This is a genomic window from Paenibacillus terrae (assembly GCF_000943545.1).
GTDB classification, from domain to species: Bacteria; Bacillota; Bacilli; order Paenibacillales; family Paenibacillaceae; genus Paenibacillus; species Paenibacillus terrae_A.
Genome location: NZ_JTHP01000025.1, coordinates 1 through 57671, shown reverse-complemented (window position 1 = coordinate 57671; position 57671 = coordinate 1). Strand labels below are relative to the sequence as shown.

The 57671-nt window shown below is 47.7% G+C and carries 50 protein-coding genes, 1 tRNA gene and 2 pseudogenes (1 of these 53 running past the window's edge); 44 read left to right on the top strand and 9 right to left on the bottom strand.

Going from position 1 to position 57671, the window contains the following annotated elements; all coding sequences use genetic code 11:
• The 4 genes from QD47_RS13840 to QD47_RS13820 all read left to right on the top strand — a co-directional run.
• On the top strand, window positions 1–943 hold the 3' portion of the coding sequence (locus QD47_RS13840) for a hypothetical protein (protein ID WP_044646685.1). The gene continues 587 nt to the left of window position 1, outside the view; 943 of the gene's 1530 nt are visible here — the last part of the coding sequence; its start codon lies off the left edge, out of view; it ends in the stop codon at window positions 941–943.
• A 405-nt stretch (window positions 944–1348) separates the two neighbouring features.
• On the top strand, window positions 1349–4240 hold the full coding sequence (locus QD47_RS13830) for a 2-oxoglutarate dehydrogenase E1 component (protein ID WP_044646683.1): 2892 nt from the start codon (window positions 1349–1351) through the stop codon (window positions 4238–4240).
• Between the two features lie 5 nt (window positions 4241–4245).
• Complete coding sequence (gene odhB / locus QD47_RS13825) at window positions 4246–5559, top strand: 2-oxoglutarate dehydrogenase complex dihydrolipoyllysine-residue succinyltransferase (RefSeq protein WP_044646682.1); 1314 nt, start codon at window positions 4246–4248, stop codon at window positions 5557–5559.
• 139 nt (window positions 5560–5698) lie between these two features.
• Entirely contained in the window at window positions 5699–6229 is a 531-nt protein-coding gene (locus QD47_RS13820; RefSeq protein WP_044646681.1) for a YfiT family bacillithiol transferase, read from the top strand.
• Window positions 6230–6349: 120 nt separating this feature from the next.
• Here QD47_RS13820 and QD47_RS13815 read toward each other — a convergent pair whose 3' ends face one another.
• From QD47_RS13815 to QD47_RS13800, 4 genes are all read right to left on the bottom strand, one after another.
• Window positions 6350–7327, bottom strand: coding sequence for an alpha/beta fold hydrolase (locus QD47_RS13815; protein ID WP_044646680.1), 978 nt, complete (start codon window positions 7325–7327; stop codon window positions 6350–6352).
• A gap of 26 nt (window positions 7328–7353) precedes the next feature.
• Entirely contained in the window at window positions 7354–8328 is a 975-nt protein-coding gene (locus QD47_RS13810; protein ID WP_044646679.1) for a type I phosphomannose isomerase catalytic subunit, read from the bottom strand.
• Between the two features lie 175 nt (window positions 8329–8503).
• Window positions 8504–9085 (bottom strand): tRNA (mnm(5)s(2)U34)-methyltransferase, encoded by a 582-nt coding sequence (locus tag QD47_RS13805; RefSeq protein ID WP_044646678.1) that lies wholly within the window; start codon window positions 9083–9085, stop codon window positions 8504–8506.
• Window positions 9086–10039 (bottom strand): TIGR01212 family radical SAM protein, encoded by a 954-nt coding sequence (locus tag QD47_RS13800; RefSeq protein WP_044646677.1) that lies wholly within the window; start codon window positions 10037–10039, stop codon window positions 9086–9088. It lies immediately after the preceding gene.
• A gap of 305 nt (window positions 10040–10344) precedes the next feature.
• Here QD47_RS13800 and QD47_RS13795 point away from each other — a divergent pair, with 305 nt between their 5' ends.
• Window positions 10345–10542: a hypothetical protein gene (locus tag QD47_RS13795; protein ID WP_013370066.1), complete on the top strand. Its 198-nt coding sequence runs from the start codon at window positions 10345–10347 to the stop codon at window positions 10540–10542.
• A gap of 104 nt (window positions 10543–10646) precedes the next feature.
• Window positions 10647–11360 (top strand): tRNA (guanosine(46)-N7)-methyltransferase TrmB, encoded by a 714-nt coding sequence (trmB, locus tag QD47_RS13790; RefSeq protein WP_044646676.1) that lies wholly within the window; start codon window positions 10647–10649, stop codon window positions 11358–11360.
• A 26-nt stretch (window positions 11361–11386) separates the two neighbouring features.
• Here the strand turns inward: trmB and QD47_RS13785 are convergent, their stop codons facing one another.
• Window positions 11387–12520 (bottom strand): MGDG synthase family glycosyltransferase, encoded by a 1134-nt coding sequence (locus tag QD47_RS13785; protein WP_412177978.1) that lies wholly within the window; start codon window positions 12518–12520, stop codon window positions 11387–11389.
• Between the two features lie 51 nt (window positions 12521–12571).
• Entirely contained in the window at window positions 12572–13099 is a 528-nt protein-coding gene (locus QD47_RS13780; RefSeq protein WP_044646674.1) for a phosphatase PAP2 family protein, read from the bottom strand.
• A 601-nt stretch (window positions 13100–13700) separates the two neighbouring features.
• Between QD47_RS13780 and QD47_RS13775 the strand changes: the two genes are divergently transcribed.
• From QD47_RS13775 to QD47_RS13735, 9 genes are all read left to right on the top strand, one after another.
• Window positions 13701–14939 carry a glycosyltransferase family 2 protein gene (locus tag QD47_RS13775; protein ID WP_044646673.1) on the top strand — a complete coding sequence of 413 codons (1239 nt, stop codon included), beginning with the start codon at window positions 13701–13703 and terminating at the stop codon, window positions 14937–14939.
• A 316-nt stretch (window positions 14940–15255) separates the two neighbouring features.
• Entirely contained in the window at window positions 15256–15753 is a 498-nt protein-coding gene (infC, locus tag QD47_RS13770) for a translation initiation factor IF-3 (protein WP_014280557.1), read from the top strand.
• A gap of 20 nt (window positions 15754–15773) precedes the next feature.
• Window positions 15774–15974 (top strand): 50S ribosomal protein L35, encoded by a 201-nt coding sequence (rpmI, locus tag QD47_RS13765; RefSeq protein WP_013309379.1) that lies wholly within the window; start codon window positions 15774–15776, stop codon window positions 15972–15974.
• A 53-nt stretch (window positions 15975–16027) separates the two neighbouring features.
• Window positions 16028–16387, top strand: a complete 360-nt coding sequence (gene rplT / locus QD47_RS13760; protein ID WP_044646672.1) for a 50S ribosomal protein L20 — start codon at window positions 16028–16030, stop codon at window positions 16385–16387.
• 377 nt (window positions 16388–16764) lie between these two features.
• Window positions 16765–17802 carry a BMP family lipoprotein gene (locus QD47_RS13755; protein ID WP_044646671.1) on the top strand — a complete coding sequence of 346 codons (1038 nt, stop codon included), beginning with the start codon at window positions 16765–16767 and terminating at the stop codon, window positions 17800–17802.
• A gap of 141 nt (window positions 17803–17943) precedes the next feature.
• Window positions 17944–19482, top strand: a complete 1539-nt coding sequence (locus QD47_RS13750; RefSeq protein ID WP_044646670.1) for an ABC transporter ATP-binding protein — start codon at window positions 17944–17946, stop codon at window positions 19480–19482.
• Window positions 19475–20554, top strand: coding sequence for an ABC transporter permease (locus QD47_RS13745; RefSeq protein ID WP_044646669.1), 1080 nt, complete (start codon window positions 19475–19477; stop codon window positions 20552–20554). Before QD47_RS13750 ends, QD47_RS13745 begins: the two co-directional genes overlap by 8 nt.
• Window position 20555: 1 nt before the next feature.
• On the top strand, window positions 20556–21515 hold the full coding sequence (locus QD47_RS13740) for an ABC transporter permease (protein ID WP_044646668.1): 960 nt from the start codon (window positions 20556–20558) through the stop codon (window positions 21513–21515).
• Window positions 21516–21781: 266 nt separating this feature from the next.
• Window positions 21782–22135 carry a hypothetical protein gene (locus QD47_RS13735; RefSeq protein WP_044646667.1) on the top strand — a complete coding sequence of 118 codons (354 nt, stop codon included), beginning with the start codon at window positions 21782–21784 and terminating at the stop codon, window positions 22133–22135.
• Window positions 22136–22169: 34 nt separating this feature from the next.
• Here QD47_RS13735 and QD47_RS13730 read toward each other — a convergent pair whose 3' ends face one another.
• Window positions 22170–22610: a GNAT family N-acetyltransferase gene (locus tag QD47_RS13730; RefSeq protein WP_044646666.1), complete on the bottom strand. Its 441-nt coding sequence runs from the start codon at window positions 22608–22610 to the stop codon at window positions 22170–22172.
• Window positions 22611–23224: 614 nt separating this feature from the next.
• On the opposite strand from QD47_RS13730, the gene ilvB reads away from it, so the two are divergent.
• From ilvB to zapA, 15 genes and pseudogenes are all read left to right on the top strand, one after another.
• Window positions 23225–24970, top strand: coding sequence for a biosynthetic-type acetolactate synthase large subunit (ilvB, locus tag QD47_RS13725; protein WP_044646665.1), 1746 nt, complete (start codon window positions 23225–23227; stop codon window positions 24968–24970).
• 1 nt (window position 24971) lies between these two features.
• Window positions 24972–25457, top strand: a complete 486-nt coding sequence (ilvN, locus tag QD47_RS13720) for an acetolactate synthase small subunit (RefSeq protein WP_044646664.1) — start codon at window positions 24972–24974, stop codon at window positions 25455–25457.
• A 163-nt stretch (window positions 25458–25620) separates the two neighbouring features.
• Window positions 25621–26613 (top strand): ketol-acid reductoisomerase, encoded by a 993-nt coding sequence (ilvC, locus tag QD47_RS13715; RefSeq protein WP_014280566.1) that lies wholly within the window; start codon window positions 25621–25623, stop codon window positions 26611–26613.
• Window positions 26614–26737: 124 nt separating this feature from the next.
• Entirely contained in the window at window positions 26738–28279 is a 1542-nt protein-coding gene (locus QD47_RS13710; RefSeq protein ID WP_044646663.1) for a 2-isopropylmalate synthase, read from the top strand.
• 204 nt (window positions 28280–28483) lie between these two features.
• The gene (gene leuB / locus QD47_RS13705; protein ID WP_044646662.1) at window positions 28484–29560 is read left to right on the top strand and encodes a 3-isopropylmalate dehydrogenase; all 1077 of its coding nucleotides are present in this window, start codon (window positions 28484–28486) and stop codon (window positions 29558–29560) included.
• 302 nt (window positions 29561–29862) lie between these two features.
• The gene (locus tag QD47_RS13700; protein ID WP_014280569.1) at window positions 29863–30402 is read left to right on the top strand and encodes a peroxiredoxin; all 540 of its coding nucleotides are present in this window, start codon (window positions 29863–29865) and stop codon (window positions 30400–30402) included.
• 264 nt (window positions 30403–30666) lie between these two features.
• On the top strand, window positions 30667–31083 hold the full coding sequence (locus QD47_RS13695) for a hypothetical protein (RefSeq protein ID WP_007429530.1): 417 nt from the start codon (window positions 30667–30669) through the stop codon (window positions 31081–31083).
• 342 nt (window positions 31084–31425) lie between these two features.
• Window positions 31426–32529, top strand: a complete 1104-nt coding sequence (locus tag QD47_RS13690) for an ATP-binding protein (protein WP_044646661.1) — start codon at window positions 31426–31428, stop codon at window positions 32527–32529.
• Between the two features lie 341 nt (window positions 32530–32870).
• Window positions 32871–35012: a putative bifunctional diguanylate cyclase/phosphodiesterase gene (locus QD47_RS13685; protein ID WP_044646660.1), complete on the top strand. Its 2142-nt coding sequence runs from the start codon at window positions 32871–32873 to the stop codon at window positions 35010–35012.
• Between the two features lie 107 nt (window positions 35013–35119).
• A tRNA-Gly gene (locus QD47_RS13680) sits at window positions 35120–35190 on the top strand.
• Between the two features lie 181 nt (window positions 35191–35371).
• A pseudogene (locus tag QD47_RS13675) lies at window positions 35372–36244 on the top strand (pectate lyase family protein).
• A gap of 374 nt (window positions 36245–36618) precedes the next feature.
• Window positions 36619–38457, top strand: coding sequence for a ribosomal protection-like ABC-F family protein (gene abc-f, locus QD47_RS13670; RefSeq protein ID WP_044646659.1), 1839 nt, complete (start codon window positions 36619–36621; stop codon window positions 38455–38457).
• 477 nt (window positions 38458–38934) lie between these two features.
• The gene (pheS, locus tag QD47_RS13665) at window positions 38935–39966 is read left to right on the top strand and encodes a phenylalanine--tRNA ligase subunit alpha (protein WP_327204671.1); all 1032 of its coding nucleotides are present in this window, start codon (window positions 38935–38937) and stop codon (window positions 39964–39966) included.
• A 28-nt stretch (window positions 39967–39994) separates the two neighbouring features.
• Window positions 39995–42442, top strand: a complete 2448-nt coding sequence (pheT, locus tag QD47_RS13660) for a phenylalanine--tRNA ligase subunit beta (protein WP_044646658.1) — start codon at window positions 39995–39997, stop codon at window positions 42440–42442.
• 208 nt (window positions 42443–42650) lie between these two features.
• Window positions 42651–44675: a cell division protein ZapA gene (zapA, locus tag QD47_RS13655; protein ID WP_044646657.1), complete on the top strand. Its 2025-nt coding sequence runs from the start codon at window positions 42651–42653 to the stop codon at window positions 44673–44675.
• 156 nt (window positions 44676–44831) lie between these two features.
• Here the strand turns inward: zapA and QD47_RS13650 are convergent, their stop codons facing one another.
• Window positions 44832–45191 carry a phage holin family protein gene (locus QD47_RS13650; RefSeq protein WP_044646656.1) on the bottom strand — a complete coding sequence of 120 codons (360 nt, stop codon included), beginning with the start codon at window positions 45189–45191 and terminating at the stop codon, window positions 44832–44834.
• Between the two features lie 152 nt (window positions 45192–45343).
• Between QD47_RS13650 and QD47_RS13645 the strand changes: the two genes are divergently transcribed.
• The 4 genes from QD47_RS13645 (at window position 45344) to QD47_RS13630 (ending at window position 50353) form a co-directional block, all read left to right on the top strand.
• Window positions 45344–47713 (top strand): endonuclease MutS2, encoded by a 2370-nt coding sequence (locus tag QD47_RS13645; protein WP_044646655.1) that lies wholly within the window; start codon window positions 45344–45346, stop codon window positions 47711–47713.
• Window positions 47714–47772: 59 nt separating this feature from the next.
• On the top strand, window positions 47773–48186 hold the full coding sequence (locus tag QD47_RS13640) for a DUF350 domain-containing protein (RefSeq protein WP_007429540.1): 414 nt from the start codon (window positions 47773–47775) through the stop codon (window positions 48184–48186).
• 54 nt (window positions 48187–48240) lie between these two features.
• Window positions 48241–48984 carry a hypothetical protein gene (locus QD47_RS13635; RefSeq protein ID WP_044646654.1) on the top strand — a complete coding sequence of 248 codons (744 nt, stop codon included), beginning with the start codon at window positions 48241–48243 and terminating at the stop codon, window positions 48982–48984.
• A gap of 115 nt (window positions 48985–49099) precedes the next feature.
• On the top strand, window positions 49100–50353 hold the full coding sequence (locus QD47_RS13630) for an MFS transporter (RefSeq protein WP_044646653.1): 1254 nt from the start codon (window positions 49100–49102) through the stop codon (window positions 50351–50353).
• Between the two features lie 82 nt (window positions 50354–50435).
• Here the strand turns inward: QD47_RS13630 and QD47_RS13625 are convergent, their stop codons facing one another.
• Window positions 50436–51674, bottom strand: coding sequence for an NAD(P)/FAD-dependent oxidoreductase (locus QD47_RS13625; protein WP_044646652.1), 1239 nt, complete (start codon window positions 51672–51674; stop codon window positions 50436–50438).
• A gap of 239 nt (window positions 51675–51913) precedes the next feature.
• Here QD47_RS13625 and QD47_RS13620 point away from each other — a divergent pair, with 239 nt between their 5' ends.
• The 10 genes and pseudogenes from QD47_RS13620 to QD47_RS13575 form a co-directional block, all read left to right on the top strand.
• On the top strand, window positions 51914–52150 hold the full coding sequence (locus QD47_RS13620; RefSeq protein ID WP_044646651.1) for a hypothetical protein: 237 nt from the start codon (window positions 51914–51916) through the stop codon (window positions 52148–52150).
• A gap of 34 nt (window positions 52151–52184) precedes the next feature.
• Window positions 52185–52571 carry a spore coat protein gene (locus QD47_RS13615; protein WP_014280585.1) on the top strand — a complete coding sequence of 129 codons (387 nt, stop codon included), beginning with the start codon at window positions 52185–52187 and terminating at the stop codon, window positions 52569–52571.
• 144 nt (window positions 52572–52715) lie between these two features.
• The gene (locus tag QD47_RS13610) at window positions 52716–53216 is read left to right on the top strand and encodes an Lrp/AsnC family transcriptional regulator (protein ID WP_014280586.1); all 501 of its coding nucleotides are present in this window, start codon (window positions 52716–52718) and stop codon (window positions 53214–53216) included.
• A 12-nt stretch (window positions 53217–53228) separates the two neighbouring features.
• A complete protein-coding gene (locus QD47_RS13605) occupies window positions 53229–54440 on the top strand; it encodes an aminotransferase class I/II-fold pyridoxal phosphate-dependent enzyme (protein WP_044646650.1) in 1212 nt (403 codons plus the stop codon).
• A gap of 114 nt (window positions 54441–54554) precedes the next feature.
• Complete coding sequence (locus QD47_RS13600; RefSeq protein WP_044646649.1) at window positions 54555–54761, top strand: aspartyl-phosphate phosphatase Spo0E family protein; 207 nt, start codon at window positions 54555–54557, stop codon at window positions 54759–54761.
• A 101-nt stretch (window positions 54762–54862) separates the two neighbouring features.
• Window positions 54863–55435: a hypothetical protein gene (locus tag QD47_RS13595; RefSeq protein WP_044646648.1), complete on the top strand. Its 573-nt coding sequence runs from the start codon at window positions 54863–54865 to the stop codon at window positions 55433–55435.
• An 18-nt stretch (window positions 55436–55453) separates the two neighbouring features.
• Complete coding sequence (locus QD47_RS13590; protein WP_044646647.1) at window positions 55454–56017, top strand: cob(I)yrinic acid a,c-diamide adenosyltransferase; 564 nt, start codon at window positions 55454–55456, stop codon at window positions 56015–56017.
• Window positions 56018–56038: 21 nt separating this feature from the next.
• The gene (locus QD47_RS13585) at window positions 56039–57001 is read left to right on the top strand and encodes an RluA family pseudouridine synthase (protein WP_044646646.1); all 963 of its coding nucleotides are present in this window, start codon (window positions 56039–56041) and stop codon (window positions 56999–57001) included.
• A gap of 2 nt (window positions 57002–57003) precedes the next feature.
• Window positions 57004–57369, top strand: a complete 366-nt coding sequence (locus QD47_RS13580) for an arsenate reductase family protein (protein WP_044646645.1) — start codon at window positions 57004–57006, stop codon at window positions 57367–57369.
• A 75-nt stretch (window positions 57370–57444) separates the two neighbouring features.
• Window positions 57445–57671: pseudogene (locus QD47_RS13575) on the top strand (5'-3' exonuclease); the annotation flags it as partial.

The window sequence follows — 57671 nt, the reverse complement described above, 5'->3', positions numbered from 1 at the left end:
GATTCATGAACTTCAGCTCGCATCATGTAGCTCAAGCCAACTGGATCTCAGAAATAGTCATGTGAGTCGGCTTATTTTAAATGCAGAAGGTATCGAAGAACTTTATCTGAACGAGGATCTGGAACAACTCATGTTAAGCGGCACCCTTTCACTCGGTCTGGCGATTCATGCTCATGAGGATGGACGATGGATGGGTGTTCAATATTCTGCCGATGTTCCGACATTTCACGGACTTGATCGTTTAAATGCGCTTTCTTTGACCAATGTTAAAGAAATCAATATGCAGCAAATTGTCGTTCGTTTTCCTCATCTGTATGAATTACGGATCTGGGGCAAGCCGGGAATCATCTCTAATCTGCATAGCTTAGAGCAACTCAAGGAGCTGCACCGATTCACTACATACGACCTGTTCGGATTCACGGGTGAAGAATTTCCTGCTCCAGACCGATTGCCGCATTTGTCCATGTTGTGGATGACCAGCTTACCAACAGACGCAGGCAAGTTGATTAAGGCTGCTTACAAAAAAGAAGTCCCACGTGGACTAGACCTCTCCATTACCAAAGCACGTAAACCGGAATGGCTGGCTGAAAATCTGGACAATCCGTTTCGGGATTGGGATGGACGCGAGCAGATCACAGCAGCCAATGCCAAAAAATCCGCCCAACTGTATAAAAAAATGCTGGCAACTGTACGAACACTGGATGAACAAATGGGCATCGATACAGTGAATGCAACATTGAAATCGCTGGTGACGGAATACACTGAAGCTTTTAACAAAATGGATCGACGTACCGGTTTTATCGAAACGGTAGAACGCGAAGAAATTTATATGGTGCTGGCAGGTCTATTGGATCAAGTAGAGCAGCAGCTTGGTGAACAAAGAAAAACTCTCATTGACAGAGATCCGTTGTTTGAGCTTTTTGATCAACTGCGTGATTTTTAGAAAATGAAATTGAAGGAAATATGATAATTACTCCGATTCTAATTCAAATGGCGGGGGTGGGGTGTACATTCGTCTGCATACTGCCTAATTTGGTTCCTGATACTATGATTTGTACGATAAAAGCGCCAAGGCTGGGGGACAAACCCACCTATGGCGCTTGTTTTCATACGAAATATCCCGATTCATCTAATTTATGCATTGGTATGTTGAGAAAAAGGAAATGCTCATTGACGGAAAAGTTTATACAATGGAAGAAGGATAAGAACTGTGAAATTCGACTTTTGATGAAGGATTTCATATAATGTGAGCATATTGTGAACAACTTAAATTGAGAATTTTGCAAAAACTGAAATGAAAATGATTTCCGTCCAGCTATGAATTTCAAAATTTGACGGAGGGAACGAGATGACAATGGAAGAGAGCAGCAGACAGGTACCTTGGCAGAGTTATTATGGACCTAATCTAGGTTATGTGCAGGACCAGTATGAAAAGTATGTAGCGGACCCCGGAACAGTTGATCCGGCTTACCGCGAGCTGTTTGATCAATGGGGTGAGCCGCCGCAATCCGAATACTCGGCTGCTTCCATGATAGACTACAAATTGCAAGGCCCCCCGGCAAGCGCTCAGGGACATCTTGACTCGAACACATTACAGAAAGCGGTTACAGCCGGGAAAATGGTGTGGAACATCCGTGAATACGGACATTTGGCTGCACAAATAGACCCGCTGGGACTGGATGCGGAGCAGGATACTCGCTTGCTTGATCCGGCATCCTACGGTTTAACTGAACAGGACCTAAAGGCTTTTCCGGCCTCTTTAATATGGGATAACGCTCCTGCTGGAACACTTAACGGCTGGGAAGCCATCCAACGTCTTCGTGTGGCATACACAGGCCCGATTGCCTATGAATTTAGTCACATTCATAATGAGGAGGAACGCCGCTGGCTGAACAGCTATGCTGAATCCGGCTGGTCCTCCAAACCACTCACCACACAGGAACGCAAGGCATTGCTAGGCAGACTGGTAGAGGTGGAGCAATTCGAAGAGTTTTTGCATAAAACGTTTGTCGGACAGAAACGTTTTTCCATCGAGGGTAATGATGTCCTTGTACCGGTACTCGACGAAATTATCCGTCTTACGACGAATGCAGGTGCAAGCCACGTCTTGATGGGGATGGCGCATCGTGGTCGTCTGAATGTACTGGCCCATGTGCTGGGCAAGCCTTACAGCAAGATTTTCTCTGAATTTCATCATTCTCCGAATAAGGATCTGATTCCGTCGGAAGGCTCAACAGGAATTAATTACGGCTGGACCGGAGATGTAAAATACCATCTGGGTGCCGATCGTTTTGTAAAGGATGGGGAAGCGGTACAGGCCCGTCTGACATTGGCGAATAACCCGAGTCATCTGGAATACGTGAATCCGGTCGTGCAGGGCTTTTCCCGCGCAGCGCAGGAGGATCGCAGGGAAGCAGGCTATCCGAAGCTGGATGTCAGCAAGGCGGCAACGATTATCATGCATGGCGATGCGGCTTTTCCAGGTGAAGGCATCGTGGCCGAATCACTCAATTTCACGAATTTGCGCGGTTTCCGTAATGGCGGCTCGGTTCATATTATTGTTAACAATCGTTTGGGCTTTACAACGGAAAGCGTGGACTCACGTTCGACCCGCTATGCAAGCGATCTGGCCAAAGGCTATGAAATTCCGATCGTACACGTGAACGCGGACAATCCCGAGGCGTGTATTGCAGCAGCTCGAATGGCTGGTGAATATCGCAACCGTTTCAAGAAGGATTTCCTGATTGATCTGATTGGCTACCGCCGTTACGGTCATAATGAATCCGATGATCCGGAAACAACGCAGCCGCTGGTATACAGCAAGGTGAAAAACCATCCAACGGTTAGCAAATTGTACGCTCAAATCCTGATTAAGCAAGGAATTGTGGATGAAGCGTATAATGCTGGGCTTATCGAAAAGGTGCAAAATCGACTGAAGGAAGCACACGAGCATGTGAAGAATAACCCGGAAGAGGAGCCGAAAATTGCTCCTGCCAAGGCAAAACGGGGTCAGGATTCTGTGGTCCCTACGGCTGTAGAGTTGAAAAAGCTGCGCCAGATCAATGAAAACCTGCTGAAATGGCCGAAAGACTTTCAGGTATATCCGAAGCTGGACCGTATTCTACAGCGCAGAAAAACGGCTCTGAACGATGGCGAAAAGGTAGATTGGAGCTTGGCGGAAACGCTGGCTTTGGCTACAATTCTGGCCGATGGAAAACCGATTCGTATGACAGGTCAGGATGCAGAGCGGGCAACCTTTGCTCACCGTAACCTCGTGCTGCATGAGCCTGAAACGGGCAATACGCATTGCCCTCTGCATACTTTGCCGGAAGCACGTGCTTCGTTCAGTATTCATAACAGCCCGTTGTCCGAGGCGTCTGTTCTTGGCTTTGAATATGGCTATAACGTGTACTCTCCTGAAACGTTAGTGATTTGGGAAGCGCAATTCGGTGATTTTGCCAACTGTGCGCAGGTTATTTTCGACCAGTTCATTTCCGCTGGCCGCGCCAAATGGAGACAGAAATCCAGTCTGGTGATGCTGTTGCCTCATGGTAGTGAAGGACAAGGACCGGAGCATACAAGCGCACGTCTGGAGCGTTTCCTCCAACTGTCTGCACAAAATAACTGGACTGTCGCTAACTTGAGCAGTGCCTCGCAGTATTTCCATCTGCTGCGCCGTCAGGCTGCATTAAGCGAGAGTGAGGAAGCTCGTCCGCTTGTGATGATGTCGCCGAAGAGTCTCATTCGTAACAACCGTGTCGCTTCGCCTGCTTCGGAGTTCAGCGAAGGAACATTCCGTCCCGTGCTGGAGCAGCCCGGATTGGGTGCGCGCCCGGATCGTGTCGAGCGGATTGTACTGTGCAGTGGCAAGATTGCTATTGATCTGGAAGAGGCTTTGGATAAGGATAAGGCTGAAGCGGAGGACCGTCTGCACATCATTCGCGTCGAGCAGTTATATCCTTTCCCGGAAGAGGAAATTCGGAATATTTTTAGCCGCTTTCAACATGTTAAGGAATTCGTATGGGCACAGGAAGAACCGAAAAACATGGGTGCCTGGAGTTACATCGAGCCTCGTCTGCGGAATGTAGTGCCACAAGGAGCGGAAATTCGCTACGCAGGCAGACCGGATCGTTCCAGCCCGGCGAGTGGTTATCAGCAAGTACACAGCCTAGAGCAGCAGCGAATTATTCAATCAGCGTTGAAGCAGGATTCCAAAAACAATATTACACTGGGGAGGTAGCGGCTGTGAGCGATATTTTAGTGCCAGCAATGGGAGAATCCATCACGGAAGGAACAATCTCCAAATGGCTTGTGAAGGAAGGGGATTCCGTAGGACAGGGAGATGTTCTACTGGAACTGGAAACCGATAAGGTCAATCTGGAAATTAGCGCAGAGGAAGCGGGCGTAGTCCAGAAAATCCTTCGTCAGGAAGGGGAAACGGTGGTTATTGGTGAAGCTGTAGGCTTGATCGGAAGCGGCAGTGGGAGCGTTAGCGCAGGATCATCCGGTGTCGGAGAAGCAGCAGCGACCAAAGCGCCGGAGGCACCGCCTGTAGCCACTTCGCCTGCTTCCATAGAAGGCGGTGGCAAATCAGCAGCGGAACAGGCCGCACAGCCTATTGCATCCAACGGTGACGGGAACGGTCAAACGGCATCTCCCTCTGCCCGGAAGCTGGCACGTGAGCGTGGAATTGATCTGGAGCAGGTACAGGGGAAGGACCCGCTCGGACGCGTGTTCCAGGAGGACGTTAAAACGCATGCAAACAGCGCCGATGTTTCGCGTGCTGCATCACCTGCACCTGCTTCTCCCGCTGCGAATAAGCCTGCTGCTGCGTCTCCGTCTCAGACAGAGTACAGCAAGCCGGTAGAACGTCAGCGCATGTCCCGCCGCAGAGCGACCATTGCCAAACGTCTCGTTGAGGCACAGCAAACGGCCGCTATGCTTACGACCTTTAATGAAGTGGATATGACCGCCATCCTTGATGTTCGCAAACGCCGCAAAGATAAGTTCAAGGAGAAGCACGATGTTGGGCTGGGCTTTATGTCCTTCTTTACGAAGGCAGTGGTCGGTGCGCTCAAGCGATTCCCTACTGTGAATGCGGAAATTAACGGCGATGATATCGTACTGAAAAAATACTATGATATCGGGATTGCCGTATCTGCGAAGGAAGGGCTGGTTGTACCCGTTGTACGGGATGCTGATCGTCTCGGCTTTGCCGAAATTGAGAAGAGCATTGCAGAGCTGGCTGGTAAAGCACGTTCCAATTCGCTTTCTCTGGCGGATCTGCAAGGTGGAACCTTTACCATTACCAACGGAGGTATTTTCGGTTCCCTGCTGTCTACGCCGATCCTGAATACACCGCAAGTGGGTATTTTGGGAATGCATAAAATCCAGCTTCGCCCCATTGCCATTGACGAGGAACGTATGGAAAATCGTCCGATGATGTATATCGCGTTGTCCTACGATCACCGGATTATTGATGGCAGCGAAGCGGTTCGCTTCCTGGTAACGGTCAAAGAATTGCTGGAAGATCCGGAATCGCTGTTGCTGGAAGGATAAAATACATCAACAGTTGTATTTAATTTTTACGTCTATGAAAAAGCAGGCTCTTGCGGGTCTGCTTTTTTTCCTGCATAGTTAAAACATAAGATTACAGGTAACAGGATACTCAGATGCGAAAGAAGGGTGGGGGACTGTTTTGGATCATGATTTGCGCTACCCGATTGGGCCATTTGTCGTTCCAGATACGATTACAGAAGAACAGCTTGTGGCATGGACTCAAGATATTGCTGAACTGCCTTCTCAGCTTCGTCAGGCGGTCGAAGGGCTGGACGAGCAACAGATGAACACGCCTTATCGCGAAGGAGGCTGGACGGTTAGGCAGGTTGTCCATCATTTGGCAGACAGTCATATGAACGGTTATATTCGCTTCAAGCTGGCGCTAACAGAGGATACACCCACGATTAAGCCATATGATGAGGGGCGTTGGGCCGAAATACCGGATGCAAGGGAGCTTCCGCTGGAGCCTTCTCTGCAATTGCTGGAAGGGCTGCATGAACGGTGGGTGGTTGTGTTGCGTTCGCTGGGGGCTGATCAATTACACCGAACGTTTATCCATCCGGAATCGGGTCAGACGATTCGACTGGAACGAAACATCGGCATCTATGCCTGGCATGGCAAACATCATATAGCTCATATTACTTCCCTAAGAGAACGGAATGCATGGTAATTTTGAACATAACCTCAAAGTAAAAAGTAAACACAAAAAAGAAACCTTCAAGTCCACTGTAATCGTGGTTTTGAAGGTTCCTTTTTTATTCCAGCGAGGATGATTTTTGGACAAAGCGGATCAACCGGATGTCTCAGAGCCTCCAGACAAAACAGAAACGGAGGTCGCTGCTGTGTTGACATGGCGATCCAGCCAATCCACGATATCAGTCATGACCTCATGGCGGTTCGTTTCATGCAGCATCTCATGTCGGCCGTCAGGATAGAGACGATATTCTACATCCTGAAGCTTCAAACTCCTGTACATATCCACCAGCGATAGAACGCCTTTACCGAACAACCCCACCGGATCACGGTCCCCGGCAAAAATATAGACTGGCAGCTTGGGATTGATTTTTTCGAGTGAGGAGGGCCAATGGATTTCCTGCAAAAGCCGGAAAAAATCTAGAAAAAAGCCTGTCGTGCAGATGGCTCCGCATAACGGATCATGCACGAATTGATCTACTTCCTCGGGATCGCGGGATAACCAGTCGAACGCTGTACGCACCGGACGAAAGGCTCGATTAAACCCGCCGAAGACCATAGCGTTGAGCAGTATGCTGCGGTGATCCATTCCTTGCAGTTTGGCTTGCAGCAGGGCAACTTGTTCTCCAAGTTTCAGCAGGCCACGCCGTCCGTTCGTTCCCGATAAAATAAATCCGTGATACTGTTGCTTATCATCATACATGATTTTCTGGGCTAAAAAGGATCCCATACTGTGACCGAGCAAAAAACGAGGCTGATCCGGAAACTCCTTGGCCGCAATTTCGCCCAGACCCAGCATACCGCTTGCCATTCGTTGGAATGCATTCGCCCCTGGCATGCCAAGCTTCTCAGAATCACCGGCGGTACGTCCGTGGCCAATATGATCGTTGGCATATACACCATAGCCGGAAGCTGTAAGCTTCTCAGCCAAGCGAATATAGCGGTAGGATGTCTCGCACATCCCGTGCGAAATCTGAACGATTCCCCGCACGGGCGTATGCTGATCCGGTAGCCAGCGGTAGGCAAAAAGCTCCGTTCCGTCATTTTCAGCGATGGTGAAGGTATATTCCCGCATAAGTTAGACAACACACCCTTTAAGCTTTAAGGAAGATAAGATCTAAGGACAGTCATTCCGTCATTCAGCGTGTAACCACCCAGATTAGCGGGGAGCAGGAAGCAATCTCCAGCTTTGCAGGACAGAGACGACGAATGATTGTCCCACGTTAATGTACCACTGCCTTCGCAAATCACGAGAATGGTAAAGCTGTCATCGGTTGTGGAAAGCGCCCAGCTTCCCTCTACGATACCCTTTTCCACGACAAAATAATCACAGGCTGCGAGTTGAAGCCATTCACCCGGCTGTAAACCGCCTGTCTTCATTGTTGTTGCACCAGCCCCCTCGTAAGAGGTCACATTGAGGGAATCCTCGATATGCAGTTCACGGGGCTTGCCATCCAGACCAGGACGGTTGTAGTCATATAACCGATAGGTGGTATCTGAATTTTGCTGAATTTCAGCAACAACAACGCCTGCACACAACGCATGTACGGTTCCAGCAGGGATGAAGAATGTGTCGCCTGCCTCAACAGGAACCTGACGCAAGCTACCCAGGATGTCTCCGCTTTCAAGAGCGGTACGCAGACTGTCCCGGGTCACGCCCTCGGTCAAACCGTAAATAATTTTGGCATCCGGCTTGGCATCAAGCACGTACCACATTTCGGTTTTTCCCAGCTCTCCGGCTGGAAGTCCTGCATAATCGTCTGTCGGATGCACTTGCACGGACAGATCGTCATTGCAATCCAGCAGCTTGATCAGAAGCGGAAAACGTCCGCCTTTTTCCGATACACCCTTGGCCCCGAGCCAGTCCTGCCCGTAGGTTTGGCGAATTTCATCTAGCCCCTTGCCAGCCAGCTCGCCATTGATGACCGTTGTGGTTCCATTCGGATGATCAGCAATCATCCATCCTTCCCCAATATGCCCTTCCGGCGGGGTTAAACCGAATTGCTCCAAGGCTCGTCCTCCCCAAACTCTCTCTTTGAACTCAGGTTGAAATTGCAGCGGGTATGGCTTTAGCATAATTTCTCTCCTCCATAATGAGTAATGAGTACAACCTAACAGAATAGGGAAATCAGAAATGTGCCGAGGGGCATAAAACTGGGATGAATAGCCCGTACGACGCTCAAAAAAGATATATGTAAGGCGACTAAAAAAGCCGCTCATAACCTGAATATGCGAATTAAAAAAGCCGACATTATTTCTTTTCAACCGCCACTACGTAGGGAGAAGCGGCTCGTTGTAATTGGCGGTAAATAATGCTTTGACCACTGGATACCGGGAGGGTGGAGGCCCATTGAAGGACAGCTTTGGCTTCCTCGCCGCCTCCAGCGTGTCCCGGATACAGTACGGCGGTCAGAATACCGCGCGGACGCAGCAGATACAGTGCCGCATCAAGAGCGGTGAGTGTACTGTCCGTATGCGTGATAACAGATGGATCAGCGCCTTCAGAGGGCAAGTAGCCGAGATTAAACATGACCGCAGCGACTTTGCCATGCAGCTTGTCGGGAACGGCTTCCCGCATCTGCTCATGACCTTGCAGCAATAGCGATACCTCCGCCAGTGAGGGGGATTCGTCTTCGTCCAGCCGACGACGAGCGAGCTGCAACGCCTCCTGCTGGATATCGAAGCCATAGACACGTCCCCGTCTTCCGGCAGCCTTAGCCAGGAAAAGCGTATCCGCTCCAGTGCCGACTGTAGCATCTATAGCCGTATCGCCCGGCTGGACTCGCGCAGCTACCAATTGATGTGCGTAGCTCAGTACAGACAGGAAGCCCATTTAAGGCTGCCTCCAATACTTGCCTTGCCACGTTTCACGTGATTTTAGCTCATCGTCAATGGCGTTAAGTACTTCCCATTTTTTGAGCGACCACATCGGACCCATCAGCAAATCGCGTGGTGCATCCCCGGTCAACCGATGAACGATCATTTCGGGCGGCAAAAATTCCAGCGTATCGACGATCAGCTTGACGTATTCATCTTTTTCCAGAAAGCGTAGCAATCCGGCTTCATACTGCTTGACCATGGGCGTTTTGCGCATGAGATGCAACAGGTGGATTTTGATGCCCTGCACATCCATAGCCGCCACTGCACGACCTGTGTCCAGCATCATTTCATGCGTTTCCTGCGGCAGTCCGTAAATGATGTGCGCGCACACGCGGATATTGCGCTTGCGCAGCTTTTCCACCGCTTCCAGATAGCATTGAGTGTCATGGGCGCGGTTAATCAGCTCCGAGGTGGATTCATGGACAGTTTGCAGGCCCATTTCGATCCACAGGTATGTGCGCTCGTTCAGCTCGGCAAGGTAATCCACTACATCGTCAGGCAGGCAATCGGGACGTGTAGCGATGGACAGACCGACAACGCCGGGCTGCTCCAGAATGACCTCGAAGTATTCGCGTAGCTCCTCAACCGGAGCATACGTATTCGTATAGGCTTGAAAATAGCCGATATATTGGGCGTTTGGCCATTTTAGATGCTGACGGTCCCGAATCGTATTGAATTGGGTGACCAGATCGTCCCGGCGGCGTCCGGCAAAATCACCAGATCCCCGTGCGCTGCAAAAGGTGCAGCCTCCTTTGGCAATGGAACCATCCCGGTTCGGACAGGTAAAGCCTGCATCCAGCATGACTTTGAACACTTTATTTTGAAATTGCTCGCGCATTTCGTAATTCCACGTATGGAACCGTTTATCTCCCCACAGGAGAGAAGCAGGCAACAAATCTGTTTTCATGGGTGTACTCCTTTTTTTTGCGATCACCCTATTGTAACAAAAATCAGTCGGAATTGGGAATCACTTGAGAGCGAAAGGCAAGAGAAAGTGCGGATTTTATTGGATTCAGGATTGAAAAAGGTTACACCATGTGTTATATTGTAAGCGGTACCAGACATATTATAAAAGGACTGTTTTCGATCCTGAAAATAAAAGTTAACCATCGGCTAATGATTATTTTTCAGGGCAGCTATGCTGCTTCTATCGCCTGCTTTAGGGTAAATGCACGTCGGTTCCATCACTAATAACCCGTGAGGTGATCTTTTATGAATACGCAGGATAAAACGCGTATGGATAAAGTTACTGTTGAGTTAACCTTTGACGAGGCATTGGCGCTGACTGGTGTCCGTTTTGGGCAAGACCGCCAAATTGGAACGGCCGCACGTCAAAAAATCAGAGCCGCTTGCCAAAAGACGATTGATTTTTCACCTGCTGATGGGGTAGACTATGAACAATTAAATTAGTTGGACCCCAATCCAAATATATTGAAAAAGGAATTTCATTTCCGTATCTTCAAGCGGGGGTGAGATTCCTTTTTCCTTGATAACAGAGTATATGGAGGAGTAACATGCGTTTACGCGGAAGAAAAGGAATACGGGAAAGTCTGGAAGAGCAGCAGGACCTGGTTATCTTGGAGCCGGGACAGTATAAAGGAAAGTGGCAGCAGCTTTTTGGCAATGATCGTCCGATTCATGTGGAATTCGGTATGGGCAAAGGTCGGTTCATCAGTCAAATGAGCTATCGGAATCCGGAAATCAACTATATTGGCTTTGATATGTATGATGAACTGGTGCGTCGCGCAGCGGAAAAGTCGCGTCTGGCCTGGAGTGATACAGAGGTTGATACGCCGCCTAATATCAAATTGGCGCTGGCGAACATTGAACAGATTGAAAATGTTTTTGAACCTGGGGAAATTGAACGCATTTATTTGAATTTTAGCGATCCGTGGCCTAAAGCCAAGCACGCACGTCGTCGTTTGACACATCCGCGCTTTTTGGACAATTACCGGCAACTTTTAAACAGCAAGGGGCAAATTCATTTCAAAACCGATTCGGAGACGCTGTTTGAGTTCTCACTGAATTCGTTTGCTGATAGTGGTCTGCAAATGACGAATATATCGTTGAACCTTCATCGTGATGGTATCAATGAAGAGCATGTCATGACCGAATATGAAAATAAATTTATGGGCAAAGGTATGAACATCCATCGTGTCGAGGTGCTGATCGGCAAAGATGCATTGGAACAGTATGAGAAAATCCGCCTTGAGAAGTATGGAAAATGATAAATATAAAACAGGGTGCTTCCTTTTTAGGAAAGCACCCTGTTTGGTTCCAGTATATCCAAAATACTTTGTGCACTCTGAAGAGGATAATATCGCGCTACATTATGAACGTGATCCTGTCGCTTGCGAACGATTTCCGGAAATTCGTGTAACAGCCGGTTCATCCATTTAACGACAACATCCAGCGAAGTAATCGGTTCTCCGAAGCCTTGAGCCGTAAAGTATTGGCAATTTTCTTCTTCCTGTCCGGGGAGAGGTTTGTGAAACAACATCGGAATCCCTTTTGCCAGCCCCTCGGTGCATGTCATTCCGCCGGGCTTGGTAATAAGCAGATTCGATACCTCCATTAATTTGTCGATTTCCCGCGTAAACCCGAAAATATGAATATTCGAATGATCGAAGCGGGGGTCCATCTGCATTTTACGACGAATTTTATCATTATGACCCAGACAAAAAATAAATTGAATGTTTTCTCTCCAATGGGTAAGCGAGCGATGAATGACTTCATCGTTCATCAGACCCCAGCCGCCGCCCATAACGAGCACGGTGGGTATCGGCTTAAGACCGAATTGGTCCCGTATTTCGTCGTGCCCCGGATGCTCCCAGAAATTTGGATGAACCGGAATACCCGTGACTTGAATTTTCGACATAGGCACTCCACGTACGCGCAATTTGCGCATGACCTCAGGCGTAGATACAAAATACCGGTCAACCTCGGGACTGATCCATGTTCCATGCGCATCGTAATCTGTAATGACGGTACAAAGCGGGACATGAACGCCCAAGCGCTTCAAACGTGAAATCACCGCACTTGGGATGGGATGAGTGCATACCACCAAATCAGGACGAAGCTGCCGGAGAATGTTACGGGTCTGTGTGTAGAACAGACGATGCAAAGCGAGCGTTGTAAGACGGTTTAATGATTTTTTATACTGATGACGGTAAACCATTCCGATCAGGCGAGGCTGCGATATGATAGTCTTCTTGTACGCTGTAATAATGAGCGGAGCCATTCTCGGATTCAAAAAGCTCCCCAATTCCAGCACTCTGGTCTGCACATTCGGAGAAAGCTTGCGCAAACTGCTTGAGAGCGCGTACGCAGCTTGAGTATGTCCGGCACCGAAACCTTCCGATAATAATAACACTCGTTTTTTAGCCACTCTCATTTCACCTGTTCCTGCTGGGATGTTCTCAATCATACCATATCGGCTTTAAGGCCAGAATGCAACCGTCCCTATTGCCGCAGATGTGCCGATGACCGCTCCTGCGAGTACGTCCGTAGGATAGTGGAGCCCCAAGTAAATTCTTGAAAATCCCACAATCAGCGCGACAGGCAGCAAAAGAAGTGTTAGTATGGGCGACTGTAACATAAAAGGAACGGTCACTGAAAAAATTGCGGTTGTATGCCCTGAAGGAAAAGAATGATCCGACAGGGGATTACGGAACGTATTCGTATCTGGCAGTGCCAGGTACGGACGAATCCGCGGGTATAGCTTCTTGGCGATGGCTACAGGGATGTGGCTGACTCCGAGCGCGATAGCCCCCTTCATACCGGATTCCTTCCATGGAAGCGGAGCGAGCAGCCATACAAGCAGTGTGGAGGTGATTGTAAAGGTCGCCCCACCCAGATGTGTAAGATAATAAAGCCAGAAGTTCAAAAAACGATTGTGTAAGCGCCCGTTGATCCATTTGAACAACTGCTTCTCCAGATTTACAAGCTTTACGACTAGACGTTGCATTTGGTTTCCTCCGGTTGCCGGCCGGGTTGGTCGGCAAATATTTTGAATCACTTGGACAGAATCAGGCGATAAGTAATTATTCTCTTGCTCTCATCATATTTTTAAACGCTGCTCATTTCAAGAATCACCACTTGTCTGGTTCAATTCTACACAAAAATGTTAATGGAATATAAGTTAAATTGTATAACTTTCTTTGCGTTCATCCGTCTAATACGATAGAGTATTTAGAAGTGGCTGTTAAATGGCCCACAAAAAGGAGGGACTAAAGAAATAAAAAGTTAGCAAATGGATGAAAATAAGACCTACCGTCATGAATGAAAGGCTCAGCGTCGCATTCCTGGTTTAAACGGGAGTTAGTCGTGTTTTTTTGCTGCTGAGACCAGTTTAAAGGCTTTGACAAAAGATTGAAAACCAACGAAAATCGTAATGGCATTCCTGTGTCAGCCAAAAGGGGGCTGCGCACAGCTAATGAAAAAAGCAAGGGTCGGGTCAAAAACTACAAAAAAGGCGCGCAAAGCGCCGCAACTTGCGCTACACAGATAGAAAACAAATAAACGCAAGATTTTTAAAGGGGTATAAAAAAAGGGGGTAACAAGAGATTATGTTAGACGCCATTTTCGTGACGTTCCAGATTATACTGGCGCTGATCGCGGCCTATCAATTTTCATTCTCCTTGTTCGGTCTGGTTCGCAAAAAAAGAAAAGAGCATGCAGCTCCAGAAAAATCATTTGCCATTTTGGTCGCTGCCCACAACGAGGAACAGGTTGTTGGAGCATTGATGGAGAACTTGAAGCAACTTGATTATCCAAAGGAACTGTACGATGTATTCGTTATTTGTGATAACTGCACGGACAAGACGGCGGACATCGTTCGCGCTCACGGCATGAATGCTTGTGAACGTACGAATCCGAATTTGCGTGGTAAAGGCTATGCCATTGAGTGGATGCTCAAGGAGTTGTGGGCTATGCCACGTCAATATGATGCGATTGTCATGTTTGATGCTGACAATTTGGCACATACGAATTTCTTGAGTGAAATGAACAACGATTTGTGCACAGGTGCCCGTGTTATTCAGGGATACATTGATACGAAGAATCCTGAGGATTCATGGATTACTGCGGCATACGGAGTATCTTACTGGTACATCAACCGTTTGTGGCAGCTGTCACGTCACAACCTGAACATGGCTAACTTCCTTGGTGGTACAGGCATGTGTTTTGAAACGAACCTGCTCAAGGAAATGGGCTGGGGTGCGACGAGTCTGGTAGAGGATTTGGAGTTCACCATGCGCTGTACGCAACGTAATGTATATCCAAGATTTAATTATGATGCCAAGGTATATGACGAGAAGCCGTTGACTTTTAAAGCTTCCTCCAGACAACGTCTGCGCTGGATGCAGGGTCACTTTACAGTCGCTCGCCGTTATTTCTTCCCACTGCTGTGGCAGAGCATCAAGCATAGAAGTCTGATTAAATTCGATATGGCTCTCTATGGTCTGAATGTGTATATCGTACTGTTCACTTTCTTGATGACAGCAGCGATGTGGGTGGATATTGCGTTCTTCGGGGGACCTAATATCGAAAATATCTATGTGCAATTTCCGGCCTGGACCGGTGTTATAGCAGTTGGGTTGAATATTTCAACCTTTGTGATTGCGATGATTCTGGAGAAGGTCACGTTCAAAAAAGTGTATCTTTATTTGCTGCTGTTCCCTGTCTATCTGATTTCGTGGTATCCGATTACGTTCTATGCGTTCTTCACGCAAAACAATAAGCAATGGAGCCACACCCAGCACACGCGTGTCGTTCGGCTGGAAGAAGTTCAAAGTAAGCAGGGCTAAATGCAGAAGGGCATGAGTGTATCGCAGATCCTAAGTGTCAGCTATTTTGAATAAATGTGTTGACACTCTGGTGAGTTGTGTGATAAGATTTTCAAGTATGTTAATAGAAAAGTATGGATTATAAGTAGAAGGTCCGACTTCTCACCTGTCCGGTATTGCCGGCTGGTCTTGGTCCAATGATTTGTGAATTGAACTTTCATGATGAATTGAGTATCAGACAGGGATGTCGGCTGCATAGTCGTCATCCCTTTTTTGTGCTTTAACACAATACAACAATAACAGGTTCTGGAGGTGGAGGGTTATTAGTAAGGAACATATGATCAATGATGAGATTCGGGTGAGAGAAGTACGTCTGGTTGGTGCTAACGGGGAACAAATCGGGATTACACCGACTCGTGAAGCTCTGCAAATGGCGATTGACGCAAACTTGGATCTCGTGAACGTGGCGCCTCAAGCGAAGCCGCCCGTGTGTCGGATTATGGATTACGGAAAATTCCGCTATGAGCAACAGAAGAAAGAAAAGGAAGCCCGTAAAAACCAGAAGATCGTTGACATCAAAGAGGTATGGTTCCGTTCCAACATCGAGGAGCATGACTACCAGACCAAGTTTCGCAATGTGGTTAAGTTCCTGAATGAAGGGGACAAGGTGAAATGCTCCGTTCGTTTCCGCGGTCGGGAAATTACCCATGCTAATGTGGGTCAAAAAATTCTCGAGCGTGTGAAAGTGGAAGTTGCTGATCTTTGTACCGTGGAGCGCCAACCCAAGCTCGAAGGACGCAGCATGATTATGATATTGGCTCCAAAGAGTCAATGACAAATTAAGGAGGAAGTTCAATGCCTAAAATGAAAACACATAGCAGCCTCAAAGGCCGCTTCAAGATTACTGGTACTGGTAAAGTAATGCGTTACAAAGCTTACAAAAACCACTTGCTTTCCCACAAATCCAAACGTGCAAAACGCGTTCTGGGTACTAACCCTGAGATGGCACCTGGGGACGTTAAGCGTCTGAAACAAGGCCTTGCTAACCTGAAATAGCACACAGCACGGCAATGAATTAAGCATAAACATTATTTGGGAGGTCTTTTGATATGGCAAGAGTAAAGGGCGGATTCGTCGTTCGTCGTCGTCATAAAAAAGTATTGAAGCTTGCTAAAGGTTATTTTGGTTCCAAACACCGCATTTTTAAAACAGCTAACGAGCAGGTAATGAAATCGCTTGTTTACGCATACCGTGACCGTCGTCAGACGAAACGTAACTTCCGCAGACTGTGGATCGTGCGTATCAATGCAGCAGCTCGTTTGAACGGTTTGTCTTACAGCAAACTGATGCACGGCCTGAAATTGGCTGGTGTGGACATTAACCGCAAAATCTTGGCTGATCTTGCAGTCAACGATATCAATGCGTTCAACTCTTTGGCAATTGTTGCTAAAGGCAAAATCAACGCTTAATTATTGAAATGAAGGCGTGGAAACCGCGAAAGTGGTTGAAAAGGTATCCCGAGCAGTATGCTGTTTAGGGATGCCTTTTTTTGTACATACTTAACGAAATGAAAAGGCCCCAAATTATTCAAAATACGAATAAACATAACGTGTGATGACAGAATGTATGGATTTCGCAATAGGTGTAGCGCTTACATTAATCAATTTTCAAAAAAAATTGACCCAAGGTTATTAATCATCTGGATTTTAGTCGATCATAATTGTATAATCTCTAAAGTAAGTCTTCTATAGGATCTGTCTCGACAGTAAATGGCATGTATGACGTGTCCATTTTCAGAGAAAAGAGACAGTCCAGGGATCTAACACTAAGGGGGAACAGTATCAGCATGAAGAAAATGTTTAGTATGTCTTTGGTTATGCTGCTAGCGATCTCGGTCATTCTCGCAGGCTGCGGTAACAAAAATCAAGGCGCGTCCAACGCAAGTGGCGGAGATACAGGTGGTTCTGCCAAAACATCGAATGTCCAAATCGGCATGGTTACAGATGTGGGTGGAGTAAATGACAAATCGTTTAACCAATCTGCATGGGAAGCATTGCAAGCCATTGAAAAAGAAACAGGTACCAAGGCTAAATACCTGCAAAGTAAATCGGATCAAGATTATATTCCTAACCTGAACCAATTTGTTAAGGGCGGTTTTAACCTGACTTGGGGTATTGGTTTTAATCTGGCGAATGCGATTGGACAAGTAGCGAAAGACAACCCGGACAAAAATCTGGCGATCATCGACAGTGTTGTAGATGCGCCTAATGTAAAATCGGTTGTTTTTGCTGAAAACGAAGGTTCCTTCCTGGTGGGGGTTGTAGCTGGTAAACTCACCAAAACAAACAAAATCGGTTTTGTGGGTGGACAAGATAGCCCGCTGATCAAACGTTTTGAAAAAGGCTTCGAAGCGGGTATTAAAGCAGTAAATCCAAATGCAAAATTGGAAGTAAACTACACAGGTGCGTTTGATAAGCCGGATCTGGGTAAAGCAGCGGCTGCAACGATCTACAACAGCGGTGCGGACATTATTTTCCACGCAGCTGGCGGATCAGGTACAGGCGTATTTAACGAAGCGCTCGCACGGAAGCAACAAGGTCAGCAAGTATGGGTTATCGGTGTAGATAAAGACCAATCGCTTGAGTTTGGTGATGACGTAACTTTGACTTCAATGGTCAAACGTGTGGATGAAGCCGTAAAACGCGTATCCCAGGAAGTTATCGACGGTAAATTTAAGGGCGGTATCGAAACGCTGGCTCTGAAAGATAACGGAATTGGCTTGGCGGATACATCCAGTAAAAACGTTCCTAAAGACGTGCTTGATCTCGTAGAACAATACAAGCAAAAAATTATTAAGGGCGAAATTACAGTTCCTTCGAAATAAGATTTGGCTTGCAAGATAAATAAAGGTGGCGACAAGGCTGGTTCACAAGACTAGCCTTGTTCTTACGTCTGGAGTTATACAGATCATAACGGTAAATCAGCTCATTGAAGCACATACTATAAAGTATATAAGGGTGATCTCATGGATGCAGCGACCCCCGTCGTTGAGTTAAAGCAAATTACAAAACGATTCCCCGGCATCGTTGCCAACGACTCCATCAGCATCAAGCTGCATAAGGGAGAAATTCATGCCCTTTTGGGTGAGAATGGTGCGGGTAAATCTACGCTTATGAATATTCTTTTCGGACTGTATCAGCCGGATGAAGGATCGATAGAAATCGGTGGAAAACCAGTACAGATTGATAGCCCAAATAAGGCGATTGATTTGGGGATTGGCATGGTGCATCAGCATTTTAAGCTCGTGCAGCCGTTTACTGTCACCGAAAATATTGTCCTGGGCTCGGAGCCACGCAAAGGTCTGAAAATCAATTATAAAAAGGCTGCCGCCGAAGTACAGCGGTTGTCTGAGCAGTACGGCCTTCAGGTGAATCCGAATGCCAAAATTGAAGATATATCTGTCGGCATGCAGCAGCGTGTGGAAATTATCAAAACGCTCTACCGTGGCGCAGATATCCTGATTTTCGACGAGCCAACAGCGGTGTTGACTCCACAGGAAATCATTGAGCTGCTGGACATTATGAAGCGTCTGGTAGCTGAAGGCAAGTCCATTATTCTGATCACTCATAAACTTAAAGAAATCATGAAAATTGCAGATACAGTTACGATTATTCGCCGGGGTCAGGTCATTGATACGGTCAAGACATCGGAAACGACTCCAAATGATCTGGCGGAGAAAATGGTAGGCCGCCGTGTGTCCTTTAAAGTGGACAAGCAGCCTGCCCAGCCGGGACAAACCGTTCTGGAAATGAGCCATGTGGTCTCTAAAAACAAGGATGGCATTAGCGTTCTGAATGAGCTGAACCTGCAAGTCAAGGCAGGTGAGATTTTGGGAATCGCCGGAGTGGACGGCAACGGACAGAGTGAGCTGATTGAAGCTTTGACCGGTTTACGCAAGGTCGATGGCGGACACATCCGATTGCTTGGACAAGAGATGACGAATCAGTCGCCACGTAAAATTTCAGAGGCAGGCGTTTCGCATATCCCGGAGGACCGGCATAAGCACGGGTTGGTACTCGATTTTTCCATGAGCGAAAACATGGTTCTGGAGACGTACTATCAGGCTCCTTACAGTAAAAACGGCTTTTTGAACAAAGAGGCTATTGATAAGCAGGCGAAAAGTCTCATTGAGAAATTTGATGTGAGAACGCCGGATATTCATACCAAGGCGAGAGCATTATCTGGCGGTAATCAGCAAAAGGCAATCATTGCGCGTGAAATAGATAAAAATCCAGACCTTCTCATTGCGGCGCAACCTACACGAGGGCTGGATGTTGGAGCGATTGAATTTGTCCAGCAGCAACTGATTGCCCAGCGGGATCAAGGCAAAGCGGTATTGCTCATTTCTTTTGAGTTGGATGAAATTATGAATGTTTCCGACCGAATTGCTGTTATCTATGAGGGCAAGATTGTCGGGGAAGTGCTACCGGAAGAAACGAATGATCAGGAATTGGGACTGATGATGGCCGGAAGTGCAGTGAAGAAAGGAGTAGAGAATGGCTAACCTATTGAAAATATTTACAAAAGACTCCTTTGTTCTGGCGCTGGTCTCTATTATTTTGGGTCTTCTTCTGGGTGCTGTCGTGATGCTGATTGGCGGCTACGATCCCATTGTTGCGTATTCTGCACTATTTAGCCGTGTGTACGGAGACTCATACAACTTTGGTGAGGCAATCCGTGAGATGACTCCACTAATCTTGACGGGATTGGCATTTGCTTTTGCTGCCCGTGCCGGATTGTTTAACATCGGCGGCGAAGGTCAATTTCTGGTGGGTATGACGGCTGCTTCGATTGTGGGCATCAAGCTGCATGGACTGCCTGCTATTATACATGCGCCACTGGCGATCATTGCCGGGGCGGTATTCGGTGGTCTATGGGCTGCAATTGCTGGCTATTTGAAGGCCAAGCGTGGCGTTAATGAGGTTATCACCTGTATTATGATGAACTGGATTGGTCTGTATTTGGCTAACCTGGTGATTAACCAGTTTGCACTCCTGCAGGGTGAAAATCGTTCCGTGGATATTCAGCCTTCCGCTTCGATTTCGATTGAATGGCTGTCACAGATGATGGGAAATGCCCGGGTTCATTGGGGGACGGTCATTGCTGTGCTGGCGGCGGTGTTTTTCTATATTTTCATGTGGAAAACCAAGCAGGGCTACGAGTTGCGTGCTGTCGGATTTAATCAGGATGCATCCCGCTATGCAGGTATGAATGTGAATCGCAACATCGTAAAAGCGATGTTCATTAGTGGTGTTTTTGCCGGACTGGCGGGTGCCTTTGAAGTGCTGGGGGTATTCCATTATCAATCCGTCATGGCAGGATCGCCGGGAACCGGCTTTGATGGTATCGCGGTGGCGCTCATTGGGATGAATAATCCGTTCGGTGTGCTGCTTGGCTCTGTTTTGTTCGGAACGCTTACGTATGGTTCTGCGGGGATGAGCTTTAGCGCGGATGTGCCGCCCGAAATTATTCGGATTGTCATCGGCTCGATTATTTTCTTTATTGCAGCCCAGGGAATTGTACGTTGGGTTGTGAAGCCGCTCTACTCCAAGCGGAAGAAAGAGAAGGTGTTGTAAAATGAGTTGGTTAACACTAGGTGAATTAATCCATACAACGCTCGTTTTTGCGACGGCGATTATATTTGCGTCTCTCGGCGGAGTTTTTTCGGAAAAATCCGGTGTGACGAACCTCGGGCTGGAAGGTCTTATGGTGTTCGGGGCGTTTGCGGCGGGTGTAGGCGGATTTTATGCGGAACAAGCAGGGCTGGGGGGAACCTCTGCCGCTTGGGTAGGTGTGCTGTCGGCGGCGGTATTCGGCATTCTGGTTTCGCTGATTCATGCTGTAGCCTCGATTACGTTTAAAGCCGATCAGGTCATTAGCGGGATTGTTATCAACTTTTTGGCGGCAGGCAGTACGCTATACATGGTTAAGCTTTTATTTGAGGGTGATGGTGATACTGGGCGAATTCAGGGGTTTAGCGAAATATCCATTCCCTATCTAGTAGATATTCCGATTTTAGGAAAAGCCTTTTTCCAAGCCTATCCAACGACCTATTTGGCCATATTATTAGTCATTATTGGATATTTTACATTGTATAAAACGCCGTTCGGCTTGCGTTTGCGTTCTGTCGGAGAGCATCCGGGCGCTGCGGATACCGTTGGTATCAAGGTAAATCGACTGCGTTATATCGGGGTCATGATCAGCGGTGCGTTGGCTGGTATTGGCGGAGCTACGATCACCTTGACGACTACAAATATGTTTTCGCATAATACGGTATCTGGTCAAGGATATATTGCCATTGCTGCTATGATTTTTGGAAAATGGAACCCGCTCGGCGCTTTTGGCGCAGCTGTGTTTTTCGGCTTTTCTCAGGCCATTCGCAACTATGTGCAGTTGTTCGCATGGTCGCAAAGTATTCCCCAGGAAATTATTTTTATGCTGCCGTATCTGCTGACGATTATTGTGCTGGTAGTGGCTGTAGGGCGCTCGCGTGCTCCCGCTGCTTTGGGTCAGCTCTATGATCCAAGCAAGCGCTAATTTTACATGGGCAGTTAAAAGCTGTTTGTCTTGAAATCTGAAAATTGCATTTGTTCGCAAATCCGGTATCTGCATTCGCAGGTGCCGGATTTTTTTAGGTTGTGCAGGCATTCAAACATACGCTTCTGGCATGGATGGAATAGACTGTGCTATGCAGATTGGACGAACGCTCGGCCCCTGTCAGCTCCAGTCTATTTTGTGGTGGCGGTGAGCTACCAAGGAGCCGTTCAATCTGTCCATCCGTTGAGAAAGAAGGAGGAAATACGATGAAACAGGCAGTAACCAGAAAGCAGGTGGAGAAGCTTGTCGGCAAAGTCATTCTGGCTACTCGCAAGGATGGTTCCCAGGTCAGCGGCAAGCTGATTCGCATTTCGGGTAACCGACTGATTCTTCAGCCCGATCGCAAGAAAAAGGTAAAGACAAAGGCAATTATTCCCTTGGTGCTGTTCGATTTGCTTGCCATCGGCACAGCTCCTTACGTTGGTGCATATGGCGGTTACGGAGCAGGTTATGGGGGACCAGGATATGGCGGTCCGGGATACGGTGCCCCTCAGTACGGCCCATATACAGATGGGGGATACCCCGGAGCAGGTTATCCGTCTTACCCCAATGTATTCTAGGTTAATGGAATTTTGAGATGTAGGAGGTACATTTTCACAATGCCTTTTCAAGTTCATGGCATCGGCTCAGGGAGACGTATCGTAGCATTTGGTACTGGTTGCGCAGATAAAAGCGGATTCCACGGATATTGTCTTCGTCTACCATGACTTTTGCCCGCTTGCAGCGTCGTAGTCGCCCATATTGCTCGGCATGCTCCAGCAGTTTTATTCCGTAGCGCTGGCCTTGATGAGACGAAGAGATTGCGATTAAATCAATATACAGCAGCTCTCCATGCAGCATGACATGAATGAAGCCGACAGGCTGTGCATTATCCGGCCTGCAAGCGACAAAAGTGATGCCCCGGTTTAAGCGCCGGGGTAATTCTTTACGAATTTGATCCATTTCTTGTGCGCTTAAATGCGATAGGGGAACAAGCTCTTGCTCGATCAGTCGAAGGATCATGCGGTCATCCTGAGCGCTGCGTTTGCGGATCATAAGCGGGCCTCCTTTTCCACCCTTTTAGCAAGGCAAGACGCAGCTTTGGAGGTGCGCACAGTCTCGCTGTGTGGTCTTTTTTATAATATGCGGATACCTCATGGAAGCGTGCGACTCAGAGGTACCCCGGAGAAAAAACATAAATTTTTATGAAATCTGGGTATTGACTATCCCAGATGGGGGACATATAATGTGTCTAAACATTTGAAAGAATGACATGAACTCAACGGCAATGAAAAGGACGAAGTGATTAGGGCTCTTTTGTTCAGAGAGTGAGGCATTAGCTGCAAGCTTCACCAAAATCCCTTTTTAACGAGCTCACCTTGGAGCTGTTTTCCTGAAAAGTATTTGGGCCCGATGATATTTAGCGGTGCGCTGAATCACCTATTAGGGAAAATCGTACGGTCTACGTTACAGACGCCAGATATGGAGATCCTTTGTGATTTCTGTACCTGCCAAGGTTCGATATTGCGAAATATCGGGCAAATACGGGTGGTACCACGGAAGCTATAGCCTTTCGTCCCTCAGTAACAGCAAGTCTGTTCTAGGGATGGAAGGTTTTTTTGTTTTTACAAATGTCAGATGTATGTAAATTTTGTAAAGGAGGATGACCAATGAGTGCACAAATTCCTGAAGTTCGGTCAACCGATGAATTACGTGAAAAGTGGATGAAACCTGAAGTGATTACAGGTTCGGAAATTTTGCTTCGTAGCCTGTTGCTGGAGGGAGTAGATTGTGTCTTCGGATACCCCGGTGGTGCAGTGCTTTACATTTATGATGCCATGTACGGCTTTGAGGATTTCAAGCATGTCCTCACCCGTCACGAGCAGGGAGCCATTCACGCGGCAGATGGTTACGCACGTGCCAGCGGTAAAGTCGGCGTCTGTATCGCGACTTCCGGACCTGGAGCAACCAACCTGGTAACCGGCATTGCGACGGCTTTTATGGATTCGGTGCCGTTAGTGGTCATCACGGGTAACGTTGTATCTTCCCTGATCGGCACGGACGCTTTCCAGGAAGCCGATATCACGGGAATCACGATGCCGATTACGAAGCACAGCTATCTAGTAAGAGATGTAGAGGATCTGCCGCGAATCATTCATGAGGCGTTCCATATTGCCAACACGGGCCGCAAGGGTCCGGTACTGATTGATATTCCGAAGGATATATCGGCAGCCCAAACGCTATTTGTTCCGCAAACGGGACCTGTGACCATGCGAGGTTATAACCCGAAGGTATTACCAAACAAAATTCAGCTAGACAAGCTGACTCAGGCTATTACTGAAGCGGAACGCCCATTTATTCTGGCAGGTGGTGGGGTTGTATACTCCGGCGGACACGAGGCACTTTACGAGTTTGTTCGCAAAACGGAAATTCCGATTACGACAACATTGCTGGGATTGGGCGGTTTCCCAAGTGGTCATGAACTGTGGACGGGAATGCCGGGGATGCACGGAACGTACACCTCCAATCTGGCGATTCAACAGTCGGATTTGCTAATCTGTATCGGTGCCCGCTTTGATGACCGGGTGACAGGCAAGCTGGACGGCTTTGCTCCTCACGCCAAAATCGTCCATATTGATATCGATCCTGCTGAAATCGGTAAAAACGTACCGACAGACATTCCGATTGTAGGCGATGTGAAAGCGGTACTGGAATTGCTGAATCAGGATGTGAAACGCACGAATCGAGCGGATGCATGGAGAGCGCAAATTCAACAATGGAAAAATGAGAAGCCTTATTCTTATAAGGATTCGGATACAGTGCTTAAGCCACAATGGGTTGTCGAGCTGCTGGATGAAACGACCAAAGGCGGCGCAATCGTAACGACGGACGTGGGTCAGCATCAAATGTGGGCGGCGCAGTATTATAAATTTAATCAGCCGCGCTCATGGGTAACTTCCGGTGGGCTGGGCACGATGGGATTTGGTTTCCCTTCCGCGATCGGCGCTCAGATGGCAAATCCCGACAGACTGGTTATCTCGATTAACGGAGACGGCGGCATGCAGATGTGTTCGCAGGAGCTGGCCATTTGTGCAATCAATAACATCCCGGTCAAAATCGTAATCATCAACAATCAGGTGCTGGGAATGGTTCGACAATGGCAGGAATTGATCTATGACAATCGCTATAGCCATATTGATCTGGCCGGAAGCCCGGATTTTGTGAAACTGGCTGAGGCATACGGCGTAAAAGGACTGCGTGCTACGAATAAGGAAGAGGCACGTCGGGCTTGGCAGGAGGCGCTTGATACACCCGGACCGGTCGTTGTCGAGTTTGTGGTCAGCAAGGAAGAGAATGTATATCCGATGGTGACGCAAGGTTCGACGATTGATCAAATGCTGATGGGGGACGAGTAAAATGACGATTAAAAATACCATTGCTGTACTGGTAAATGATCATCCCGGCGTTTTGCAGCGTGTGTCCGGCCTGTTCGGTCGCCGTGGTTTTAACATTGAGAGCATTACCGTGGGTCAATCGGAGGAAGCTGGATTATCCCGTATGGTCATTGTGACTATAGGAGATAAGAACAATCTGGAGCAGATCGAGAAGCAGCTTTACAAGTTGGTTGATGTAATCAAGGTTATTGATCTTAGCTCCAAGCCGATGGTTGCGCGGGAGTTGGCGATGATTAAGGTGAAGGCAGAACCACCTCAGCGGCCAGAAATTATGGGCGTCGTGGAAACGTTCAGAGCAGCCGTAGTTGATGTTGGAACGACGAGCTTGATTGTTCAGGTCATTGGTGATACCGGAAAAATTGATGCCATGATCGAGTTATTGAAGCCTTACGGTATTCGTGAGCTGACCCGAACCGGGGTTACAGCCATGATACGTGGCAATGCTTAATACGGAGCTTTAACGAATTACCGCTTATAGCGCATTACATCAATAAAGAACCGCCCTCATAAGAGCGGGGGCTCGAAGAGATTTTCAAGTTTTGGTAACGAGGCAGAGTCTCTTGGAGTACCCGCTCATTATGAAGGGTCCAATTAAAAGGAGGAAATTAACCATGGCAGTTACAACGTACTACGAAAAAGATGCAGAGCTCAGCGTATTGAAAGGAAAAACGGTTGCCGTTATCGGTTACGGTAGCCAAGGACATGCTCAAGCACAAAACTTGCGTGATAGTGGTCTGAATGTTGTTATCGGTTTGCGTGAAGGCAAATCGGCAGATGTTGCAAGAAACGACGGTTTTGAAGTTCTGAACGTGGCTGATGCAACGAGCCGTGCAGATGTGGTTCAAATTTTGTTGCCGGATGAAACACAAGCTTCTGTGTACAAAAATGAAATTGAACCTAACCTGAAAAAAGGCGCAGCTCTTTTATTCTCCCATGGTTTCAACGTTCATTTCGGACAAATCGTTGCTCCTAAAGATAGCGATGTATTGCTGGTTGCTCCAAAATCCCCAGGACATATGGTACGTCGTACCTATGTAGAAGGCTTTGGCGTACCAGGTCTGATCGCAATCGAGCAGGATGCAACAGGTCAAGCGAAAGAAATCGGTCTTGCTTATGCCAAGGGTATTGGCTGTACACGTGCAGGCGTGATCGAAACCTCCTTCCGTGAAGAAACGGAAACGGATCTGTTCGGTGAGCAAGCGGTATTGTGTGGCGGCGTGAGCGCACTCGTTAAAGCAGGTTTTGAAACGCTGACTGAAGCAGGATATGCTCCTGAGATGGCTTACTTCGAATGCTTGCATGAGCTAAAACTGATCGTTGACCTGATGTATGAAGGCGGATTGGCAACAATGCGCGATTCCATCAGTAACACAGCGGAATATGGCGACTATGTAACTGGACCACGTATCGTAACAGAAGATACGAAGAAAGCAATGAAAGACGTATTGACTGACATTCAACAAGGTAAATTTGCTCGTGACTTTATCCTTGAAAATCAATCCGGACGTGCATTCCTGACGGCTACTCGCCGTAATGAAGCTAACCATCCGATTGAAGTGGTGGGCGGACAATTGCGCGAAATGATGCACTGGATCAAAAAATAAGATTTTTTTGTGAAACGAGTTCGAAAACATGATTCATTTATAAGGTAATCTTACAATGCGGCCCTGCTTATTGCGTGAGCCGCATTGTAATTTAATGCTTCTATCCTGAGGGAGGTGCGTTAGGTTGCGCAAAATATATATATTTGACACAACGTTGAGAGACGGAGAACAGTCACCAGGTGTGAACTTGAATACCCGTGAGAAAGTAGAGATCGCCTACCAGTTGGAGAAACTGGGAATTGACCGTATGGAAGCTGGCTTTCCGGCTGCTTCTCCGGGTGACCTGGCTGCTGTCAATGCAGTCGCCAAGGCTGTCAAAAATTCAACGGTTATTGGCCTTTCACGTGCGAGGGAACAGGATATTGATGCGGTCCGCGAGGCACTTAAGGGAGCTCAGGACCCATGTATCCATATTTTTTTGGCAACTTCTCCGATTCACCGTCAGCATAAGCTGCGGATGGAGAAGGCACAGGTATTGGAGACTGCCCGTTCAGCCATTCGTTACGGGTTAAAATATTTGCCCAAGGTAGAGTTTTCTCTGGAGGATGCAGGTCGTACAGAGCTTGATTTTGTAGTGGAAATGGTCACCATGGCTGTACAGGAAGGCGCGTCTGTCGTCAATATTCCGGATACCGTGGGTTACTTGACACCTTATGAATACGGCAACATTTTCAAGCATATTAAGGAAAATGTGGTTGATGTGGAAAAGGTTCAACTGAGCGCACATTGCCACAACGACCTGGGAATGGCTACGGCCAATACACTGGCTGCGATCCTGAACGGGGCGGATCAGATTGAGGGCACCATTAACGGTATCGGTGAACGCGCCGGAAATACCGCTATTGAGGAAATTGCAATGGCGCTGGAGACGAGACAGGAATTTTTCCAGGCCAAAACGTCTCTGCAACTGTCCGAGATTGCACGTACGAGCCGGTTGGTCAGCCGTCTGACGGGTATGGTCGTGCCAGGCAACAAGGCGATTGTTGGAGCGAATGCTTTTGCGCATGAATCGGGTATTCACCAGGATGGCATGTTGAAGGAAAAAACGACCTACGAAATCATGACACCGGAAAGTATTGGTCTGAAGGAAAGCAAGCTGGTACTGGGCAAGCATTCCGGTCGCCATGCTTTCCGCGAACGTTTGATCGAACTGGGCTATGAATTGAGCGAAGAGGAGCTGAACCGCTCTTTCGGACAGTTCAAGGATTTGGCTGACAGGAAGAAAGAAGTATCGGATGATGATATTCTGGCGCTACTGGAAGAAAAACTGGCCGATTCACCGGAAGTCTTCAAGCTGGAAACGATTTTCGTAACCTATGGCAACGAGGCTACACCTTCCGCCAAGGTACGTTTGGTTACCGACGAAGGTCAGGTTATTGAGACGGAAGCTGAAGGGAACGGCTCGGTCGATGCGATTTACAATGCGATTGACCAAGCCAGCAGCGAGGTAGTCGTTCTTTCGGATTACTCGATCAAGTCTGTTACCCAAGGTAAGGATGCTCTGGGTGAAGTGCATGTCGTGTTGACCCAAAACGATCTGTCTGTACAGGGACGTGGGGTAAGCACTGACATTCTGGAAGCAAGTGCCCGCGCTTATGTGGATGCATTGAATGGCTTGATCGACAAGCGTAAAAACTACAGCAATCGTGTAGATTACAAGTCCTAAGGGTTGCGAATCAAGCAATTTGGAGTTTACAGGATCGGGTATTTCCGGTCCTGTTTTGTTTTGTCTTACTACAGATTTTTAGCTTATAGGCTAAGCCTATTAAATTGATAGATTCTATATCTTGGTCAAAGCCCTGTCATGTATGTTACAAAGAAGGTATGAATAATACGCCCGTAAGGCTGTAAAACAAGAGGAGTGTACGTGATGGCAGACGTGAAAAAGATTGCGGTAATAGCTGGGGACGGAATCGGACCGGAAGTGGTCGCTGAGGCAGAGAAAATTTTGAAGCGTACGGAGGAAGTGTTTGGCCATTCATTTGAAACGGAGCATGCACTGTTCGGTGGAATCGCCATTGATGAGAAGGGTACACCATTGCCGCAAGAAACGCTGGCTGTCTGCCAATCTGCAGATGCCGTACTGTTGGGAGCCGTAGGTGGTCCCAAGTGGGATAACAATCCGAAGGAGCTTCGCCCTGAAACAGGACTGCTGGGTATACGCAAAGAGCTGGGCCTGTTCTCGAATCTTCGTCCGGCTGTCGTCTTCGATTGTCTCAAGGACGCATCGACACTGAAACCTGAAGTGCTGGAAGGTACGGATCTCATCGTTGTGCGCGAGCTGACAGGTGGCATCTACTTCGGTGAGAAGTTCAGACGTGAAAGCCCACAGGGTGAGGAAGCTGTCGATACATGCGCATATAATGTAACGGAAGTGGAGCGCATTGTTCGCCAATCTTTCGAAATTGCACAGAAGCGTCGCAAAAAGCTTGCATCAGTCGACAAGGCCAATGTGCTGGAAACTTCCCGTTTGTGGCGCGAAGTGGTTAACCGGGTCGCTGTGGACTATCCGGATGTTGAGCTGGAGCATGTGCTGGTTGATAACTGCGCAATGCAATTGCTGCGTCGCCCGTCCAGCTTTGACGTCATCGTGACGGAAAATATGTTCGGCGATATCCTTAGTGACGAAGCGGCTATGCTGACTGGTTCCATTGGTATGCTGTCCTCTGCTTCTCTCGGAGAAGGCAGCTTCGGTCTGTACGAGCCGGTTCACGGCTCAGCACCGGACATTGCGGGTCAAGGACTTGCTAATCCGATTGCTACGATCCTGTCCGTTGCTTTAATGTTCCGTATGACTTTCGGATATGAGAAAGCTGCTGACGCCATTGAGAAGGCGGTAGCAGAGGTACTGGATGCCGGACATCGCACAGCCGATATCGCGGTGGATAAATCCAAGGCCATCTCGACAACACAAATGGGTGATTTGATCGCAGCGGCTATTCGATAAAAGCTTAGCGGCTTCCTTGAAATAAGGTAGCTGATTATACAGCAAGTGCATGATATAGCAGCTCCTGAGCCATCAGGGGCTGCTGTTATATCCGGAAGTGTACAACCTGATGAATGTGTATAAATTGTGAATTTTTTAAAAGCTAGTTTAAAGTAATTCTAAAAAAGTAATGGTTACAATATTGACTTTGATTTCTGCGAATGATAACATTTATCAAGTAGGTTGTTTTAATACAATACAGATGATTGAGGAAAACACATTTGATGTTTTTCTTACATATTTTAAAAGGAGGATTTCATATTATGGCAGAAAGATTGGTAGGAAGACCCGCACCTGATTTTGCATTGGAAACAGTGACTGGAGACGGTCAAGAATTTGGTTCGGTGAAGCTTTCTGATTACCGTGGCAAATGGCTCGTATTCTTCTTCTATCCACTGGATTTCACTTTTGTGTGCCCAACAGAAATCACAGCATTGAGCGATGCTGCTGACCAATTTAAAGAGCTGGATACTGAAATTCTGGGTATCAGTGTAGACTCCGTACACAGCCACAAAGCATGGATCAACACAGCTAAAGAAAACAACGGATTGGGCAAACTGAACTTCCCGTTGGCTTCTGATATCACTAAAAAAACAGCAAGCGATTATGGCGTTCTGATCGAAGAAGAAGGAGTTGCATTGCGCGGCTTGTTCATCATTGATCCTGAAGGCGAATTGAAATATCAAGTGGTTAACCACAACGACGTAGGTCGTAGTGTAGAAGAAACATTGCGTGTACTGCAAGCTTTGCAATCTGGCGGCTTGTGCGCAATGAACTGGAAACCAGGCGACAAGAATCTGTAATACAAACTTCAGAAGAAGTTGAACATTAAACTTGCAAGCCCCCAACAAGCGGTTTTTTACCGACATTGGGGGCTTGCTTGCCTATGTTGTGCAGGAAAAGATTTTATATTATGTGTGCTTGAAGTGAACAGTACAGGGTGAAATAAGAAATAATTGTGGAAATGTTACTGTGTTTTGGAGGAATTTCGACTGGTGAAAGCGAATAAGGTAACATAGAGGATAAACAAGGCGGAACAGGTTTTGTTCAGAGGAGGCTGAGCCCGGATGAGTTATTGCTGTGGAGCAAGCATGGTAGGAACCAAGGGAACGCTGAAGCATTACCGCACCCAAGTTCATAATGTTCCTTTGCTGTTTTGCCCGGTATGTCGTCGCATTGAGGTCCATTATAAAGTCGAGAATGAGTATGAAATTTTGGCGGAGTATGCACATGGAGACGGGGCAAGCGAGATTGATTTTCAGGACTACGTCATGGAAGATGATGATACGATATTTGAGAATTGTGTGAATCGAGAGAGTGAAGATGCGTTTGAAATTGTGAAGCGCCAAATTGACATGTCTCTGGATTTATTGATGGTAGCAAAACAGATGAACGATGAAAAATGGCAGGGAGAGCTCAAGAGAAGACTGGCTGTTATGAGCCAGAGACGCTCTCGGCTTCAGCATAATAAGAGCGGCAGTTGACATCCTACACACCAAAGAAGCTCTCACACCTAGAGAGCTTCTTTGGTGTGTAGGGCGCTTATTCCTAACTTATTATTTCGTTTTTGGTTATGTTGCGCAGATATTATGACGAAAGAAAACAGGATAAAAATGTTAATTCGACACTTTTTCCGATTGACTGGAATCCTAAGTCTTGTCTATCATAAAATTAGACTCTCAATTGGAAAGAGATGACCGGGATTTTGTGAATCTGTTTTCTAACCGTTGAAGGGTAGTCGATAGATGATGTCTTTCTCTTCTTCAAAAAATGTTAAGCGTCCGATACGGCCAGTTTATCATTCCGAAACAAGGGGGAAGCCTGGCATGATCAGTGAATTCCAAGAAGCCTTGCTTGATACCGTGGGAGCTTGTCCTTCCACACAGATCGCCAATAACAAGTATGAAAATGTGCTGGAGAACCTGGATAGTGGTATCATGCTGTTTGACAGTGACGGGGTACTGACCTTTATTAACGTGCAAATGGCCAAACTGCTGGAACTGCCGCGTAGTTCGCTGGCAGGCCGCAACTTGATGCAAATTTTGCATCATCCCGAGTTAAGCCGATTTAAGAAGAAGAAAATTATGCGAATATACAAAGAGACCATCTTTCATAGAAAGCGCTATCATGAATTGATTGATGAGTATGGCCGGCATTGGTTGATTACGGTGACCTACGGGGATCAGATGGATGGCGATTTTTTGTTCAGTGTCAAGGATGTGTCGGATTATAAGCAAATTGAGCAGACGGCGTATCAAAATGACAAGCTCGCGATGTTAGGACGCATTTCCGCCTCGATTGCTCATGAAATCCGTAACCCGCTTACCGCCATCCGGGGTTTTATTCAATTACTGCGGCCGCATCTGGTGGAGCTGGGAAGAGATGAGTATGCTCGTATTATTTTGACAGAGATAGATCGCGCGAATGACATTATTTATGAGTTTCTGAATTCGTCCAAGCCTTCAGCTCCGCAAAAAACCGCTGTACCTGTGATGGGTCTGCTGAAAGAGGTTGTGATGCTGACCGAAAGCGAGGCGCTGATGAAGGGTTGCCAGATCGCGCTGGATGAAAATAGTACGCTCATGAAGGTTTCCATTGATGTAAAGCAAATTAAGCAGGTCATTCTCAATATGATCAAAAATGCAATGGATGCCATCGAAGGTATCGGAGAAGACCGTAAGGGATGCATTGATATCCATACAGTGCTGGAAGGCTCGTATGTTCATATTTGCATTGAAGATAACGGTTTGGGAATGGATCACAATACATTATCACGTTTATTTGATCCATTTTTTACAACGAAAGAAAGCGGTACCGGCTTGGGACTGGCAGTGAGCTATCGGATCATCAAAAATCACGGAGGCTTTATTCATGTAGATAGTACACATGGAAAGGGGACACAGTTTAAAATCACGCTTCCTGTAGTTTAGTGTTTTGGACCTTTCACAAAGGAGGGCGATATGTACTGATTCTTTTGTGTTCTACAGTACTGGAGTATAGGTATCACTCATTTGAAAAAGACCGGATAGAGCGCAGGATCTGAAAAGATGATGCGCTTTTTTGGTGCTGTAAGCTTATTTATTTGCGTAAATATGAAAATGAAATAATGAATATAAGACTAAAAAATGATTCACCTTTCACAGATTAAATGTTATTATGTACCATAATCCGTATTTATTTTTGATACTAAAGACTTAAAAAACGGCTTCCAAAGCTGTCAAACGTCTTAGATGATCGGAATTTCCGATATGCAGGGGGCTGAAGAGGCTGAATGAGTACACGGCTGGAAGTAAAGAAAACGATAGGCATCGGCATTGCTGCGCTAGTTCTGTTTGTCTTGGTTCAGTTATTTCATGTAACTTTGAATAAGCTATACTCCCATAATGTTTTTTTCTTGCTATACCCCATTGCAGGATTCGTCTGTGCGGCGATCTGTTTCTCTATTTTTTATCAATCCTGGTCGGTTTTGCTGGAGCAGTTATCCTGGCAGAGACTTCTCATTGCGCCCACATTTCTGGTGACTGGTCTTCTTTACCTTATTCATATCGTCTCGTTTAGTTTTATTAGCCTGACAGATTTTGTTTTGTCTCCGGGTATTTCGCTGTGGATTCTTTATGTGAACCGTGTCTTTACCTCCATTATGCTTATAGTCATTTGCTCCTTCCCCTTTAGAAAAGCCAAATCAGGATACAAGAAAACCGCTTTATGGACAGGTATAAGTTTTACTTTGCTGATCCTGGGGACCATTCAGATATATGGGTCGCACTTACCGGATCTGGGGGTAAGACATGAGATGGACAACCTGGGGTGGATGTTGAACTGGGTTATCCTGTTTCTGCTTGTATCCAATTTTATTTTGGGTGCACGAAAATATTCCCGACATCTCCCAGTGGAATTTGGTATGTTGCTTATGCTTCGCGGGATTGGGCTGTGTATCGTGAGCCAGTTGTTTTATTTGTCCTCCCGGCAAATGAGTGATATAAATCACCTTATGGGACTTTTGATGAATGCTATTGCGTTTTATGATCTGCTGAACGGCTTGGTTCGGCTAATGGTCCTGGTTCCATATCAGGAAAAGAAGGCGGCAGAATCTGAATTTAATTACATAGCCTATTATGACGATATCACAGGGCTGCCGAATCGTCGGCGTCTTTCACAACGTCTCGAGCAATCTCTGCGCAATTCATTAAAACCCGATGAAACGGTAACTCTTTTGATACTGAATATTGACCGATTCAAAACTATTAACGATTCGCTGGGGCATACGGCAGGGAATTATTTGCTCTATGTTGTAGGCGAACGCTTGGAGCATTTTTGCCGTGAAGGCGAGGATGTTTTCAGCATGGGCGGAGATGAGTTTGCGTTTCTTCTCACGGGCTACAAGGATATAGATGCCATGAAAAATCGTATTGATGATATGGTAAAGTTATTTGAGCAGCCTTTTGATATTAATGGTGAATATTATCATGTGATGGTGAGTATGGGAATAGCTTTGTACCCACTGGATGCCACTCAGGGTGAGCAGCTCATTCAGCATGCGGATACCGCTGTCCATAATGCCAAGGAGCAGGGAGTGAATTTTCAGCGGTATACCAGTGTCATGCAGATGCGTGCGCAGGAAAGGCTCCAATTGGAAAATGATTTGCGGCGTGGGCTTGAAAATGAAGAATTTTCACTGGTGTATCAACCGCGTGTTCATTTGCAGAGCGGTGAACTGACGAGCTTGGAGGCACTAGTGCGCTGGAATCATCCTCATCGCGGAATGGTGATGCCGGGAGATTTTATTCCGGTGGCCGAAGAAAGCGGTCTGATCGTGCCTTTGGGGGAATGGGTGCTGCGGGAAGCTTGCCTGCAAAACAAGAGTTGGCAGAAGGCAGGGTACCAGCCGATCCCGATATCAGTGAATTTATCCATGCGCCAATTTCAGCAAAAAAAGCTCGTGGATGTGGTACGGGGCATTTTGACCTACACGGAACTGGAGCCGTGCTACCTGGAGCTGGAGATTACAGAGAGTATGACTTTTGATAAGGATCGGGCCTTTGAGCAACTGAAAAACATAAAGGCCATTGGCGTTGCAATCAGTATCGACGATTTTGGAACAGGCTATAGCTCGTTGCATTATTTGAAAAATCTTCCGATTGACCGACTTAAAATTGACCGTTCCTTTGTCAATGAGGTGCTGGTCGACAGCAAAAATGCGGCTATTGTGTCGACCATTGCCTCCATGGCCCACCATTTGAAGCTGAAGGTTACGGCTGAAGGAGTGGAAAATGAGGGTCAGCTCCAATTTTTACAGGCTCAGGATTGCCATGAGGGACAAGGCTATTATTTCAGTCGGCCCATTCCGGCAGAATCCTTTGAAAACCTGTTTTTACGCAAACCTATGAATTGGCTGGTTCAGGATGGTATGTAGTTTGCTTGCAATTTACAGGCAGGTAAGTTATACTAGATAACATCCTGATTCTGCTGGTTGACAACAGTTCGATTATGTCATTCATAAGAATTGCGATATTGTAAAATGCGGGTGTAGTTCAATGGTAGAACTTCAGCCTTCCAAGCTGATAGCGTGGGTTCGATTCCCATCACCCGCTTTGCCGTAAAAAAGTTAAAAACCCTTGCGATGCAAGGGTTTTTTATTTTGACCATAGTTCGACAGTATGACAGACTCTTTTTTAAATGGGGCAATTGGATTACATATAGATTAGCCGGGACGCCAATCGGGTGTCCCGGCTTGTTTGCGTTCTTACGAACTTTTTTACACTATTATACAAAATTGAAACCAATTGTTTCGCTTTTCCAGCAACCTTTACGTTCGCTGCGGCTGATTTCCCGAATACGTCGACGAATGGACTTACAGGTTTTGCCGGACAGGCCAAAAATGAAAGAGGAGTTTCCAAGCCCAGCACAACCGGGGGCAAAAACGGTCAGGTGATCTATATCAACAATCTCAACGATTTGAAAAACCAGTTAGGGGATTCCACTCCCAAAATCCTGGTAATTGAAAAAATATTTCTGCCTCCTCTAAAACCGTCGTCAATATTGGTTCCAACAAATCGCTTATTGGTTCATACGCGCAAAACAAATTGGTTAATATTCAATTGAAAACAACAGCTAATTCCGGTAATGTGATCTTCCAAAACTTGACTTTTGAACATAGTGCCAACATTAACGATAATGATGATATTCAGCTTTATCTTACTGCGGGCACGAACTATTGGATTGATCATGTCACTTTTGCAGGTCACAATTATAAATTCAATGGCTCAGATCTGGACAAGCTTTTGTATGTAGGGCAATCGGCTGATTATGTAACCATCAGTAATTCCAAATTTGCTAATCATGAGTACGGCCTCATTCTGGGTTATCCTGATGATAGCAATAAAAGTTATGATGGCCTGCAAGAATCTACTCAGAGTACAACTATTTTGGAAAAGGTAGCGAAAAGGGCGGCATTCTGGATGATAAAGCAAATGGCGAATTTAAAGACGTGGGCAGCTTTCAAGCCATCACCAACCAAAAGTCGCGGGTAACCAACTGGAATCCGAGCAAAAACTACAGTTATCAAGTTCAAACTCCTGAATATACAAGGAATTTGTAACTAAATATGCAGGCTCGTCCAATACAACCCTGGTATTCGGAAAATAATTTTGATGTACAACGGATTTGCAAATACGTTCTGATCTGCTATACTGGCTGCAAGCAAGTATTCCGTGAAAAGAAAGGTAACGATACGTCCGATGAAGTAAGCACACTGATTTTCCCCATAAACTGCACAGTTACTGGCAGGCGGCTGTATGCTGCAACGGGAGAGGTGTGTCTGAAAATGAGGTTTGGGACGTATACGTTTGCTCCGAAACGGGATTATGCTTTTTTCCGTTTACGGTTCTCTTTCTCATAAACGTATGTTCTGAAACGATTCATAGCAGTCATTCTATATTCCTTGCATGCAAGCCGCAGCCTTCTGCGGCTTTTTTTATTGCTTCCGGGTATGGAACCGACAGGGAAAGGATGATTACCATATGAAAACCATTTTGCGTATTCGCAATGTCATAAAGGATTGGAACGGAACGTCTTTGTTTGAGGATGTGTCCATGGATGTGACGGAGGGGGAGCGGCTCGCCCTGTTCGGAAGAAATGGAGCAGGCAAAACGACGCTATTGCGGATACTGTTGGGCGACGAGGCGCCGACTTCAGGTAAGGTTGAGCATGAATTGCCGCTGGAGGAGCGGGGCTGGCTGAAGCAGCAGGATACCATTCAATCCGCGCGAACTGCACTGGAGGCGGCACAGCAGGCCAGTCCTGAGCATTGGCGAGTGAAGACGACGCTGAAGCAACTGGAGGCTGAAATTGCCCATAGGGGAGAGGAAGCAGAGCGTCAGCTGGAGCAATACGGCGAGCTGATGGATGAGTATGAGCGGCTGCAAGGTTTTGCGTGGGAGTCCGAAGTGGAAAAGGCGCTGACCCGGATGGGCATGCCTGCTGAGACGTGGTCTATTGCCTATGGTGACCTGAGCGGAGGGCAGAAGACAAGAGTGCGGTTAGCCGGACTGATGGTCAGACAGCCGAAGCTGCTGGTTCTGGATGAACCGACCAACCATCTGGATGCCGAAAGTTTGCTCTGGCTAGAGCAGTGGCTGTCCACATATCATGGGACGTTGTTGTTTGTATCGCATGACAGAGCCTTTTTGGATCGGGTAGCCACAGGCATATGCGAGCTGACGTTAACGGGCATTCGGCGCTATAAGGGCGTCTATACGGAATATAAGGAGCATAAGGAAAGGGAGCTGCGGGAGCAGGAAGCCAACTATCGGAAGCAGGAACTGGCACGGCAGGCATTGGAGGAGACTATCCGAAATTACCGGGAATGGTTCCATCAGGCGCACCGGGCAGCTTCTAATGTGGAAATAGGCATTACGAAAAGCTTTTATAAAGCCAAGGCTAATAAAAATATTTCCCGTTATCATGCGAAGGAGAAGGAGCTGGAACGGCTGAAGGCCAACCGGGTTGAGCAGCCGCGTGAAGTAGCATCTTTGCAAATGAAATTAAGTGACAGCGGGTTTCAGGCCAAATATCTGTTGCGCGCCGAGCATGTCTATTTTAGCTACGACGACCATACCATTGTGCAGGATCTCAACCTGAACATTGCTCGTGGCGATCGTCTGGCTGTTCGGGGACCCAATGGGATTGGCAAAACAACGCTGCTACGGCTGTTGACGGGTCAGCTGGAGCCGTATAAGGGTAAGATCACAGCGAATCCACAGCTGAAAATCGGATATTTTTCACAGGAACTGGAGCAGCTTCCAGAGGATCAGACATTGCTGGATAGTTTGCTTGCGCTCCCCACCATGACGCAGACGGAAGCGAGAACGGTGCTGGGATGCTTTCTTTTTGCCAGAGAAGATGTGTTCAAGAGAATCGGGACGCTCAGTATGGGTGAGAAATGCAGAGTGGCCTTTCTACGTTTGTACTTTAGTGGAGCCAACCTGCTGGTGCTGGATGAGCCAACCAATTATTTTGACATTGAAACCCGTGAAATCGTAGAGGAGTCTTTGCGCAGTTACGATGGGGCGCTGGTGCTTGTCTCACATGACCGGGAGCTGGTGCGCCGGACGGCAACCCGTTTGCTTGATATGCAGCCTGGAGGCACCTATGAAATCTATGAAGGGACAGCCGGCGAAAAGCAGGTAGAACAGCGGAACCGTCAACAGGAACCAGAGGATCAGGAGCAGCGTGAGGAGCGTCTGCGATTGCAGTTGCGTCTTACGGAGCTGATGGGTACGGTCGGGCTGGACGATGAAAATGAGGAACTGTTGTCAGAAATCAGGCGTATTCGTGCCAAACTGGATCAGTCGGATTAAACGGCTGCGTCAGAATGGGTAAAACCGTATGCCCGGCTTGCCAAAGCGCTAGGGTTTGCATATAATAATGAGCAATAGTTCGAAATTTGAAAATGTCTTGATGGAGAAGAGTAGGCAGTGTCTGATTGAACAGGGAGGAAGCGCCGTAGGATTGAGAGCGTTTCTGCAAAACAAGGCTGTTGAAGTTCGCTCCGGAGCAGTTCCTTGAACCTCGTATGCCATCTGTAGATGGCAAGCGGGCAAGTAGGGGATACCGGTTCACGACCGTTACAACGTGCAGAGCGAGATGATCATGCAAAGCATGCATAAACCTGTACTGTCGAATGGCAGAAATTGTCGAAAGACAAAGCGCGGGATGAGCTGAGCAGGATTGTCTAACGAGGGTGGTACCACGGTCTTTTCGTCCCTTTACCGGGAGAAAGGACCTTTTTTTGTTGTCTGAAAAGCTGGATATGAAGAAAGGGGACTGAACAGGCGATGAGCGAAACCATCCAAATGAAGGAACATTTGCTGGCCTTGAAGGAAGAAGCACTGGAAGTATTGGAGAAGGTGGCAACGCCCAAAGAGCTAGCTGATCTGCGGGTTAAATATTCGGGTAAAAAGGGTGCGCTGACTGAAATTTTGCGCGGTATGGGCAAGCTCAGTGCGGAAGAGCGTCCGGTTGTCGGACAAGTAGCTAATGAAGTTCGCGAGGCGATTGAAGAAGTCGTTAACTGTAAACAGGATGAGTTCACGAAAGCGGAGACGAATGAGCGTCTGCAAGCGGAAAAGATCGACGTTACGCTGCCTGGACGCACATTGCCGCAAGGTGGGCTGCACCCGCTTAATAAAGTAATTGAGCAGATCGAGGATATTTTTACAGGTATGGGCTACCGGGTTGCAGAAGGTCCACAGGCTGAGACCGATTATTATAACTTTGAAGCGTTGAACCTGCCTAAAAATCACCCGGCGCGGGATATGCAGGATTCGTTTTATCTGACCGAGGATCTGTTGATGCGTACTCATACGTCACCCGTTCAGATTCGCGCAATGGAGGCGATGAAGGGCGAAACACCTATTAAGGTCATTTGTCCGGGTACGGTTTTCCGACGTGATGATGACGATGCAACGCATTCCTTCCAATTCCACCAAATTGAAGGGATCGTAATTGGAAAAGACATCCGCATGAGCGATCTCAAGGGAACGCTGCTGCAATTCGCGCGCGAAATGTTCGGGGAATCGACCGAAATCCGCCTACGTCCAAGCTTCTTCCCGTTCACAGAGCCGAGTGCCGAAGTGGATGTAACTTTTGTGAAGAAAAATGGCGAAAGGGTATGGATCGAAATTTTGGGCTGCGGCATGATGCATCCGAAAGTGCTGGAAATGGGAGGCTATGATCCTGAAGTGTATAGCGGCTTTGCGTTCGGCATGGGCGTAGAGCGGATAGCCATTTTGAAATACGGTATTGACGATATTCGTCATTTTTATAACAGCGACCTGTCATTCTTGAAGCAGTTTGCGCGTCAATAAACAACTATATCGAGGGAAGTGAACCCATATGAAAGTATCATTCGATTGGCTATCCGAGTATGTATCGCTGGATCAGGTGAGCGCGGAGGATCTGGCAGAGAAAATTACCCGTTCGGGCATTGAAATTGATGAGGTCGAACATCGCAACAAAGGGATTACAGGCGTCGTGGTCGGCTATGTCAAAAGCAAGGAAAAACACCCTGATGCGGATAAGCTGAATGTGTGTATCGTCGATGCGGGCCAAGAGGAAGATCTGCAAATCGTGTGTGGCGCCAAAAATGTGGATGCAGGGCAAAAGGTTCCTGTTGCAGTTGTGGGCGCGAAGCTGCCGGGAGATTTTCAGATTAAAAAGGCCAAGCTGCGCGGTGTCGTATCCATGGGCATGATCTGCTCGGCTAAGGAACTGGGTATGAATGACAAGCTGTTGCCCAAAGAGTTGCAGGAAGGTATTCTGGTGCTGCCTGAGGATGCTGAAATCGGTACGCCGATTACGAAGCTGCTGGCGCTGGATGATCAGGTGCTGGATTTTGATCTGACACCAAACCGTTCGGATTGTTTGAGTATGCATGGTGCGGCTTATGAAGTGAGCGCGATTCTGGGGCGTGACATTTCGCTGGCTGAACCGGCTAAGGATTTGGTGGAAATCAGCGATGCGGCGGCAGATCATCTGTTGGTAAAGGTGGATACACCTGAACTGTGTACGCACTATGCGGCTCGCTATATCACGGGTGTGAAAGTGGGGGCTTCTCCACTGTGGATTCAAAACCGCCTGATGGCGGCGGGAGTTCGTCCGATCAACAACATCGTGGATATTACGAACTATGTCATGCTGGAATACGGTCAGCCGTTGCATGCTTTTGATGCGGATAAGCTGGAAAATGGCAACATTGAAGTGCGTCTTGCTCGTGCAGGCGAAACATTGGTTACGCTGGACGATCAGGAGCGGAAGCTGGAGCCGCATATGCTGCTGATTACAGACGGCGTAAAGCCAATTGCGTTGGCAGGGGTGATGGGCGGAGCGAATTCCGAAGTTACGGATGCAACGGTCAGCATTGCGCTGGAATCCGCGAAGTTTGACGGCGGTACAGTTCGCAAAACGTCCCGTCAGCTTGGACTTCGTTCCGAAGCAAGCCTGCGTTTTGAAAAAGAGGTTGATCCGGGTGCTGTTGTACCTGCGGTGAACCGTGCGGCTGCACTGATTCAGCGTTATGCAGGAGGCACCGTGCATCAAGGCATCGTGGAAGCTGTTTCTGCGAAGGCCGAAAGCCGGATTATCAAGTTGTCGCTAGATAAAGTGAACCGGTATTTGGGAACAGAATTGTCGTTGCTTGAGGTGAAAACGATTTTCGGCAAGCTCCATTTCGGATGCGGTGACGTAGAGCAAGGTGTGTTGGAAGTGGAAGTGCCTACACGTCGCGGGGATATTACCATAGATGTAGATTTGATTGAAGAGGTGGCCCGCCTGTATGGTTACGACAACATTCCGACGACACCGATTGAAGGACCGACGACGCCGGGTGCTTTGACAGCATCGCAATCACTGCGCCGTTCGCTGCGTAAATTGCTGGCCCATGGCGGCTGGCAAGAGACGATTAGTTACTCGTTTGTGCATCCGGAAAGTGCAGGTTTGTTTAATGCGCTGACAGAGGGAAGCCATCCTGTACGTTTGGCGATGCCTATGAGCGAAGACCGCAGTGTGCTGCGTACGAGCATTATTCCGCAAATGCTGGATACAGCAGTGTATAACATGAACCGGAAGCAGGAAAATCTGGCGATTTTCGAAATAGGAACTGTATTTTATACCGGGGAACAAACGTTGACTCGCCAGCCGCAGGAAATTCAAGTGCTCAGTCTGCTGCTGACTGGAGTACGCCGTGAAAAACAATGGAATATCGGCGCTGAGAAGGTCGATTTCTTTGATATTAAAGGTGCATTGGAAACCGTGTTCGGCTATTTCGGATTGAGTGCAAGCATCCGTTATGTGGCTGACCAGCCGCAAAGCTATCACCCGGGACGTTCTGCCTCCGTATGGCTGGATGTGAATGGAACCTCCCAACGAATCGGCACCATCGGGCAGATCCATCCGGAGCTGCAACAGTCTTATGGGCTGAATGATACGTACGTAGCGGAAATTGCGTTGCAACAGCTGATCGAACACGCCAACAGCCATATTCAGTTCAGAGAGCTGGCTCGCTTCCCGTCCGTGGAACGTGACATTGCCCTCGTGGTGGATAAGGACGTAGAAGCAGGCGAACTGCTGCGTGTGATTCATGCGGCGGGCGGAGAGCTATTGCAGGATGCACGAGTGTTTGATGTATTTACAGGCAGCAAGCTTGGCGAAGACAAGAAGAGCGTAGCTATCTCCCTGACCTACCGTCACTGGGAGCATACGTTGACGGATGAAGAGATTAATGCGGCACATATTCCTGTCGTTACGTCTCTGGAACAAACTTTTGGAGCGGAATTAAGAAAGTAGCAGGAAATGCGGGGAGCCGTATCGAATCTTAGTGACAGAGGTTCGATACGGCTTTTTGGCCTATCATCATTGAAGCTCTCTACTCTGATATTCACCCGCTGCGGGGAAGCCGGACTAATGGGGTTGAACGCTTCACGAAGGGCGGGTTACCATAGTACCGGACACAACTTAGAATCAACATACAGTAGTATTGAAGGAGGGCTTAATTGTGACTACACCAGATCGTACTCGCGTCACTGTAGAGATCTACGGTACTTCTTATAAACTCGTCGGCAGTAATACCGATTATATGAAGCAGGTTGCCAATTACGTGGATGAGCGCATGCATAGCATTTCTCAGGCTCATTCGCGTCTTGATATGCCCCGAATTGCCGTACTGGCTGCGGTTCATATGGCAGAAGAAGCTGTACAAATTCAGGAAATTCAGAGTCATATGAACCGGTTGGCCGGGGAGCGGGCGGAGCTTCGGGGCGAACTGGCTCAACTCCAGACAGCTCTTGGAGAACAGCAGCAAAAAAATACGGATATGCAGCAGTCTTTTGCCCAATTGAAGGAAGAGAAGGAAACGGTTCTGAAAAAATGGAAGGAGACCGAATCCACATCAGCCAGGGAAGTTGCCGAATTAAAGGCGAAGCTGGAACAGCAGGAGAAAAAAGCGGCAGAACTCGAAAATGGACAAAAGCAGGCTGAACGTCAATTGGAGGAGTCCCGTCAGGAAGCTTCCCGTAAGCTGAAAGAGCAGCAGGAGGCGGCAAATGCCCGTATCCGCCAGATGGAGGAGCAAACCAAGAAGGAGCTGGCCGAAGCGGTCAAGCAGGCGGAAGCCAAGCTGTCGGCTGCGGAAAAGGCTCATCAGGAGCGTCAGCGTACAGAGCTGGACAAGCTGCGTTCTGCTTTGCAGCAGGAGCATAGCCGGAAGGTCACCGAATGGCAGGGCAAGTGGTCCGGGCTAAACGAGCAGTTGGAGCAGGAGCGTAAACAGGCGGAACTGGCGTTGAATGAAGAAAAGCTCCAGCATCAAGAAGCGGAGAAACGGGCCGAGGAAGCTGCACTGGAGCAGGAAATTCGGATCGAGGAGCTTCAAGAGCAATTGGAGCAGGTACAAGCAGGCAGTACAGAGCTGTCTTCCCGTCTGGGAGAGGCGCAAGAGCAGCTTGCAGCATTGAAGCAACAGCAGTCCGAGCTGGAGTCTATGCTAGAAACGCAGCGACAGGCTGCGACAGAACGCGAGCAGGCGGATACGCTTGCTCGTGAAGAGCTGCAAAGCCGTTACGATGAATTGACAGCGGAAGCCAAGGCAACGCAGCAGCAAGCGGCCAAGCTGGAGGAAGAACAGCGCCGGATGCAGAAGTTGCTGGAGCAGGCGCATGTGTCCTCCCGCAAACTGCAAAGTGAGTTGGCCACACTGGGCGAAAGCGAGAAATCTTGGAAGAAGCTTGCAGAGGAACGCCAGCTCGCAGTAGATGAGCTGGAGCTTTCGATATTGGAAGTACGTGAACAGAAGGATACTGTACAGGAGCAATTACAGCATGCCGTGGCTGAGGTTGAAGCTGTAAACCATAAATTTGCTGCACAGCAGCAACGTCTGTTGCAGTTGGAAGCGAGAATCAAGGAGCTTTCACCTGAGCTGATTCGCGCTCAGGATGAGCTGGAGAAGGCAATCCTGCGTGAGCAAGAAGGAACAAAGGCTTACAAAACCCTTCAGGAGCAGTATGGAAGCATGAAGAGCCGGGCAGAGCAACTGGGACAGAATATCAAGCAGCTCCAGCGTGAAGATAGCGAACGGCGGAAGGAACTGGAGCGCGCCGAAGAAGAATCACTGGAATGGCAGCTTAAATATGAGCAGTTGAAGGCCGAAGCGGAACGTTTGGAAGCCGAAGATGCTGCCCGTAAGAAAGAATTCGCCTCGTGGGAACGGGAAATAGCCGTAACTGTTGAACAAAAGGAACAGCTTCAAGAGGAAATTCGTCTGGCCGTTGAAGCTGCCGAGGCGGCGAAGGCTGAACAGCAATCTGTAGATCAGGAACGGATGGCTTTACAGTCCGAGCTGGAGGAAGTCGGTCAGAAGTATGAGCTGGCGGCTCATCAGCTTCGTCTTTTACAGGTTCAACAGGGTGTGGATCGGGAAAATACGGAGAAGATATCGATGGAATTACGTCAATTGCAAGAAGAATATACCAAGCTTCAATCCGAGTACAATGAGTGGATTGAATTAATTGAACAGGATCAGTAGATACGGATTATAAATGCAATGTAATGCAATCCCCGGCTGCTTATCGCCGGGGATTATTTGTATGCTGTATCCTATTCGGTTCTCGGATGACAAAAGGCTGTCCAGCGGCAGAAGAAATCTGCTGTGGAACAGCCTTGTCGGGAATGTGACCCCAAATTATTTCTCGCTCTTGCGGCCAGCTTCAAACGGTGTAGATACCGGAATGAACAGGTCGATAATCCCGATAACCAATGCAGCGAGCAATGCGCCCAAAAAGGAAACACTGACACTGGTTACGATATATTGAGCGATCCAGATAACCAGAGCGCTCACCAGGAAGCCTACGATACCGCGTCCGAATGGTGAAACGCGTCGGCCAAACATAGCCTCAATGATGTAACCGATCAAGGCAATGACAATGGCAAGGATCAGCGCGCTCCAAAAGCCGCCTACACTAAAGCCGGGAACGATCCAGCTTACGACCATCAGAACCAAAGCGGCGACGATGAAACGCACAATGTGCCCGAGAATGCTCACGGAATAACCTCCTTTGTTTTTTGAATGTACAGGGTTATACAAAGGTTATTGTGTGGCATGAAGGGCTTTCTTATGTGTAAAACGGAGTTGGCAAATAGCGTAAGTGCACGGCTTTCGTTATAATATAGATATAAGTGAAAGGAGTAGTGAAGTTGGACTCTAAAATTTTCAAAACCCTAGAATATCAAAAAATTTTAAATAAACTAAGTCACTATGCTCAAACGGCGATTGGTCAGCAGACAGCCCAGCGGCTACAGCCCAGCGATGATTTGGAACATATCAAGAAATTGCTGAAAGGCACGGATGAGGCCTATGCTGCCGATCGACTTAAAGGAGTACCCTCTTTTAACGGAGTTGTGGATATTACTCCAGCGGTCAAGCGCGCACGTATCGGCGGAACACTGAGTCCGCAAGAGCTGCTTGGCATTCGGACAACAGTCCAGGCAGCACGCCGTGTACAGGTGTACGTGGCAAGCTTGCATGAGGAAAATCCAGTGGAAACACTGCTGTATTGGAGTGAACAGCTTTCAGAACAGAGAGGTCTGGAAAACTCGATTAAAGGCTGTATCGACGAAAATGCAGAGGTGCTGGATTCTGCCAGTACAGAGCTTTCACAGATCCGCAGAGAGCTGCGCTCGGGTGAAGTGCGTATTCGGGAAAAGCTGGATTCCATGATTCGTTCCTCCACCGTATCCAAAATGCTTCAGGATCAGTTGATTACAATCCGTGGAGACCGTTTTGTAATTCCGGTTAAAGCCGAGTATCGTTCTTATTTTGGCGGAATTGTGCATGATCAATCCGGGTCCGGGGCAACGCTGTTTATCGAGCCTGAATCCATCGTGGCCATGAACAACAAGCTGCGGGAAACACGGTTGAGAGAAGAACGCGAAATCGAAGTGATTTTACAAAAGCTGACTGCACTTGTCGCAGAACAAGCGGATATGCTGCTATACGATGTAGATGTTTTGGGGACGCTTGATTTTATTTTTGCCAAAGCGCGTCTTGCTCGTGAGATGAAGGCAACCTTGCCTTTGATGAATGATCGTGGTTACTTGAAGCTGAAAAAAGGCAGACACCCTCTTATTCCGTTGGAGCAGGTCGTTCCGATTGATGTGGAGTTGGGCAATTCGTACACTTCCATTATCGTAACCGGACCGAATACTGGGGGGAAAACCGTTACGCTGAAAACCATCGGCTTGCTTAGTCTGATGGCGATGTCTGGACTTTTTGTGCCTGTAGAGGACGAAAGCCAACTGTGCGTATTTGATGCTATCTATGCAGATATTGGTGACGAGCAAAGTATTGAGCAAAACTTGAGTACTTTTTCCAGTCATATGACCAATATTATCAGCATTCTGAAAAATATGACGCCGAAAAGCCTTGTGTTGCTTGATGAGGTAGGTGCAGGAACCGATCCTGCGGAAGGCTCGGCTTTGGCTGTATCCATTCTGGAGCATATGCATGCTTTGGGTTGCCGTATGGTTGCGACGACTCACTACAGTGAATTGAAGGCCTATGCCTATGAGCGCAAAGGAATCATTAATGCGAGCATGGAGTTCGATGTTGCTACATTAAGTCCGACATACCGCCTGCTCGTGGGTGTACCTGGTCGAAGTAACGCTTTTGCCATTGCTGAGCGCTTGGGATTGCCGGGCCGTATTTTGGATTATGCACGTGGTGAGGTGACGGAAGAAGATCAGCGCGTAGAGCACATGATTGCGTCACTGGAACAGAACCGTTTGACAGCCGAGCAAGAGCGGGAAAAGGCGGAACAATTGCGCGGTGAAATGGAAGAACTGCGCACCCGTCACCAGAATGAACTGGAGAAGTTGGAAGCACAGCGGGAGCGTTTGCTGGAGAAAGCTGCGGACGAAGCGAGAAGTCTCGTGGACAAAGCTCGCAGTGAAGCGGAGATAATCATTGCTGATCTGCGTAAGTTGGCTCAGGAAGAAGGGGCTTCTGTTAAGGAACATAGGTTAATTGCAGCCCGCAAAGAGCTGGATGAAGCGGAACCGAAACAGCGTAAGAAAAGCGCAGTCAAGCGCCCGGCGGCTACACGTACTCGCTCTATCGTAGCGGGTGATGAGGTATCCGTTCACAGCCTGAATAAAAAAGGCCATGTGGTGGAACTGTCTGGCAGCAAGGAAGCCGTGGTGCAGTTGGGCATCATGAAAATGAAGGTCAGTCTGGACGATCTGGAGCTGCTGCAACCCGCCCAAACAACTACACCTAGAGCCCAGAAATCGGTAACCAGCATTAAGCGAACACGGGATGATAATGTGCGAAACGAGCTTGATCTGCGTGGTGCGAACGTAGAGGAAGCACTGATGGAGGTAGATCGCTTCATGGATGAAGCATTTCTGGCCAATCTGGGGCAGGTACACATTATTCATGGCAAAGGTACAGGGGTTCTTCGGACCGGTATTCAGGAGTACCTTCGCAAGCATAAGCATGTGAAAAGCTACCGTATCGGAAATTACAATGAAGGTGGCACAGGCGTGACAGTTGCTGAATTGGAATGAGCTACGGGTTACCGGCTAAGGCCGGGAACGCTTTGTAGAACGGGAGGGACAAAGTGAAGATGGCGATTGATGAATTGCTGTCACATCCGTTAGGAATGATGCTGGGCTATTTCTCGGTGGCGGTGCTGGAGCTGATTGTATTTTTGTCTTGCTTTGAGCTGGTAACCCGGTATAAATGCTGGGAAGAGATCAAACGCGGCAATATTTCGGTAGCGATGGCTACGGGCGGGAAAATGTTTGGCATTTGCAATGTGCTCCGCTTTGCGATGGAGGCCAAATCGAGCGTGTACGATACGATGATTTGGTCGTTCGTTGGCTTTTTACTGCTGCTTGCGGCGTACTTTCTGTTTGAGTTTCTGACACCGGTATTCTCAATCGATCAGGAAATTAAGGAGGACAACCGCGCTGTCGGCTTGTTCTCGATGATTATCTCGATATCGTTATCTTATGTGATTGGTGCCAGTGTAACTTGACACATCCTGTATACTAGAGCTTGGTATACGCATGGAACGGAAGGATGATGAAGCTTGGAAATGACTATTTGTCCATGGTGTAACATGGAAATTATTTGGGATGAAGAATTGGGACCTGAAGAAGAGTGCCCTTATTGCCATAATGACCTGAAAGGGTATTCGGATATCACCGATGATGAAGATGAAACGGAATCTGATTCTGCACATGTTGATGGGCATACGGATGAGCACCAACATGGAGAAAGTGAACACATGCATACTCATGCACATGACCACAGCCATGATGATGCGACTTCTGTGGGTCAAGCAGCGCTTTCCCCTGAAAAGGGTGACCTAAAGGGCTATCGTACGTTGAGCATTCAGCTTGGGGATGAGGATGAGCAGGATATTTTATATGAAGCAGAGGATGAAGCCGTAGTTGAAAAGCCGGCTGACGCTCCGCTGTTACAGGACAACGAGCTTCACAAGCTGCCTGTGCTGCATACCCTGCAAAAATTCGAAGAAAGCGGTGCGGATCTGATGGCTTATGAACAAGGCGCTGAACAAATACTCGACAGACAAGATGAGGTTCTCGAATGTTCCCAATGCGGTGAATATATGCTGCATGCAGGTTCGCAAACCGTGACCGGAGAAGGCTTTGTACCGTCGATGTCTCCTGCGCTTGGCAGACCTGTTCTGGATTTGCCGTTTGTCTTAAATGTATATGTATGTCCAAGCTGCTTCCATGTTCAGCAGACGTTGTCAGAGGATGACCGATTGCGTTTGTTAGAGAAGCTGAGTGGTATTTCCAACAATTAAATTATATTCCCCCGGATAAGCCCAAGTTGAACTTGGGCATCTTAAACCGAAGAAGCTCTGAAGCAAGCTGAGATAAAAGGAGCTGAATGGTGATTTTCGGTTAGGGGGAACTACATTGAAATCAAACCTGAACGGACAATCCATTCTGCTACTAAGCCTGAATGGATTGTTTGTGTTTGCAGCAGCTCTGTCAGGTACTTTTCTTAACGTATATCTGTGGAAAAGCAGGCAGGATTACGCGATGATTGGCTGGTTTAATGTCAGCCAGCAAATTGCGCTGGGAATCATGGTTTGGGTAGCTGGAAAATGGGTCAAGGAGCATAACAAAATGAATGCTCTGCGCGTAGGGACCGCATTGTCCGGGTTATTTTATCTAGTGGTTTTATATACGGGATCGCAGGCTGTAAACTACATATGGCCGTTAGGGATGCTTTTGGGTGCAGCATTGGGTTTGTTTTGGCTAGCTTTTAATGTGATTTTTTTTGAGGTCACAGATCGGGTAAGCCGGGATCATTTTAACGGATGGGTGGGCCTGCTGGGCTCGTTTTCGGGCATTGTCGGTCCTTGGCTGTCCGGCTGGATTATCGCCCGTATGGAGGATGATGCGGGATACCGCGTGATATTTAGTATCTCTCTGGCACTTTATGTGGTAGGGGTAGTGCTGAGTTTCTTTCTTCACAAGCGTAAGACGACAGGAAGTTACAATTGGCTGGAGCCCAAGCAGCGTTTGTCGCAAAAAGGAAGTATGTGGCGGCCATTGTCGTTGTCGCTTGTTACACAGGGCATCCGTGAAGGAGTTTTTGCCTTCCTGATTACGCTGCTTGTGTACGTCGCTACTCAGCAGGAGTGGAAGCTGGCGCAGTTTTCGCTTATTACATCCGCAGTTTCATTTTTCAGCTTTTGGGCTGTTGGCAAATGGCTCAAGCCACATTATCGCTCGGTTGGCATGCTGTTGGGTGCCGTGTTGCTGGTGATTGCGCTTTTGCCGTTACTGTGGCGTATGGAGTATAGCACGTTGCTGATTATGGGCATCGGGACCGCCTTGTTTTTGCCGTTATATTTAATCCCGATGATTTCTGCGAGCTTTGACCTGATGGGCGTGAGTGAAGAGGATGCTAATCAGAGGGTGGAACTGGTCGTACTGCGCGAGTTGTGTCTAATGGTAGGTCGATTGACCGGAATGCTTATCTTTCTAAGTGTGTTGAGTATGAGTAAGGCACCTATAGCCATGATTTGGCTGTTGATTGGGCTTGCATTAATGCCCGTGGCGGGATGGGTATTTATGCGCAATGTGCTAAAGAAGGAGCAAACAACGAAACAGAGCAAGTCTCATTCCAAGGCACGACGCTGGCACAGGCAAACCGAGTAGCTTGAAATATATTCAAAAAAGAGCCTCCAAACCCACGGAAATGGGAATGGGAGGCTCTATCGTACTTCGTATTTCGTATTTATTAAGCCAGCGGCTCCGTGATTTCGGGTGAAGGCTTGGTGGTACGTGTTAGTGAAAAAATCTCCATCTCAGGTCGGTGTGTGCCCGTTAGTTCATCGGCCAACAGCTGTGCAGCCATCATGCTGGTGACTGTGCCGTTTCCCCCGTAGCCCTCCAGAAAGTAGCAGTTCGGAAAGCGCGGGTGCGGGCCAATATACGGTAAGCCATCATGGGAGGAACCAAAGACGGCAGCCCACGAATAATCAATCTTGAAGGGTATATCCGGAAAATGCTCCTGTAATGCTTGCAGCAGCTTTTTCTGTTGGTGTAGTAGCCTGACTTCACGTTGGTCCGGGTCGAGTACAGGTTCATCCAGCCCCCCGATAATCACGCGTCCATCCGTAGTGGAGCGTATATACAGATAAGGACGGGCGGTTTCCCAGATCAGACATTGCTCATGCCACATGGCTGAATCTCCAACCGGATGGGTAGCAATCGCATAAGAGCTTTCCAGTATGGCTCCACGATCCTTTTTAATTTCCTGCGTTTCATAGCCTGCCGCAAAAATAACCTTTTTCGCCCGAATGGTTCCACCGCTGGTATGACAAACGACCTCATTGTCGCCAAATTCAAAATGTTTCGCTTCGGTATGCTCATATAAGTGTACACCAAGACGGCTGGCAGATTGCAGGAGTCCCTGTGCAAAACGAAACGGATTTACCTCTGCATCTTCATGTGTATACAGCGCAGCTGGTTTTCGAAAAGGAAAACGGGCAGCCACCTGTTGCTCATCCCAATATTCCACTGGGAATCCAAAGCGGGTTAACTGTTCGAATTCTTTTTGGAGCACCGACACATCCTCCGGCGTACTCGCATAATACAGGCTGCTGCGACGGATAAAGGACGGGTCGATGTCCACTGTGCTGGCCAGCTTTTCCAACTGATCCAGAGCATCCTTACACATCCGATAAAACAGCACCCCATTAGCTTCGCCAAAAGTGTTGATAAAAGAGGTCAGCGTCTTATCATTGCTATATTGCAGCAATCCGGTATTGGCCGAAGAACTTCCGTGCGCCAGCTTACGCTTGTCAATGACCACCGTATCCACCTGTCGTTCTCCCAGCAGTCGGGCACAGAGTGATCCACCCATCCCACCCCCGACAATAAGCACATCACAAGCCAAATCTTCTGTTAAAGAAGGAAAATCCAGTTTGTGCTCCAGGGTACCAGGCCAATACGTATTCCCACTAATCAATTCCATAACAAATACTCCTTATTAAGCAATGTAATATGCAATATCCAATGTGTGTAGTTATTTTGAATCCCGTGGCAACAGCGATCGTAAGATCAAATGGATCGCGTAGCGTCCTCGATAGCAGAACCGCCCTCACTAAATCGTCAAATTTCGATAAACTCGGCTCCTCTTCCCATATACATATAATTCCGCCAAAACGGACAAGCTAACCAGCGTGCAACAAAACATTTAAGGAGGCACAGACCATGCAATCTACGAACATGCAACCTTTGACTGGCAAAGAACTGGAGTACATCGTGGACTCCATTTCCAATGAAGAACTGCTGCTCAAGCAATGTGCGGCAACGGCAGCATCCGTTCAGCATCCTGCCATTCAGCAAGCTTGTCTGCAATTCGCGAGAACTCATGAGCACCACCTGAATCTGCTTTCAAATGCCCTTCAACAGCACCAGCAGATTGCCCCTATGCAACCGCAGCAGTAACTATGGATTAACCAACAAAGGAGGTAATATCACGATGTTTTCACAGAACAATACGTCATTTATGCCCGAAGAAGATTTGCTCTATACCATTCTTGCCGATATGAAACGCACGGTGGGAGAGTATACAACGGCGACAACTGAATCCAATTGTCCGTCTGTGCGCCAGCTTTTCACCGACCTTACGAGCGATACACTGCGTCTGCAAGGTGATTTGTACCGTTTGATGAGTCAGAACAACATGTACTCCACCACGACCAAAGCGCTGCGCACCGATTTGGACAAACAGATTCAGGAAGCCCGAAAAACCCAACAGGAATGCCAGCAGTTCATTCAGCAAAAATCGTCCTCCGCGGGAGTGTATAGCCAGCCTATGCATCAACAGGGCCAGCCTTCTCACCAAAACAACCCTTACTATATGTAAATGGGGCACTCCGCTTTTGAAGCTTTTTCTCATAACAAGCCGTCCGTCTGCCGGGTTCACCGGGGCGGGCGGTTTTTCTTTGCAGGTTTAAAGCACGTATTGTATGATGTATAGTAATCTCTTTTGATGGAGGCCTTATGTAGAATGACAGAACTGAATGATTTGAAATTAAAAGTGCTGGAATTGTTAAAAGAAGATGCAAGAAGGACGCCGACTCTGCTTGCTACCTTGCTGGGAGTTGCCGAACAGGATGTATGTACCGCGATTAAAGAGCTTGAAGACCAACATGTGATCGTCAAATACGCCGCTGTGGTCAATTGGGATAAAGTTGACGACGAGAAGGTTACTGCTTTAATTGAGGTGCAAATTACACCGGAGCGGGGAAGAGGATTTGAAGGCATTGCTGAACGGATTTATTTGTATCCACAAGTTAAATCGGTATATCTCATGTCTGGTGCATACGACTTGTTAGTGGAAGTAGAAGGACGCAATCTTCGCGAGGTAGCGAACTTTGTGTCGGAAAAACTGTCGCCTATTGATTCGGTCCTGTCTACCAAGACCAATTTTACGCTCAAAAAATACAAACAGGACGGAATTATCTTCGAAGATCATCAGGAAGATAATCGTCTGATGATTTCGCCGTAAAGGAAGATCATGATGAATATCAAACCTGAAGCATTGACCGACAGTAACAAAGCCATGAGCTCATATTTGTCTCCATTGGTGCGCGAGATTCCATCCTCGGGTATTCGTAAGTTTTTTGATCTGGTGGGCGGCAACAAGGATATTATTACTCTGGGGGTAGGCGAACCGGATTTTACAACCCCTTGGCATATGCGGGAAGCCTGCGTCTATTCATTGGAGCGGGGTTTTACCAGCTATACTTCCAACGCGGGGACGCCTGAACTGCGTGAGGCGATTAGTGAATATCTGGATGAGCAATTTGCAGTCCGCTATGATCCAAAAAGTGAAATCATCGTGACGGTAGGCGGCAGTGAAGCGATTGACCTAGCTTTGCGTGCGTTAATTGTACCTGGCGACGAAATTCTCGTTCCTGAGCCATGCTACATTTCGTATTCTCCGATCACTTCGATTGGCGGCGGTATTCCCGTAGGGATTGAAACCTTCGCCAAGGATGAATTCAAGCTGACAGCAGAGGCGCTGGAGGCTAAAATCACACCTAAATCCAAAGTGCTGATTTTATGCTATCCAAGCAATCCAACTGGGGCGACCATGACCTATGAGGATTGGCTTCCGATTGCGAAAGTTGTAGAAAAGCATGATTTGATCGTCATTTCTGATGAAATTTATGCAGAATTGAACTATGGTGAGAAGCATGTCAGCTTCGCGGCTATGCCAGGCATGATGGATCGTACCATTCTCGTCAGCGGTTTCTCCAAAGCCTTCGCCATGACGGGCTGGCGTATTGGATATACATGCGGGCACCCTGATTTAATTGCCGCTATGCTTAAAATCCACCAGTATACCGTGATGTGTGCGCCTTCGATGGGTCAGGTTGCGGCTCTTGAGGGTCTACGCAATGGTTTGGGCGAGAAGGATCGCATGGTGGAAGCTTACAATCAGCGTCGCCGTCTGATGGTTGAGGGGTTTCGGGAAATTGGTCTGGAATGCCACGAACCGAGAGGGGCTTTTTATGTTTTCCCAAGTATTCAAAGCACAGGGCTGAGCTCGGATGAGTTTGCGCAGCGTCTTTTGGCAGAGGTCAAGGTTGCGGCTGTGCCGGGGAACGTATTCGGTTTGGGGGGCGAAGGATACCTTCGTTGCTCATATGCGACCTCTGTGTCTCAACTGACGGAAGCATTGGATCGGATCGGTCAATTTGTGGAAAAAGTAAAAAAAGAAGGTTAAAATTATTTTTTTATGGGTAATTCATAGAAAAAAGTATTTTATTTCTAAATTTATATGCTATAATATAAAATCGAAAGCAGGAAGTTCAATTTTTCAATTGCAGGAGGAATGCTCATGTCATATGTTGGATATAATTCATCGGGTTCAATAGGATACGACATTTCCCTGGAAGATGAAATTTTGTTCCTGCGCAATGAGATGATGCGGACGTTTCAGGAAGAGAAGTCCTTCACCTCTGATCTTGTCATTGAGATCAGTTGCAAGCTCGATTTGAAAATTAATGAATACATGAAGCTGTACGGTACGGAATGCAAGGTGTAACCGTGTGAAGCCAGCCGTACGTATAGAGAAGGCCGCAGGGCCTTCTTTTTTTGCGTTCACAACTTATGATATATTAGTGGCATGGAAGAGGGGGCGTACATATGAGAGCAGGGCTGAAAAGGCTGTCGCCATGGATCATCGGAATGCTGGCACTCGTGCTGTTGGCGGGATGCGGGGGGCGAGACAAGGACAGTTTCACCATTTTTATCATGGATAAGCAAGGGGATGCTTCAATTATTCGTGATGAGTTGGCGCAAAAGCTTAAGGATAAACTGGGCGAACAGGCTCCAACCATCGAGATTGCAGTTAGCCCATTGTATAACCAGCAGAAACTGGTCGTTGAATATGCGGCTGGGGAAAACGATCTGTTTATTTTGCCGGAAGAGGATATGAAGTTGTATGGACAGAATGGTTCGAATTTGCCTTTAGACGATGCTTTTGACAAGAAAACGTATGCTCGGGGTGTGTTCGAGGGCGGCGTATTTAAGGAGAAGGAGCAGGGGGAAAAAGGAACAGATATGATCAAGGAAACTCATTTGTTCGGGATTCCGGTGGAGCAGATGAAGATGTTCAAGGATGTAAAATATAACTCCAAAACATTATTTGCTACCGTGCCACCGCGTACGAGTAATAAGGAAGAAGCCATTAAGGTATTAAAAGCACTGACGGAATGATAGAGGGGATGAGATACCATGGGGATTTATACAAGAACAGGTGATGAGGGACAAACCTCGGTGATCGGCGGTCGGGTGGCCAAGGATGATGACCGTGTGGAGGCATACGGTACGATTGACGAACTGAACAGCTTTGTAGGACAAGCGATCAGCTTTGCCGAAGGAGAAAAGTTTGCAGATATTCGGGCCCAATTGGAGGAAGTACAGCAGGAACTGTTTGATTGCGGCTCGGATTTGGCGTTTATCAAAATCAACGAAAGCAAATACAAGGTGAAGGATGAGCTGGCAGAGCGGCTGGAAGGCTGGATTGACGCATGTCAGGAGGAAAATCCGAAGGTGGAGCGGTTTATTATTCCGGGAGGCAGCACGTTGTCCTCAGCGCTTCATGTTTGTCGTACGGTTTGCCGCCGCGCGGAACGTCGTGCTGTCACACTGGGCAAGCATACGGAAATCAATCCTGCGGTACGTCGGTATTTGAACCGTCTGTCCGATTATTTCTTCGTCGTGGCCCGCACCGCGAATGTACGTCAAGGGGTGCCGGATGTCGAATATGTGCGCAGCAAAAAAGTGTTCCGCAAATAAGGAGGCAACCGGGAATTTGTGATGAGTTTGTACTATGAACCTATCGTGTATACGATCCCTCCTGAGGAGGAGGGAATGCTGTTGAAGACCATTTTGCAAAAACGTATGAATGTTTCACGCAAGCTGATATCCAAACTCAAGCTGACGGAACAAGGCATTATGCTGAACGGAACACGAGTGTATATCAGTGTAAAGGTACAGTCCGGGGATCGGGTGGAAATTCGTATGGAGCGCGAGCGTTCCGATGATATTTTGCCTGAACCGATTCCTTTTGACATTTTGTTCGAGGATGAGCATTTATTGGTTGTCAACAAGGCGGCGGGTATGATTGTCCATCCGACTCACGGTCATTACACGGGAACACTGGCTAATGGGGTTGTGCATTATTGGCAGACCAAAGGCGAGCTGTTCCGGTTTCGCCCCGTTCATCGTCTGGATCAGGAGACGACTGGAGTTCTTGTGGTGGCTAAAAATCCATATGTACACCAGCATATTTCCGAGCAAATGACTATGGGAACGGTGGATAAGCGTTACACTGCCCTGGTGCACGGTTGCCCTGATCCACAGGAAGGCAGGGTGGATGGGCCGATTGACCGTAATCCGGATGATCTACATTTGCGCATGGTGACCCCTGATGGTTATCCGGCTCTTACACTGTATAAGCTGGAGGAAGCCTGGAATGAGGGGAGTCGCATCGGGATCAAGCTGGAATCCGGGCGTACGCACCAAATCCGGGTACACATGACTTCTATCGGATGTCCGTTGATCGGAGATAAAATGTACCGAAATACGCCTGCTGACGCTGCGCAACGTGAGCGTTATGATCAGCTGGATGCCCAGATGCCCCGACAGGCACTGCATGCCTCAGAGCTGTCCTTGGTGCATCCTGTGACCGGAGAGCAGTTGACGTTTTGCGCTCCTTTGCCGGACGATATGGCTAAGTTGCAGGAGCTGTTAAGAAATCAAAATGGAGGGTTAACATAACGATGAGCCAGTTGAAAGTATACCAGTACTCCAAATGCAGCACTTGCCGCAATGCAGTGAAATGGCTGCAAAGCAAGGAACATGAAACGGAATTGGTTCCTATTTTTGAACAACCTCCCGGCCCGGAGGAATTAGCTGATTTAATAAGCAAAAGTGGACTGGAGCTGAAAAAGTTTTTCAATACGAGCGGTGAGGTTTATAAGGAGCTAAAGCTAAAGGACAAGCTGGCAGACATGAGCCGTGAAGAGCAAATCTTGCTTTTATCCTCGAATGGAAGATTGATCAAGCGCCCGATTGTAACAGACGGGAACAAAGTAACGGTAGGCTTCAAAGAGGAAACATTTGAGGAAGCATGGGGCGCTCAATAACGTCCAATTCGGCTCCGCGATATGTTATACTGTTGGGGTTAAATAATAATATCATGAATGGGAGCAATACAATCTGTGACACAACGTAAAGAACAATCCATAATGCTGGTTGACGGCATGGCTCTGTTATTCCGCGCTTATTATGCAACTGCTGCAAACGGTTATATAAGGCGTACAAAGGCCGGAGTGCCAACGAACGCCATATATGGTTTTATTCGATATTTTTGGGATGCGGTACAAACCTATAATCCAACGCATGTCGTATGCTGCTGGGATATGGGAGGAACGACGTTCCGCGGGGA

Coding starts and splice junctions, on each gene's coding strand:
- QD47_RS13830 (WP_044646683.1), top strand. CDS start 1,349: ATGACAATGGAAGAGAGCAGCAGACAGGTACCTTGGCAGAGTTATTAT.
- QD47_RS13815 (WP_044646680.1), bottom strand. CDS start 7,327: ATGCGGGAATATACCTTCACCATCGCTGAAAATGACGGAACGGAGCTT.
- QD47_RS13810 (WP_044646679.1), bottom strand. CDS start 8,328: ATGCTAAAGCCATACCCGCTGCAATTTCAACCTGAGTTCAAAGAGAGA.
- QD47_RS13805 (WP_044646678.1), bottom strand. CDS start 9,085: ATGGGCTTCCTGTCTGTACTGAGCTACGCACATCAATTGGTAGCTGCG.
- QD47_RS13800 (WP_044646677.1), bottom strand. CDS start 10,039: ATGAAAACAGATTTGTTGCCTGCTTCTCTCCTGTGGGGAGATAAACGG.
- QD47_RS13795 (WP_013370066.1), top strand. CDS start 10,345: ATGAATACGCAGGATAAAACGCGTATGGATAAAGTTACTGTTGAGTTA.
- trmB (WP_044646676.1), top strand. CDS start 10,647: ATGCGTTTACGCGGAAGAAAAGGAATACGGGAAAGTCTGGAAGAGCAG.
- QD47_RS13780 (WP_044646674.1), bottom strand. CDS start 13,099: ATGCAACGTCTAGTCGTAAAGCTTGTAAATCTGGAGAAGCAGTTGTTC.
- QD47_RS13775 (WP_044646673.1), top strand. CDS start 13,701: ATGTTAGACGCCATTTTCGTGACGTTCCAGATTATACTGGCGCTGATC.
- infC (WP_014280557.1), top strand. CDS start 15,256: ATGATCAATGATGAGATTCGGGTGAGAGAAGTACGTCTGGTTGGTGCT.
- rpmI (WP_013309379.1), top strand. CDS start 15,774: ATGCCTAAAATGAAAACACATAGCAGCCTCAAAGGCCGCTTCAAGATT.
- rplT (WP_044646672.1), top strand. CDS start 16,028: ATGGCAAGAGTAAAGGGCGGATTCGTCGTTCGTCGTCGTCATAAAAAA.
- QD47_RS13755 (WP_044646671.1), top strand. CDS start 16,765: ATGAAGAAAATGTTTAGTATGTCTTTGGTTATGCTGCTAGCGATCTCG.
- QD47_RS13750 (WP_044646670.1), top strand. CDS start 17,944: ATGGATGCAGCGACCCCCGTCGTTGAGTTAAAGCAAATTACAAAACGA.
- QD47_RS13745 (WP_044646669.1), top strand. CDS start 19,475: ATGGCTAACCTATTGAAAATATTTACAAAAGACTCCTTTGTTCTGGCG.
- QD47_RS13740 (WP_044646668.1), top strand. CDS start 20,556: ATGAGTTGGTTAACACTAGGTGAATTAATCCATACAACGCTCGTTTTT.
- QD47_RS13735 (WP_044646667.1), top strand. CDS start 21,782: ATGAAACAGGCAGTAACCAGAAAGCAGGTGGAGAAGCTTGTCGGCAAA.
- QD47_RS13730 (WP_044646666.1), bottom strand. CDS start 22,610: ATGATCCGCAAACGCAGCGCTCAGGATGACCGCATGATCCTTCGACTG.
- ilvB (WP_044646665.1), top strand. CDS start 23,225: ATGAGTGCACAAATTCCTGAAGTTCGGTCAACCGATGAATTACGTGAA.
- ilvN (WP_044646664.1), top strand. CDS start 24,972: ATGACGATTAAAAATACCATTGCTGTACTGGTAAATGATCATCCCGGC.
- ilvC (WP_014280566.1), top strand. CDS start 25,621: ATGGCAGTTACAACGTACTACGAAAAAGATGCAGAGCTCAGCGTATTG.
- leuB (WP_044646662.1), top strand. CDS start 28,484: ATGGCAGACGTGAAAAAGATTGCGGTAATAGCTGGGGACGGAATCGGA.
- QD47_RS13700 (WP_014280569.1), top strand. CDS start 29,863: ATGGCAGAAAGATTGGTAGGAAGACCCGCACCTGATTTTGCATTGGAA.
- QD47_RS13695 (WP_007429530.1), top strand. CDS start 30,667: ATGAGTTATTGCTGTGGAGCAAGCATGGTAGGAACCAAGGGAACGCTG.
- QD47_RS13690 (WP_044646661.1), top strand. CDS start 31,426: ATGATCAGTGAATTCCAAGAAGCCTTGCTTGATACCGTGGGAGCTTGT.
- QD47_RS13685 (WP_044646660.1), top strand. CDS start 32,871: ATGAGTACACGGCTGGAAGTAAAGAAAACGATAGGCATCGGCATTGCT.
- abc-f (WP_044646659.1), top strand. CDS start 36,619: ATGAAAACCATTTTGCGTATTCGCAATGTCATAAAGGATTGGAACGGA.
- pheS (WP_327204671.1), top strand. CDS start 38,935: ATGAGCGAAACCATCCAAATGAAGGAACATTTGCTGGCCTTGAAGGAA.
- pheT (WP_044646658.1), top strand. CDS start 39,995: ATGAAAGTATCATTCGATTGGCTATCCGAGTATGTATCGCTGGATCAG.
- QD47_RS13640 (WP_007429540.1), top strand. CDS start 47,773: ATGGCGATTGATGAATTGCTGTCACATCCGTTAGGAATGATGCTGGGC.
- QD47_RS13625 (WP_044646652.1), bottom strand. CDS start 51,674: ATGGAATTGATTAGTGGGAATACGTATTGGCCTGGTACCCTGGAGCAC.
- QD47_RS13620 (WP_044646651.1), top strand. CDS start 51,914: ATGCAATCTACGAACATGCAACCTTTGACTGGCAAAGAACTGGAGTAC.
- QD47_RS13615 (WP_014280585.1), top strand. CDS start 52,185: ATGTTTTCACAGAACAATACGTCATTTATGCCCGAAGAAGATTTGCTC.
- QD47_RS13610 (WP_014280586.1), top strand. CDS start 52,716: ATGACAGAACTGAATGATTTGAAATTAAAAGTGCTGGAATTGTTAAAA.
- QD47_RS13605 (WP_044646650.1), top strand. CDS start 53,229: ATGAATATCAAACCTGAAGCATTGACCGACAGTAACAAAGCCATGAGC.
- QD47_RS13600 (WP_044646649.1), top strand. CDS start 54,555: ATGTCATATGTTGGATATAATTCATCGGGTTCAATAGGATACGACATT.
- QD47_RS13595 (WP_044646648.1), top strand. CDS start 54,863: ATGAGAGCAGGGCTGAAAAGGCTGTCGCCATGGATCATCGGAATGCTG.
- QD47_RS13590 (WP_044646647.1), top strand. CDS start 55,454: ATGGGGATTTATACAAGAACAGGTGATGAGGGACAAACCTCGGTGATC.
- QD47_RS13585 (WP_044646646.1), top strand. CDS start 56,039: ATGAGTTTGTACTATGAACCTATCGTGTATACGATCCCTCCTGAGGAG.
- QD47_RS13580 (WP_044646645.1), top strand. CDS start 57,004: ATGAGCCAGTTGAAAGTATACCAGTACTCCAAATGCAGCACTTGCCGC.